The 57,032-nt window shown below is 72.7% G+C and carries 50 protein-coding genes, 2 tRNA genes, 1 other RNA gene and 2 pseudogenes (2 of these 55 cut by a window edge); 27 read left to right on the forward strand and 28 right to left on the reverse strand.

Annotated features, from left to right (window positions below; genetic code table 11):
- The 5 genes and pseudogenes from ACIQE0_RS08510 to ACIQE0_RS08530 all read right to left on the reverse strand — a co-directional run.
- Positions 1–268: the 5' portion of a hypothetical protein gene (locus ACIQE0_RS08510; RefSeq protein WP_402329993.1), read on the reverse strand. 44 nt of this gene lie to the left of the window's left edge; only the first 268 of its 312 coding nucleotides appear in the window; it begins with the start codon at positions 266–268; the stop codon falls past the left edge of the window.
- Between the two features lie 292 nt (positions 269–560).
- The gene (locus ACIQE0_RS08515; protein ID WP_402329995.1) at positions 561–770 is read right to left on the reverse strand and encodes a hypothetical protein; all 210 of its coding nucleotides are present in this window, start codon (positions 768–770) and stop codon (positions 561–563) included.
- Positions 771–1,210: 440 nt separating this feature from the next.
- On the reverse strand, positions 1,211–1,519 hold the full coding sequence (locus ACIQE0_RS08520; protein ID WP_402329997.1) for an SDR family NAD(P)-dependent oxidoreductase: 309 nt from the start codon (positions 1,517–1,519) through the stop codon (positions 1,211–1,213).
- Positions 1,520–1,521: 2 nt separating this feature from the next.
- Positions 1,522–2,103: pseudogene (locus ACIQE0_RS08525) on the reverse strand (carboxyl transferase domain-containing protein); the annotation flags it as partial.
- A gap of 47 nt (positions 2,104–2,150) precedes the next feature.
- Positions 2,151–2,369, reverse strand: coding sequence for a DUF6059 family protein (locus ACIQE0_RS08530; protein ID WP_402329998.1), 219 nt, complete (start codon positions 2,367–2,369; stop codon positions 2,151–2,153).
- A gap of 209 nt (positions 2,370–2,578) precedes the next feature.
- Between ACIQE0_RS08530 and ACIQE0_RS08535 the strand changes: the two genes are divergently transcribed.
- The 5 genes from ACIQE0_RS08535 (at position 2,579) to ACIQE0_RS08555 (ending at position 6,837) form a co-directional block, all read left to right on the forward strand.
- Positions 2,579–2,818, forward strand: a complete 240-nt coding sequence (locus ACIQE0_RS08535; protein ID WP_402330000.1) for a transposase — start codon at positions 2,579–2,581, stop codon at positions 2,816–2,818.
- Positions 2,819–3,507: 689 nt separating this feature from the next.
- Positions 3,508–4,236, forward strand: coding sequence for a TetR-like C-terminal domain-containing protein (locus ACIQE0_RS08540; RefSeq protein WP_402330308.1), 729 nt, complete (start codon positions 3,508–3,510; stop codon positions 4,234–4,236).
- Between the two features lie 40 nt (positions 4,237–4,276).
- Positions 4,277–5,431, forward strand: coding sequence for an MAB_1171c family putative transporter (locus tag ACIQE0_RS08545; RefSeq protein WP_402330002.1), 1,155 nt, complete (start codon positions 4,277–4,279; stop codon positions 5,429–5,431).
- A gap of 366 nt (positions 5,432–5,797) precedes the next feature.
- On the forward strand, positions 5,798–6,244 hold the full coding sequence (locus tag ACIQE0_RS08550) for a helix-turn-helix domain-containing protein (protein WP_402330004.1): 447 nt from the start codon (positions 5,798–5,800) through the stop codon (positions 6,242–6,244).
- A 14-nt stretch (positions 6,245–6,258) separates the two neighbouring features.
- Complete coding sequence (locus ACIQE0_RS08555; RefSeq protein WP_402330006.1) at positions 6,259–6,837, forward strand: toxin; 579 nt, start codon at positions 6,259–6,261, stop codon at positions 6,835–6,837.
- 11 nt (positions 6,838–6,848) lie between these two features.
- Here the strand turns inward: ACIQE0_RS08555 and ACIQE0_RS08560 are convergent, their stop codons facing one another.
- A complete protein-coding gene (locus ACIQE0_RS08560; protein WP_402330310.1) occupies positions 6,849–10,229 on the reverse strand; it encodes an aminotransferase class I/II-fold pyridoxal phosphate-dependent enzyme in 3,381 nt (1,126 codons plus the stop codon).
- A gap of 71 nt (positions 10,230–10,300) precedes the next feature.
- Positions 10,301–11,242 carry an NAD-dependent epimerase/dehydratase family protein gene (locus ACIQE0_RS08565; protein ID WP_402330008.1) on the reverse strand — a complete coding sequence of 314 codons (942 nt, stop codon included), beginning with the start codon at positions 11,240–11,242 and terminating at the stop codon, positions 10,301–10,303.
- A gap of 52 nt (positions 11,243–11,294) precedes the next feature.
- Here ACIQE0_RS08565 and ACIQE0_RS08570 point away from each other — a divergent pair, with 52 nt between their 5' ends.
- From ACIQE0_RS08570 to ACIQE0_RS08580, 3 genes are all read left to right on the forward strand, one after another.
- On the forward strand, positions 11,295–11,552 hold the full coding sequence (locus ACIQE0_RS08570) for a hypothetical protein (RefSeq protein WP_402330009.1): 258 nt from the start codon (positions 11,295–11,297) through the stop codon (positions 11,550–11,552).
- An 856-nt stretch (positions 11,553–12,408) separates the two neighbouring features.
- Complete coding sequence (locus ACIQE0_RS08575) at positions 12,409–16,425, forward strand: hypothetical protein (protein WP_366331378.1); 4,017 nt, start codon at positions 12,409–12,411, stop codon at positions 16,423–16,425.
- Positions 16,426–16,772: 347 nt separating this feature from the next.
- Entirely contained in the window at positions 16,773–18,797 is a 2,025-nt protein-coding gene (locus tag ACIQE0_RS08580; RefSeq protein WP_402330011.1) for a M3 family metallopeptidase, read from the forward strand.
- 54 nt (positions 18,798–18,851) lie between these two features.
- Here ACIQE0_RS08580 and ACIQE0_RS08585 read toward each other — a convergent pair whose 3' ends face one another.
- Positions 18,852–19,898 (reverse strand): hypothetical protein, encoded by a 1,047-nt coding sequence (locus ACIQE0_RS08585; protein WP_402330013.1) that lies wholly within the window; start codon positions 19,896–19,898, stop codon positions 18,852–18,854.
- Between the two features lie 259 nt (positions 19,899–20,157).
- Complete coding sequence (locus ACIQE0_RS08590) at positions 20,158–20,991, reverse strand: class I SAM-dependent methyltransferase (RefSeq protein ID WP_402330015.1); 834 nt, start codon at positions 20,989–20,991, stop codon at positions 20,158–20,160.
- A gap of 69 nt (positions 20,992–21,060) precedes the next feature.
- On the opposite strand from ACIQE0_RS08590, the gene ACIQE0_RS08595 reads away from it, so the two are divergent.
- On the forward strand, positions 21,061–22,980 hold the full coding sequence (locus tag ACIQE0_RS08595; protein WP_402330017.1) for a S9 family peptidase: 1,920 nt from the start codon (positions 21,061–21,063) through the stop codon (positions 22,978–22,980).
- Positions 22,981–23,245: 265 nt separating this feature from the next.
- On the opposite strand, the gene ACIQE0_RS08600 is transcribed toward ACIQE0_RS08595, so the two are convergent.
- The 10 genes from ACIQE0_RS08600 to ffs form a co-directional block, all read right to left on the reverse strand.
- On the reverse strand, positions 23,246–24,262 hold the full coding sequence (locus ACIQE0_RS08600) for an SURF1 family protein (RefSeq protein WP_402330019.1): 1,017 nt from the start codon (positions 24,260–24,262) through the stop codon (positions 23,246–23,248).
- 290 nt (positions 24,263–24,552) lie between these two features.
- Complete coding sequence (locus ACIQE0_RS08605) at positions 24,553–25,788, reverse strand: hypothetical protein (RefSeq protein ID WP_402330021.1); 1,236 nt, start codon at positions 25,786–25,788, stop codon at positions 24,553–24,555.
- Positions 25,785–26,360, reverse strand: coding sequence for a SigE family RNA polymerase sigma factor (locus tag ACIQE0_RS08610; protein ID WP_402330023.1), 576 nt, complete (start codon positions 26,358–26,360; stop codon positions 25,785–25,787). The genes ACIQE0_RS08605 and ACIQE0_RS08610 overlap by 4 nt, the downstream gene beginning before the upstream one ends.
- Before the next feature lie 616 nt (positions 26,361–26,976).
- Positions 26,977–28,092 carry an aspartate-semialdehyde dehydrogenase gene (locus tag ACIQE0_RS08615; protein ID WP_402330024.1) on the reverse strand — a complete coding sequence of 372 codons (1,116 nt, stop codon included), beginning with the start codon at positions 28,090–28,092 and terminating at the stop codon, positions 26,977–26,979.
- Positions 28,089–29,360, reverse strand: a complete 1,272-nt coding sequence (locus ACIQE0_RS08620) for an aspartate kinase (RefSeq protein ID WP_366331370.1) — start codon at positions 29,358–29,360, stop codon at positions 28,089–28,091. Before ACIQE0_RS08620 ends, ACIQE0_RS08615 begins: the two co-directional genes overlap by 4 nt.
- Before the next feature lie 354 nt (positions 29,361–29,714).
- Entirely contained in the window at positions 29,715–30,377 is a 663-nt protein-coding gene (locus tag ACIQE0_RS08625; RefSeq protein ID WP_366331369.1) for a DUF5063 domain-containing protein, read from the reverse strand.
- On the reverse strand, positions 30,370–30,969 hold the full coding sequence (gene recR, locus ACIQE0_RS08630; protein WP_366331368.1) for a recombination mediator RecR: 600 nt from the start codon (positions 30,967–30,969) through the stop codon (positions 30,370–30,372). The genes ACIQE0_RS08625 and recR overlap by 8 nt, the downstream gene beginning before the upstream one ends.
- A gap of 77 nt (positions 30,970–31,046) precedes the next feature.
- Complete coding sequence (locus tag ACIQE0_RS08635) at positions 31,047–31,400, reverse strand: YbaB/EbfC family nucleoid-associated protein (RefSeq protein WP_366331367.1); 354 nt, start codon at positions 31,398–31,400, stop codon at positions 31,047–31,049.
- Between the two features lie 243 nt (positions 31,401–31,643).
- Positions 31,644–34,079 (reverse strand): DNA polymerase III subunit gamma and tau, encoded by a 2,436-nt coding sequence (locus ACIQE0_RS08640; RefSeq protein WP_402330028.1) that lies wholly within the window; start codon positions 34,077–34,079, stop codon positions 31,644–31,646.
- Positions 34,080–34,224: 145 nt separating this feature from the next.
- Positions 34,225–34,323: signal recognition particle sRNA small type (gene ffs / locus ACIQE0_RS08645), an RNA gene on the reverse strand.
- Between the two features lie 129 nt (positions 34,324–34,452).
- On the opposite strand from ffs, the gene ACIQE0_RS08650 reads away from it, so the two are divergent.
- Positions 34,453–34,540 (forward strand) — tRNA-Ser (locus ACIQE0_RS08650).
- A gap of 197 nt (positions 34,541–34,737) precedes the next feature.
- On the opposite strand, the gene ACIQE0_RS08655 is transcribed toward ACIQE0_RS08650, so the two are convergent.
- From ACIQE0_RS08655 to ACIQE0_RS08670, 4 genes are all read right to left on the reverse strand, one after another.
- Entirely contained in the window at positions 34,738–36,777 is a 2,040-nt protein-coding gene (locus ACIQE0_RS08655) for an ABC transporter ATP-binding protein (RefSeq protein ID WP_402330030.1), read from the reverse strand.
- A gap of 128 nt (positions 36,778–36,905) precedes the next feature.
- Positions 36,906–37,106: a hypothetical protein gene (locus ACIQE0_RS08660; protein WP_366331364.1), complete on the reverse strand. Its 201-nt coding sequence runs from the start codon at positions 37,104–37,106 to the stop codon at positions 36,906–36,908.
- A gap of 456 nt (positions 37,107–37,562) precedes the next feature.
- Complete coding sequence (locus ACIQE0_RS08665) at positions 37,563–39,839, reverse strand: germacradienol/geosmin synthase (RefSeq protein ID WP_402330313.1); 2,277 nt, start codon at positions 39,837–39,839, stop codon at positions 37,563–37,565.
- Positions 39,840–40,225: 386 nt separating this feature from the next.
- Entirely contained in the window at positions 40,226–40,744 is a 519-nt protein-coding gene (locus ACIQE0_RS08670; RefSeq protein WP_402330032.1) for an RICIN domain-containing protein, read from the reverse strand.
- A gap of 297 nt (positions 40,745–41,041) precedes the next feature.
- Here ACIQE0_RS08670 and ACIQE0_RS08675 point away from each other — a divergent pair.
- From ACIQE0_RS08675 to rocD, 3 genes and pseudogenes are all read left to right on the forward strand, one after another.
- Positions 41,042–41,518 (forward strand): annotated as a pseudogene (locus ACIQE0_RS08675) (Lrp/AsnC family transcriptional regulator); the annotation flags it as partial.
- Between the two features lie 282 nt (positions 41,519–41,800).
- Positions 41,801–42,724: a dimethylargininase gene (gene ddaH, locus ACIQE0_RS08680; RefSeq protein WP_402330315.1), complete on the forward strand. Its 924-nt coding sequence runs from the start codon at positions 41,801–41,803 to the stop codon at positions 42,722–42,724.
- Positions 42,721–43,950, forward strand: coding sequence for an ornithine--oxo-acid transaminase (rocD, locus tag ACIQE0_RS08685; RefSeq protein WP_402330034.1), 1,230 nt, complete (start codon positions 42,721–42,723; stop codon positions 43,948–43,950). Before ddaH ends, rocD begins: the two co-directional genes overlap by 4 nt.
- A gap of 153 nt (positions 43,951–44,103) precedes the next feature.
- On the opposite strand, the gene ACIQE0_RS08690 is transcribed toward rocD, so the two are convergent.
- Positions 44,104–44,277 (reverse strand): hypothetical protein, encoded by a 174-nt coding sequence (locus tag ACIQE0_RS08690; protein WP_402330036.1) that lies wholly within the window; start codon positions 44,275–44,277, stop codon positions 44,104–44,106.
- Between the two features lie 223 nt (positions 44,278–44,500).
- On the opposite strand from ACIQE0_RS08690, the gene ACIQE0_RS08695 reads away from it, so the two are divergent.
- Positions 44,501–44,701: a hypothetical protein gene (locus ACIQE0_RS08695; RefSeq protein ID WP_366331359.1), complete on the forward strand. Its 201-nt coding sequence runs from the start codon at positions 44,501–44,503 to the stop codon at positions 44,699–44,701.
- Positions 44,702–44,745: 44 nt separating this feature from the next.
- Here ACIQE0_RS08695 and ACIQE0_RS08700 read toward each other — a convergent pair whose 3' ends face one another.
- Positions 44,746–45,567: a helix-turn-helix transcriptional regulator gene (locus ACIQE0_RS08700; protein WP_402330038.1), complete on the reverse strand. Its 822-nt coding sequence runs from the start codon at positions 45,565–45,567 to the stop codon at positions 44,746–44,748.
- Positions 45,568–45,721: 154 nt separating this feature from the next.
- On the opposite strand from ACIQE0_RS08700, the gene ACIQE0_RS08705 reads away from it, so the two are divergent.
- The 3 genes from ACIQE0_RS08705 (at position 45,722) to ACIQE0_RS08715 (ending at position 48,760) form a co-directional block, all read left to right on the forward strand.
- Complete coding sequence (locus tag ACIQE0_RS08705; protein WP_402330040.1) at positions 45,722–47,191, forward strand: MFS transporter; 1,470 nt, start codon at positions 45,722–45,724, stop codon at positions 47,189–47,191.
- A gap of 142 nt (positions 47,192–47,333) precedes the next feature.
- Positions 47,334–47,585 (forward strand): hypothetical protein, encoded by a 252-nt coding sequence (locus ACIQE0_RS08710; protein ID WP_366331356.1) that lies wholly within the window; start codon positions 47,334–47,336, stop codon positions 47,583–47,585.
- Positions 47,586–47,596: 11 nt separating this feature from the next.
- On the forward strand, positions 47,597–48,760 hold the full coding sequence (locus ACIQE0_RS08715) for an SPFH domain-containing protein (protein WP_366331355.1): 1,164 nt from the start codon (positions 47,597–47,599) through the stop codon (positions 48,758–48,760).
- Between the two features lie 63 nt (positions 48,761–48,823).
- Here ACIQE0_RS08715 and ACIQE0_RS08720 read toward each other — a convergent pair whose 3' ends face one another.
- Positions 48,824–49,315, reverse strand: coding sequence for a MarR family transcriptional regulator (locus ACIQE0_RS08720; RefSeq protein WP_366331354.1), 492 nt, complete (start codon positions 49,313–49,315; stop codon positions 48,824–48,826).
- A gap of 196 nt (positions 49,316–49,511) precedes the next feature.
- Between ACIQE0_RS08720 and ACIQE0_RS08725 the strand changes: the two genes are divergently transcribed.
- From ACIQE0_RS08725 to ACIQE0_RS08755, 7 genes are all read left to right on the forward strand, one after another.
- Positions 49,512–50,723, forward strand: a complete 1,212-nt coding sequence (locus ACIQE0_RS08725) for a cytochrome P450 (RefSeq protein WP_402330043.1) — start codon at positions 49,512–49,514, stop codon at positions 50,721–50,723.
- A 54-nt stretch (positions 50,724–50,777) separates the two neighbouring features.
- On the forward strand, positions 50,778–50,972 hold the full coding sequence (locus tag ACIQE0_RS08730; protein WP_366331352.1) for a ferredoxin: 195 nt from the start codon (positions 50,778–50,780) through the stop codon (positions 50,970–50,972).
- Positions 50,973–51,244: 272 nt separating this feature from the next.
- The gene (locus ACIQE0_RS08735) at positions 51,245–51,745 is read left to right on the forward strand and encodes an LAETG motif-containing sortase-dependent surface protein (protein WP_366331351.1); all 501 of its coding nucleotides are present in this window, start codon (positions 51,245–51,247) and stop codon (positions 51,743–51,745) included.
- 26 nt (positions 51,746–51,771) lie between these two features.
- Entirely contained in the window at positions 51,772–52,452 is a 681-nt protein-coding gene (locus ACIQE0_RS08740; protein WP_402330045.1) for an RNA polymerase sigma factor, read from the forward strand.
- Positions 52,449–53,006 (forward strand): hypothetical protein, encoded by a 558-nt coding sequence (locus ACIQE0_RS08745; protein ID WP_402330047.1) that lies wholly within the window; start codon positions 52,449–52,451, stop codon positions 53,004–53,006. The genes ACIQE0_RS08740 and ACIQE0_RS08745 overlap by 4 nt, the downstream gene beginning before the upstream one ends.
- A 397-nt stretch (positions 53,007–53,403) precedes the next feature.
- Positions 53,404–53,700 (forward strand): type II toxin-antitoxin system VapB family antitoxin, encoded by a 297-nt coding sequence (locus ACIQE0_RS08750; RefSeq protein WP_030084955.1) that lies wholly within the window; start codon positions 53,404–53,406, stop codon positions 53,698–53,700.
- A gap of 116 nt (positions 53,701–53,816) precedes the next feature.
- Positions 53,817–54,464 (forward strand): LytR C-terminal domain-containing protein, encoded by a 648-nt coding sequence (locus tag ACIQE0_RS08755; RefSeq protein ID WP_402330049.1) that lies wholly within the window; start codon positions 53,817–53,819, stop codon positions 54,462–54,464.
- Between the two features lie 85 nt (positions 54,465–54,549).
- Here ACIQE0_RS08755 and upp read toward each other — a convergent pair whose 3' ends face one another.
- Positions 54,550–55,185, reverse strand: a complete 636-nt coding sequence (gene upp, locus ACIQE0_RS08760; RefSeq protein WP_366331347.1) for a uracil phosphoribosyltransferase — start codon at positions 55,183–55,185, stop codon at positions 54,550–54,552.
- A gap of 219 nt (positions 55,186–55,404) precedes the next feature.
- Between upp and ACIQE0_RS08765 the strand changes: the two genes are divergently transcribed.
- From ACIQE0_RS08765 to ACIQE0_RS08775, 3 genes are all read left to right on the forward strand, one after another.
- Complete coding sequence (locus tag ACIQE0_RS08765) at positions 55,405–55,929, forward strand: hypothetical protein (RefSeq protein ID WP_366331346.1); 525 nt, start codon at positions 55,405–55,407, stop codon at positions 55,927–55,929.
- Positions 55,930–56,017: 88 nt separating this feature from the next.
- Positions 56,018–56,572, forward strand: a complete 555-nt coding sequence (locus tag ACIQE0_RS08770; protein WP_402330051.1) for a nucleoside deaminase — start codon at positions 56,018–56,020, stop codon at positions 56,570–56,572.
- Between the two features lie 69 nt (positions 56,573–56,641).
- Positions 56,642–56,726: transfer RNA gene (locus tag ACIQE0_RS08775), tRNA-Ser, on the forward strand.
- Positions 56,727–56,826: 100 nt separating this feature from the next.
- Here the strand turns inward: ACIQE0_RS08775 and ACIQE0_RS08780 are convergent.
- Positions 56,827–57,032: the 3' end of a lanthionine synthetase LanC family protein gene (locus tag ACIQE0_RS08780; protein ID WP_402330052.1), read on the reverse strand. It continues 736 nt past the right edge of the window; only the last 206 of its 942 coding nucleotides appear in the window; the start codon falls outside the window, past its right edge; the stop codon is at positions 56,827–56,829.

The raw sequence follows: 57,032 nt of genomic DNA on the forward strand, positions 1-57,032 counted from the left end.
CCAGGCTCGGCCGTGCCGCCCGGAGGGCCTGGACTGCCTTGATCTCCTTGGCCTTTGGGTCGACCCCGGCAACGGCGAGCGCCTTCCGTGCCCACTCCTCCGTGGCGGCGGACCGGTCGGTGGAGGCGAACTCGTCCACAATGTCGAGCGCCCTTCGCAAACCCGGATGTTCCGACTCATTGGCGTCATTGAGTGCGTCCTGGATGGCGCTTCTGACGGGCTCGAGATCAGGGGGCGACGGGCGGTTCTGTAGCGGCAATTGGATCATCGATGGAAACCCTTTCATTTGACCTCGAACGTGCGGCATGGCACTTCGTCTCTCCGTCGTTCCGGTGTAAGTACAGCAAAACATGGCGCATATTTGCCTGTGGTGCTGGGTGTAGCCCTTGGTATGTACCTGCGAACTCCAGGTGAGAGTAGTGGAATACCCATCTCAGACTCATTATGATTCAAGGGACTGATTCCGACTCATGATGATTGAGGAGGTTGATTCCGGCTCATCACGATCGAGCGGACGAGTCCTGACCAGGCCGAGTCGCATGCAGGGGCCCTAACGGGCCTTATGGGGGAATATATTTAACGGGGAACCACTTCTTAACGGTATCGATACGGCGCCGGGGGGTCAGCGTCAAGATGGCATCCACATACGCCGCTTGAGCAGCGCAGCGGAAGTGCGCGAACAGATCGAAGACCTGGCCTTCGCCACCCATCGTGAAGTACTTGCCGCCCTCCGGTTGGATCGGCTGACACCCGCCCGCTTCGAGCTTCATGAATATCTGACGCTCCGTTGGATTCGGCGGGGTGTGGCCATACGCTATCTGTTTGACTCGGCCGCGTTGGATGATGCTTCGACTCGTGCATACATCCGCCAGATCAACGCTGCCGGAGCGGGGATCCGGACCACGGCGGAGCTCAAGAGCAACCTGCTGATCTGCGACAACCGTTCAGCCCTCCGCTATACGAACAGCGAAGACCTGGAGGGTGGTGCCATGATTACGAAGGAGTCTGATCTGGTCGCCGTGGTGCGGGGGCTCTTCTCGCAGGCATGGGAACAGGCCACCGTACTCGGGCAGCTCACGGAAGGGCATCTCTGCCTGGAATCCGCTGACCAAGAACTCTTGGCTCTTATCCTCAAGCCGGGAAAGGACCTTGCCCGGGCACGTGAATTGGGCGTATCGCTGCGAACGTTCCATCGGCGTGTGGCTGGCCTCTACGAGCGCCTCGGGGTGACCACGGCGTCCACCGAGGTGCGCAGCGTCTCTTGCCACTGGCTGGCAGGCACCTCCTCGAACGGCGGCTGCGGCCGGCCTGGACGGGGGATCGCGTCGCCCCAGACCACGGCGTTCAGCACCAGTACGTCGATGCCGCCCCACGCCGAACCGACCTGCCCGACGGCCTCCCGGATTGCCTGCTCGTCGTCCAGGTCGTAGCGGACCACCAGCGGCGTTCCGCCGAGGGCCGCGACCTGCTCCGCCGTCTCCTCAGCCGCGTCCTTGCCGCTGTGGTAGGTCACTGCCACACGCGCACCATGAACACGAAGTCGGTCAACGCCGGCGAGTACGCCGCACCTCCGGCGCGAGGCCCCAGCATCACGCTGATCTGCGGGATCACTCCGGACATCCGAGTGTTGCGGGTGAAGATCCCGCCGTAGCCGGCGAGCGCCGACACCCCTTCCTGGATCCGGGCGCCGGCACCGTCATTCAGGCTGACCAGCGGCGCGCCGGCAGCCGCCGCCAGATCCATCACCTTGTGGATCTTCTCGGCGTGCGCCTCGCCCAGCGCACCGCCGAAGATCCGGAAGTCGTGCGCGTAGACGAAGACCGTACGGCCGTGTACCAGACCCCAGCCGGTGACCACACCGTCGGTGTACGGGCGCCGGTCCTCCAGTCCGAAGCCGGTGGCGCGGTGCCGCCGGAGCGCCTCCACCTCCTGGAAGGTCCCCGGGTCCAGCAGAAGGTCGATGCGCTCACGCGCGGTCAGCTTGCCCTTCGCGTGCTGCGCCTGCGTGGCGCGCTCGCTCGGTCCGGCGACGGCGGCCGCCTTGATGCGGTCCAGTTCCGTGACGCGCTCCTCGATGGAGGGCGGTGTGTCGGCGTGGTTCATACGGACGTCCTGTCTGTGACGAGTTCTGCGAGCGAGGCCAACCCGCGTCACTTCCGGCGCAGTTGGCGCTGCAGGGCCAGTTCCGTCCTGCTCAGCGGCACATCGGCGCACAACCGCTCGGGGTGGCCGGGCGGCGGTCCCGACGGCTGCGGCGGCTCCTCGGCGAACGGATCCGGCACGGCGAACCAGAGGCCCGCCATGCCGGCCAGCGCTTGGCAGAGCCAGGACACAAGGGCGGCGGCCATCACGTACCGCGGTGTGGCCACCGGCCCTCCCGGATCGTCTGCAGGGGCATGGCCTGGCTCTCCTCGCTGCTGGGTGTGCACATCGAACGCCCCGACTCTCCGACCCGCCCCTCGAACTCCCGTCGAACCCGCCTCGAACATGGGGGCGTCGCGGCCCCCCGAATGTCCGGCATGCACGCCCCATCGCCATGTCATCGCGCAGGAGTACACCGCCACGGCCCGACGGTTGCGTGCATCTTCCGGGCACGCTGGACAGCTGGGTCTCGCGGTGGCGCCGCAACGGCTCGGCCTCCTCCGGCCGTCCCGCAACCACAGCCGCCGAAGGGTGCAGGCTGCGAGGGGCCGAGCGCGCCGAACTGGAGCGGCTGTGGCGGGAGATGTCGGAGAAGAAGAGAAGAACAAGCGCCATCCAGGAGATGGGGATGGAGCGTGATGTCCTCAACCGCTGCACGGCGTGGTGGGTGAAGTAGCTTTCGCGGACCCGGCCCAGGTGGCCGGGGGTGATCTGCGGCTGCAAGGCCGAGCAGAACATCGCGCACGCCGCGGCCTGGGCGGGAGCGCGTCGTGGATCTACGAGTGGCGCGACAAGCCCACGACCGCCCGCGAGGTGCGGCGGGGCCTGCTGGCCGACGCGATCCATCAGACCTTCGAGGCGTCGGGCGGCACCTACGGCTCCCCGAAGGCATGGATCACGCTTGTGCGCGAGGGGTGGCGCATCTCGGTGAACACCATCGCGGAGATCGCGGCCGACTCGGCCTGGCCGGACGGAAGATCCGACGGCGCCGAGGACTCACACGGCCCGGAAAGCGGCCGGCGGCGCCGGATTTCGCATCCGGATCCCGCCCACCGTCAGAGGGGCCGAGTTCCTGACCTTCGACGCGCTCAGAGCTCCCGCTGATTCCCAAGCCCAGAGCGCGGGTTCGCTCCCCGTCACCCGCTCCAGGGTTCCAGCCCCGGGGCAATGGCCTGGGGCCTGTTCGTTGTGCGGAGTCGTCGGGGGGCTTGCCCGTCATGTGTCCCATCTGCCGGTGGCTGTTCGCAGCCGACCGCCGCTCGGGCTCCTGCCGTTCGAGGGCGAGGTGGCCGGATCTCGGTGCCCGGCCGGGATGGTTGGGCAACCGGGCCGATCACCGTTGTGGCCGACAGGTACGGTTTGGCCATGGATGTTTCCGGAACGAGCACGGGCGATGCGAACACCAGGCGGCAGGAGGCCGTCAAAGCCACCGCGCGCCAGCTGCTGGTGAAACTGAGCGCCGGCGGGCTGTCTCTGGAGGCCGTTGCCGCCGACAGTGGTCTTGCCGTTACGGACGTGGCAGCCGTCTTCCCTCATCGGGACGACCTGCTGACCGCGTTGGTCATCGATGCCTACAACACCTCCGGCGCGGCGATGGAGCAGGCTGACCAGGCCGCCCTGGACGCGCAGGCGTCGGCGGGCGCGCGACTGCTCGCGGTGACGCGTGCGCTGCGGGCGTGGTCCTTCGCCAACCCGGCCGAGTTCACGCTGATTTACGGTTCGCCGGTTCCGGGGTACGACGCCCCGCAGGAGACGGTGCAGCCCGCCTCGCGCACCCCCGAGGCGCTGGGCGCGATCATCCGGTCAGCGCTGGAGGCCGGTGAACTCACCCCGCCCCCGCGGCCGCTGCCCGGGCCGTCGGTGCTCCTGCCTACGGCGGTGGAGGTCTTCGGCGGGGCGCCCGAGGCACCGTTCTCGGACATCATCGAGCGCGGCATCGTGCTGTGGAGCAATCTGATCGGGCTCCTGGTGTTCCAGGTCTTCAGCCGTACCCACGACAGCGTCCGGGACCAGGCGGCGTTCTTCGACCGCGCCATCGCCGTGGCGGCCGAAGGGATCGGACTCGTGGTTCCCTTGGGCGAGAACACCGACTAGGCCGTTCGCCGCGTGCCCGGCGCCGGCGGGGAAACAGGCCGTGAACACCACCAGAACCCTCTGCTTCGTCATCGCTGCGCTCTCGTCGTACGCCGCACTCGTCTACCGGCTGAGCCACGTGCGGCGCAGCTGGCGGGACAGCGCCTACCGCACCCTGGTGATCACTCTGCTGTTGCAGTGCCTCACCTTCACCATGGGTGCCGTCGCCATGGGGAGCGAGCGTTTCCTGGGCGTCGGCAACCTCGCCATCCTCGTGATGCACGTGTCGGCGGTCGCCTTCTGCGTCAGCGCGCAGATCATCCTGCTGCGCTGGGCGGCCGCCGCCGAGGAGGCGGTACGCAGGACCCGCTACTGGCTGATCACCGGTATCGCCCTCAACGCGCTGCTGATCGCCCTCTTCCTGATCGCCGACGGCCCCGGCCGACCGGCTTCGGACTTCAACAGCGGCAGCGGTCAGCCGCTGGTCCTCACCTACCTCCTGGTGTTCATCGTGTCCCAGGCGGTTCCGTGCGTCACCATCTTCCGCCAGTGCGGCCCCTACGCCAGGATGACCGACAAGGCCGAGCTGCGGCACGCCCTGCAGCTGCTCTCCGTCGCCGCGGTGGTCCTCTTCCTCTACTGCCTGGCCAGGACGGTCAACATCGTCACCGCCGCGTGCGGGATCGACATCGGCGCCTGGCAGCTCGCCGCCAACGTCTTCAGCGCGGTGGGCATCGCCACCCTCTCGCTCAGCCTGACGATCACCTCCTGGGGGACGTCGGCCGGCAAACTGCTGGAGTGGGTGCGCAGTTACCGTTCGTACCGGGTCCTCTACCCGCTCTGGCGGGATCTGTACGAGTCGTCCCCGGACATCGTCCTGGAACCGCCAGGGGCCTCGGTCTCCGACCTCAACTACCGGCTGCACCGCCGGGTCATCGAGATACGCGACGGATGGCGGGACCTGCGGCCCTATATCGACCGTACGGCCAACGGGCCGGCCGGCACGGACCACGGGGCGAGCGACGAGTCCCGGCAGGCGTTGGCCGAAGCGGCCCAGATCAGGCAGGCCCTGCACGCCAAGCGCACCGGCACCATCCCCGATGACAACAAGGACGCCGGCGACTTCGAGGACCGCGATACGGACAACTTCACGGCCGAGATCGACTGGCTCACCAAGGTCGCGTCCGCCTACCGTAGACTCGGCAACGCGGGGTGAAGTCACCCGCGTTGAGAGCTCCCGCCCGGTCTGTCCCCCGTCAGACCGGGCGGGTTTTTTCTCGATATTCCCCCGTTGTCCCCCGTCGCCTTTTCCCCGTGGGATCCCCGTTGTTTCCCCGTGTTTCCCTGTCGAGCCCGGACGGGGCGCCCCGTCCGGCTTGGACCGGCCCTTCCCCCGAGGGCCGGTCCAAGCCGACATGTCTGGCCAACCAACTCGGCTACCCCCGTAAGCGAAGTTAGCTGACAGCTATCGGCGAGGTCCACGTTGGCGGAGTCTCGGTCGATTGTCAACTGACAGCTAATCTGCGAAGCTAGTGGATAGCCAAGGGCTAATGCCGAGGGGGTGGCAGGAGGGAGATTCACGATGTCCGAGACCGACGACCGGCCCAAGCTGGCAGTGCGTCTGGACAACCTCTTCAAGACGGTTCGCCCCAAGGGCAAGCACTGGACCAATGCCGAAGTGGCGGAGGAACTGAAGCAGGCCAACCCCGAACTCCGCGTCGGGGGCGTGTACTTGTCGCAGTTGCGGACGGGCAAGCGGTCCAATCCCTCCCCGGACCTCTTGGACGCGCTGGCGCGCTTCTTCGGCGTTTCGGTCGCCTATTTCTTCGACGACGAGGTCGCCGAGTCGGTGCTTAGCCAGGTCGCCGCCATCGAGGCGCTGCGGCAGGCGGGCGTCCGCTCGGTGGCGATGCGGGCCGCCGGGATGAAGAAGGAGAACCTCCAGGCCATCACGGCCATCATGGATCAGTACCGGCAGATGCAGGGCCTGCCGCCGGTCACCGACGCCTCGGAGTCGGAGGCCGAGTGAGGGGCGCGGGGGGAGTGAGGGGCACCAGGAAGAGGCGGGTGGTCGATCAGGACCGCCGCAGTCAGCTCAAGCGGCTCCGGAAGGCCGGCGCGCAGCGGATCGCCGAACTCGATCTGCCGGAGGTGTCCGACGTCGCCGAGCTCTGCCGCCACCTCAGCGAGATCCGCGACCGCCCGATCACGCTGGTCCCGATGCAGATGCCCGCGTCGCACCCGTGCGGCATGTGGGTCGCCGCCCGCGACGAGGACCTGATCTTCTACGACGCCAACACGACCAGCGCGCATCAGGAGCACATCATCTTGCACGAGCTGGGTCACATCATCTGCTGCCACCGCGGGGCGGGTTGGCTGGACGAGGCGAGTGCCCGCCTCCTCTTCCCCAACCTCGACCCCGATCTCGTGCGTGACATGCTCCTGCGCGCGACCTACGACGACGTCCAGGAGCAGGAGGCGGAGATCATCGCCTATCTGCTCTCCCAGCGGGTGGGCAGCGCCGAGGAACGGCACGGCGTGCCCGCGGCCGGGGAGTCCGGGGTCGCCGCGGACACGGGGAAGCACGCCATGCTCAGCCGGATCGAACGCACCCTGATCTGACGTGCGGTAACTCAGTCCCCGGCGGCCACCTCCTCGGCCAGGATCGACACGGCGCGTCGGATGTCGTCCGCACGGTGCTCGCTGGTGAGGAAGAACCGCAGCCTGGCGAGCCCCTCCTCCACGGCAGGGTGGAAGATCGGGTCGGCGATCACGCCCCGGTCGTACAGCCGGTCCGCGACGCGCAGGGTGCGCGCCGAGTCGCCGAGGAGACAGGGCACGATCGGGGTGTGGGCGCTGGAGCCGGTCGCCAGACCGGCCGCGGTGGCCAGGCCGCGGAACAGTTCCGCGTTCCGCTGCAGCGTGCGCACCCGGTGCCCTTCGGCGGCGATCAGCTCGGTAGCGGCCAGTGCCGCGGCCGCGTTGGCTGGGGTCAGACCGACGCTGTAGACGAAGCCCGGCAGCGTGTGCCGGAGCCACCGCACCATACGGGCCGAGCCACCGAGGTAACCGCCGCAGCTGGCAAGGGACTTGGAGAGGGTGCCCATCCACAGGTCCACGTCGCGGCGGTCGATGCCGTAGAACTCCCCGACCCCGCGGCCGCGTTCGCCCACCGTGCCGATGCTGTGCGCCTCGTCGACCATCAGCAGGGCGCCGTACCGCTTCTTCAGCTCGACCACGGCAGGCAGGTCGACCAGGTCGCCGTCCATGCTGTAGGCGCCCTCGACGGCGATCAGCACCCGCCGGAAGCGGGACCGGTTGCGGCGCAGCACGTGTTCGAGCTGGCCCATGTCGCCGTGGGCGAACGGGCGCCGCGCCGCGCCGGACAGGGCCACGCCCCGGAGGATGCTGTCGTGGGCCAGCGCGTCGTGCACCACGAGGTCCCCGGCGCTGACCAGGTGGCCTATCGCGGTGACGTTGGTGGCGTGGCCGCCGACCAGCGTCAGGCAGTCCGCGACGCCGAGGAAGGCGGCGAGCGCCCGTTCCAGCCGTACGGTCAGGTCTCGTTCGCCGGAGAGCACCCGGCTGGCGGAGACCGAGCTCCCGTACCGCTCTATCGCCTGGTGCACAGCCTCGTTGACCGCCGGATGGCCGGAGAGTCCCAGGTAGTTGTAGCTGCCGAAGGACAGGTACGGCCGGTCGCCGATCACCGTGGTGTCACGGATGGTGCCCTGGTGGACCCGGAAGTACGGGAAATCCGTACCCGTGTCGGCGATCGAGGTCAAGAGCTGCTCGAACTCCCGCACCTCGGGGAAGTCGTCGACGCATGCGGTGGCGACGTCCCAGTCGGCCCGGGTCTGCATGGGCAGCGGCGCTCCAGCGGCCGGCTCCTCCGTGAGGTGCGGGGCGACCAGCGCGATCAGCCGCTCGATGGTGAGGCCGGTGGCGAATATCTCCTCGGTGCGGAAGCCCGGTACCCGCTTGCCGATGTTGACCTCCAACTCCTGCAGCATCAGGGAGTCGAAGCCGAGGTCGGCAACCAGCGTCATCCGCTCGTTCAGGTCGGAGAGCGGGAAGACTCCGGTCCGCGACACCTCTTCGAGCACGAGGGAGACGGCAGAGGCGGTGCCGGCCCGGGCCTCCCCGGCCGTTCCGAGGGGCTTTGCGGAAGTGCCGCCCCCTGCGCCGCGGGCGGACTCGTCCACCACCCAGTGGCGGCGCGGGGCGAGCGGGCTCGGCGGCAGGGTGCACGGGGATGTGCGTTCCCCGCCCGGACGGAGCCGCGCGCCGGTGACCGCGCGCTCGGCGAGCCCGGCCAGCGCGGCAGTGCGGGCCTCGGCGGACAGCGCACCCGGCGCGGGAACGGTGACCTCCGGCAGCTCACCGGTCGGCCGGAGCACCGTGCCGGCCACCTGGCCCGGCCCGAGGTCTCCGGTACGGCCCGCCGCCACGGCGTCGGCCGCCGAGGTGAGCTTGGTAACCGCGTCGGCCGCGTCCTCGGCCACCAGGGCGAGGCGTTCCGGGAAGGGGGCTCGGCCAGCCAGGGTGTCCGCCACCCCGGCCAGCGGCGGCTGCTCGTCGGCGAGGGTATCCGCCAGTTCCCGGGCGTAACGGGCCAGCCCGGCCCGGTCGCGGGCGCTAAGGACGAGGAGGTGTGGCCCGTCGTCCGGTACCGGGCGGACCGGCGGCGCGGGGCACTCCTCCATCACCAGGTGGACACCGGTGCCGCCGAAGCCGAAGGCGCTCACGCCCGCCCGGCGCGGCGCCCCGGATGCCGGCCATCGGGTCGGCGCCGTCGGGACGGTCAGCCCCGCGGCGTCGAGCCCGGAACGGTCGGCCAGGTCGAACGCCGGCTGCGGCGGGACCACTCCGCGGTGCACGGCCAGGGCGGTCTTGATGAGCCCGGCCATCCCCGCGGCGTTGAGCGAGTGCCCGACCACCGCCTTTACCGCGCCGAGGAAGGCGGGGGCACTCCGCGCACCGCGCAATTCACGCAGCACACCGACCTCGACCGCATCGCCGACCGTGGTCCCGGTGCCGTGCGCCTCCAGGTATCCCACCGAGTCCAGGGTCACGCCCGCATCGCGGTAGGCTCGACGCAGCGTACGGAGCTGCCCGGCTGCCTGGGGATGCAGACCGCCCTGCACGGTCCCGTCGTTGGCCGTGCCCACCCCGCGGATCACCGCGTAGACCCGGTCGCCGGCCCCCAGCGCGTCGGCCAGCGGCCGCAGCACGAGGACCCCGGCGCCCTCCCCCAGGACGAAGCCGTCGGCCTCCGCTCCGAACGGCAGGCACCGGCCGGCGCGCGAGATGGCGCCGATCCGGCACAGCCCCACCAACAGGTCGGGGGTGAGCATCAGTTGGGCGCCGCCGGCGAGGGCGATCCGGCAGCGGCCCGCGCGCAGCGCGAACACGGCGTTGGCCACGGCCATCAGTCCGCCGGAACACGCCGAGTCCAGCGCATAGCTCTCGCCGTGCAGATCGAAGACCGAACTGATCGTGTTCGGCCCCATGTTGAGCAGGAGTCCGGCCACGGATGTGCCGTGCAGCCCGTCGACCGCGCTGACCATCTCCGGCCACCGGGGATCGGCGGCCCGCGCCCCGAACTCGCCGCCGACCAGCTGCCGCATCCGGACCTGCAGGAGGGAGACCTCGCGGTAGCCGCTCTCGGTGAGCGACGTGATCACCGAGGTCTCCTCGCGGTCGAAGCCCTCGGACTCCCATCCCGCGTCCTGGATCGCCTCCCGGGCGAGGTCGATCAGCAGCCGGGCCTGCGGATCCAGCGATCGGGCCCGCCGCGGCGGGATGCCGTAGTGCGCCGCGTCGAAGCGGTCCACGTCCGGCAGCAGCGCCATGGTGTCCGTATAGGCCGCGGAGGCGTCGCGGAGGTTGTCGCTGAGGAAGGCGGCGGTGCGCCACCGCGAGTCCGGGACGGTGGAGAACTGCGCCTGCGGGGCGGTGAGGAGCCGCCAGTACTGGTTGACGTTCCGCGCTCCCGGGAACCGGCAGGCCATCCCCACGATCGCGACGTCCGCGGGCCGTACTCCCGCCGGATCCACCGGGGGGTCGTTCGATTTCACAGGTCTCACCCGGTACCGGCCACTCGGTCGCGCCACCAGTCCACCGTCGCCTTGACCTGCTCGTCCACGGACGTGGCCCGTACCGCGAAGGCGGCCTCGTAGGCGCTCGCATCGACGACGAAGGGACGGTCGAACTGGTACCGGATCTCCTTCATCTCACGGAGCAGTGGGGAGACCAGCGAGGCGACGCCGAGCACGGCCGGCGAGAGCCGGCGCACCGCGACCGGCCCCGTTCCGGACTCGGCGGCGAGGCGGTCGACCATCTCCCGGGCGGACCGCGCGGGCTCGTTCGGCACGTGCCAGGCCCGTCCCCAGGCCCGTTCCTCGCCCGCGACCTCGACCAGGGCCCTGGCCACATCGGGGAGGTAGCTCCAGCTGTGCGGGACATCCGGGTCCCCGAATGCGGAGACCGGCTTTCCGCGCAGCAGGCGCGGCATGACCCGCCCGGCCAGGTGCCCGCCGTCGGTCACACCGGGTCCGAAGAAATCCGAGGCCCGCACCTCGACGGCCTTGATCCGGCCCTGCTCGTGCAGGTCCCGCGCCTGCTGCCAGACAGCGGCGCGCACCCGTCCCTTGGGGCCGGTGGCGGCGAGCGGGAGTTCTTCGGTCATGGGGCCGTCCACCGAACCGTAGCCGTAGAGGTTGCCCAGCATGACCAGGACGGCTCCGGTCGCCTCGGCCGCCGCGCAGAGCGACGAGGCCAGCGGCGGCCACGCGTCGGCCCAGCGATGGTAGGGCGGCCCAGCACAGTTGACGATCGCGGCGGCACCCTGCGCAGCCTCACTCACCCGCTCGCGGTCTGTCGCGTCGAACGCGAGGTGCTCAATGCCAGGCTCGGCACTACGGCCCGACGCAGTGACAACCCGTACTGAATGCCCCTTTTCGGTCAGTAGTCGAGCGGTGGCAGCCCCGGCAGGCCCGAATCCTATGACGACGTAAAGGCTCACTCGCGCACACTAGCGCGGGGCCGCGCCGCCCCGGCGCCGGATACCTCAGGGGATGCAGCTCGACCTCGCACCGCTCGATCGTCCAGTCGGCGAGCAGCTCCGAGCGCTCCAACAGCTCCTCTACCAGGGCACGGACCGCCTCCTCGGCGAACTCCAGCGCCGGCGCATCCACGAACACCTTCAGCAACGCGCCACCGGCATGGACGCCCACCCACGTGTCGGCGATCTCCACCTCCACACCGTCGGGACCGCCGATCGACTCGACCATGTCTGGACCGCGTGCCGTTCGCGGGCCACGGCTGGCGGCTGATGGACGCTCCCCCTGTGCCTTCTGGGAGCCATTTGGGAGCCGCCCCGCTCCCGAATCCCCGTCCGCACCGCGCGAGACCAACCGGAACCACACCGCTGACCAGCGTAAATGCCATCCACGCAGGCAAGATTGGTCCCCGAACCTCATTCGGGACGAAGAGGTCGTGGGTTCAAATCCCGCCACCCCGACTGAGAAGTAGCAGATCAGGTCCGGTTTCTGGAAACAGGAACCGGGTCTGATGCGTTTGCTGCGCCGTTGGCGCGGGGTTGCTGGGTCTTTGCCTGGTGGCCTTGCCTGGCGGTTTTTGTCTGGTGCCTTCGCCTTTGCCGCGTTTGTTGGGGCGGGGGCCGTTTCGTAAGGGGCGTGGGGTGCGCGCCCGTTGGGGCGGGGCGTTGACGTTGCCTCAGGGGGGTGTGGTGTGGAGCCCGGTGACGGGTGGGGACACGCGCCCGCGCCGTTCGGCGCCGGTCCCTCCCCTCGTGGGGACCGGTGCCGAACGGCGCTGCGGCGTCGATCCGCACCGAGCGGCGCGGATCGGGGGGGGCGGGGCCCTGCGGTCGACATGAGCGGTCCGCGGGGGACGGCTCCACAGGCCCCTCGGGCTTCACGTGCCGGGGCCGTCGCCGCCGGGGCCGTGGGCTCCGGTGGCAGATGGCACGGATGGGCAAGAGGTGAGTATCCGAGCTGTGCCGGCGGCTTGTCCGGGTAGGACCTCCTTGCGGTGTCGCCGCGTGGTGATCCTGCCAGCTGTGGCTCCCGGCGAGGAGGTTCCGGCGCTGGGGCGACGGCTTCCTCGCAGGTCAGCCAGCTAAGGTGAGTTTTCCGGTCCGGATGTCCAGTGCGGGGGAAGTAAGGGGTGGAGGCCTTGAGTTCCGACTCAGGGGCACGCACGACCTTCGCGGAACGCCTCGCGCTGCTGTACAAGGAGGCCGGCAACCCTCCGTTGAAGAAGGTGGCCGAGGGCGTCGTCCGACTCCAGCGGGTCGACGAGCGAGGGCGGCCCGTGCGGGTTTCCGTACAGCGGATCAGCGACTGGCGGCGGGCGAAGAACGTGCCGGCGCAGTTCGCGGCGCTGGCGGCGGTGCTGCATGTGCTGATCCCGCAGGCGCGGCGCCTGCGGCCGGCGCCGGTGTCTCCCGGTCTGTACGACCTGGCGCAGTGGCAGCGCCTGTGGGAGCGCGCGGTCGCCGACCCGGTCGCCGATCGCGCCGCGCCCGCGACGCAGGCGCCGGAGCGCGCCCCGGCCGACGCTCCGGCCGTCACCGGCGTCTGCCCGTACCGGGGGCTGGCTCCCTACCGTCAGCAGGACGCCCGGTGGTTCTTCGGTCGCGAGCGCAGCACGGAGGCGCTCGTCGCCCAGCTCCGCGCGGCGGAGGAGACCGGTGGCGTGGTCATGCTCGTGGGCGCCTCGGGGGCGGGGAAGTCCTCGTTGCTCAACGCCGGTCTGGTGCCCGCGTTGCGGAACGGCGCCTGCGGTGACGGGGGCGGCCCGACGCGGGAAGTGCTCCCGCTCGTGCCGGGCGGCGATCCGCTCGGGGAGTTGACCCGCCGGATACCGGAGCTCGGCCCCGTCCTCGCCGCCGCCCGGGAGTCCGCTGCCGAGGGGCCGGATGCGGGGCTCTGCCCGGACACGGTGCGGGTGGCCGTCGCGGCGTGGGCGCAGCGGGAGAACTCCGCCGCCCGGCCGGTGCTGATCGTGGACCAGTTCGAGGAGGCGTTCACCCTCTGCCCCGACGAGGCGGCCCGGCGCGCCTTCATCCGGCTCCTGCACGCCGCGTGCACCCCCGGCGAGGGGGACGGTCCCGCGCCGGTGCTCGTCATCGTGGGCATCCGCGCCGACTTCTACGAGCACTGCCTGGGATATCCCGAGCTGGCCGACGCCCTCCAGCACCGGCACATGGTGCTCGGTCCGCTGTCCACGGCGGAGCTGCGGGAGGCGGTGACCGGTCCGGCCAAGGCCGTGGGGCTGGAACTGGAGCCGGGGCTGGCGGAGCTGATCGTCCGGGAGGTGAGCGCCGACGGGCCCGGCGGGGCGCACGACGCGGGCGTGCTGCCGCTCCTCTCGCACGCCCTGCTCGCCACCTGGCAGCGGCGGAAGGCGGGCCGGCTGACGCTGGCCGGCTACCGCGCGGCGGGCGGCATCCAGGGCGCGGTGGCGGCGACCGCGGAGCACGCCTGGTCCGGCCTGGACCCGACGGCGCGCACCGCCGCCCGGTTGCTGCTCCTGAGGCTGGTGCGGCTGGGCGAGGACACCCAGGCCACCCGCAGGCGGGGGACCCGGCGCCAGCTGGCGGACGAGTCGACGGACCCCGGCAAGACGGAGGAGTCGCTCGAAGCGCTCGTGCACGCCCGGTTGGTGACGCTCGACGCGGAGGCCGTGGAGATCACCCATGAGGCGCTGCTGCATGCCTGGCCGCGCCTGCGGGACTGGATCGACGAGGACCGCAACGGCAATCTGCTGCGCCAGCGGCTGGAGGAGGACGGCCGGGCCTGGGAGGGTTCGCACCGCGATCCGTCGCTGCTGTACCGGGGCTCCCGGTTGGAGCAGGCCCGCACCTGGGCGCAGTCCGCCGGCGACACCTTCCTGACCCGCAGCGCGGTGGAGTTCCTGGCCGCCTCGGTCCGGCTGCACAAGCGGACCGTTCGGCTCCGCCGCGGTGCGGTGGCGGCGCTGGTCGTCATGGCGCTGCTGGCCGTCGGCTCGGCGGTGGTCGCGTGGCAGCAGCGGGACGACACCGTCTTCGAGCAGGTGCTCGCCGAGGCCGACCGCGCCCAGTACACCGATCCGTCCCTCTCGGCCCAACTCGACCTGGTAGCACACCATTTGCGCCCCACGGACGCGGGCACGAACAACCGGCTGATCTCGATCGTGAACGCGCCACTGGCCACACCGCTGCTGGGCCACACCGGCGCGGTCTACCTCACCTCGTTCAGCCCGAACGGGCACGTGCTGGCCACCGCCAGCTACGACCGGACGATCCGGCTGTGGGACGTGGCCGACCCGACCCGCCCCCGCCCCTTGGGCAAGCCCCTCACCGGCCACACCAGTTGGGTGAGCACCGCCGTCTTCAGCCCCGACGGGCGCACCCTGGCCAGCGCTTCGGACGACGGCACGATCCGCCTGTGGGACGTGCGGGACCCCGGCCACCCGCGCCCGATCGGGGCGCCCGTGACCGGCCACGACGGCACGGTCTACCTGCTCGCCTTCAGCCCGGACGGCACGACGATGGCCGCCGCCGACGAAGACCGCACCGTGCGGCTGTGGGACGTGGCCGACCTGCGCCGGCCGCGCTCGCTGGGCACCCTGACCGGGCCCACCGCCGCGGTGCGGTCCGTGGCGTTCAGCCGCGACGGCCGCACCCTGGCGGCCGGCGGCGACGACGCCACGATCCGGCTGTGGGACATGGCGGACCGGCGCCACCCGGCGCGGATCGGCCCGGTGCTGACGGGCCACACGGCCACCGTGCACTCCGTGGCGTTCAGCCCCGACGGCCGCACCCTGGCCAGCGGCAGCGCGGACAACACCCTCCGGCTGTGGAACACGGCCGATCCGCGCCGTCCGGCGCCCCTGGGCGCGCCGCTCACCGGCCACACCGGCCCCCTGTGGTCCGTGGCGTTCAGCCCCGACGGCACCATGCTCGCCGCCGGGAGCGCGGACAGCACCGCGAGCCTGTGGAACGTCAGCGATCCGGCGTACCCGTCGCAGGTCGGCGAGCGCCTCGCGGGCAGCAGCGGCGAGATGTACGCGGTGGGTTTCAGCCCCGACGGGCACACCCTCGCCACGGGGAGCGGCGACAGCAAGGTGCGCCTGTGGTCGATCCCGACGTCCGACATGGTCGGCCAGGCCGGCGCGTTCCGTCCGGACGGGCGGGTGCTGGCCACCGCCGCCCGCGACAAGAAGGTCCGGCTGTGGAACATGGCCACTCCCGGCCGGCCCGGCGTGCTCGGCGCGCCGTTCCGCCCCGGGGACGCCGTCGTCCACGCGCTGGCGTTCTCCCCGGACGGCCGCACCCTCGCGGTGCGGACGGGCAGCCCCAGCCCCGCGGTCCAGTTGTGGAACGTCACCGACCCGGCGCGGCCGGTCCCCTACGGGCCGCCGCTGCCGCTGCGGATCCGCTTCTCCGGCCCCGCGGCCCTCGCCTACAGCCCCGACGGGCGCACCCTGGCCACCGCCTACGACGACTACTCCGTCCAACTCTGGGACGTCAGTTCCCCGTCCCGTATCCGCCCCCTCGGCCCGCGCCTCACCGGCCACAAGGGCTACGTCAACTCCCTTGCGTTCAGCCCCGACGGCCACACCCTCGCCACCGGCAGCGCGGACGCCACCATCCGGCTCTGGAACACCACCGACCCCCGGCACACCACCCTGCTCGGCGCGCCCCTCACCGGGCATCTGGGCCCCGTCAACCCGCTCGCCTTCAGCCCCGACGGCCACACCCTGGCCAGCGGCAGCGACGACGAGACCGTCCGGCTCTGGGACGTGACCGATCCCCGCGCGGCACGGCGGCTGGGCGCCCCGCTCACGGGCCACAGCGAAGCGGTCGCGTCGCTGACGTTCAGCAAGGACGGCCGCACCCTGGCGAGCGGCGGCAACGACAACACGGTCCGGTTCTGGAACGTCGCGGTCCCCACCGACGCGAAGCCGATCGGCCAGTCGACCAGCCCCAACGCCAAGACCGGCAACTTCCTGGCGTTCAGCCCCACGAGCCATCTGCTCGGGGTGTCGAGCGGCGCCGGGACCGTCCGGCTCTGGGACCTGGACACCGACGAGGCCATCCGCCGCATCTGCTCGACCACGCGGGGCGTGCTGACCCCGCAGACCTGGCACGAGTACCTGCCTCACCTCTCGTACGAGCCCCCGTGCGGTGCGTGACGGCCGGCGCCCGCATGCCGGACAGGCGGCGTGACGCCGGTCACAACTCGTCCCGACATGCGGACAGTTGACTCCCGTCGGGCCCGCGACCTTGCTAGTGTTGATCACAGTCCGGTCGCTGGTGCATCCCCCGTCGCCAGCGACCGGGCGTTTTCTTTTCCCGCGCGGGTGCCGGGACGCGGCGCGGGAAAGCGCAGGACCGCCGGGCGGTGGCGCGCGTAGGGTCGGTCTCCGTGACTTCTGCGAAGAGTTCCGAGACGAGTTCGAGTGCGGCGGCGGCTTCGGGGCCGGGGGCGGGTGCGGGGTCCGCGACGGCTTCGGACGCGGCGGGGCGGCACCCGGACGCCGTGAATCCCTTCTTTTCGGCGAGTGAACTCCCCTATGAGCTCCCGCCGTTCGCCCGTATCCGGGACGAGCACTTCCGGCCCGCCTTCGAGCGGGGCATCGCCGAGCAACTGGCCGAGGTGGCCGCCATCGGGGGCGCCCCCGAGCCGCCGACGTTCGAGAACACCGCGGAGGCGCTGGAGCGCAGCGGTGCGGTGCTGCGGCGGGTGTCCGCGGTGTTCTTCAACAAGGCGAACGCCGACACCGACGAGGCCACGCAGGAACTGGAGGCCGAGATCGTGCCGCGGCTGGCCGCCCACGAGGACGCCCTGCTGCTCGATCCCGCCCTGTTCGCCCGCCTGGAGACGCTCTACGAGGGGCGGGCCGGCCTCGGGCTGGACGGTGAGCGACTGCGGCTGCTGGAGCGCCTGCACACCGCGCGGGTGCGGGCCGGGGCGCGGCTCGGCCCCGCGCAGCAGCAGCGGCTGCGGGAGCTGAACACCGAGATCGCCGGGCTGTGCACCGAGTTCCGGCAGAATCTGCGGGCCGACACCGCGGCGGCGGCGCTGGTGGTGGACCGCGCCGAGGAGCTGGCCGGGCTGCCCGACGACGAGATCGCGGCGGCCGCCGCGAACGCCCGGGCCCTCGGGCACGAACACGGTTATGTGCTCAGCCTGTTGAACTTCACCAACCAGCCGCAGCTCGCCGCCCTGGAGGACCCCGCGCTGCGGGAGCGCCTGCTGGCCGCGTCCATGGGGCGGGGCCTCGCCGCCAACGGGGCCGTCGCGGCCGCCGTGGCCCGGCTGCGGGCCGAGCGCGCGGCCCTGCTCGGCCACCCCGACCACGCGTCCTGGCAGGTCGCGGACCAGACCGCGGGGACGACCGGCGCCGTGGAGGAGATGTTCGGGAAGCTGATCGGCCCCGCGCTGGCCAACGCCGAGCGGGAGGGCGCGGCGCTGGCGGAGGCCGCCGGCGTCCCCGAAGTCCGCGCGGCCGACTGGCAGTTCCACGCGGAGCGGGTCCGCAGGGAGCGCTTCGACCTCGACGCGGCCGCCCTGCGCCCCTACCTGGAGCTGGAGGCCGTCCTTGAGGACGGCGTCTTCCACGCCGCCACCCTGGTGTACGGGATCACCTTCACCGAGCGCCCCGACCTGGTCGGCTACCACCCGGACGCCCGGGTCTTCGAGGTGCACGACGCCGACGGCGGACCGCTCGGCCTGTATGTCGGCGACTTCCACGCCCGGGAGTCCAAGCGCGGCGGCGCCTGGATGAACGACCTGGTCACGCAGTCGCACCTGTGGGGCCAGCGGCCCGTCGTGGTCAACAATCTCAACATCGCCAAACCGGCGGCGGGCGAGCCGGTGCTCCTGAACTGGAGCGAGGTCGTCACGCTCTTCCATGAGTTCGGGCACGCGCTGCACGGCCTGTTCTCCGACGTCCGCTATCCGCTGCTGGCCGGCACCGACGTGCCGCGCGACTTCGTCGAGTTCCCCTCGCAGGTGAACGAGATGTGGGCGGAGTGGCCGGAGGTCCTGGCCCGTTATGCCCGGCACCACCGCACCGGGGAGCCGATGCCGGCCGAGCTGCCGGCCAGGCTCCGCGAGGCGGAACGGTTCGGCGAGGGCTTCGAGAGCGTCGAGCACCTGGGCGCCGCGGTCCTGGACTGGGCCTGGCACACCGTGCCCGCCGACGAACTGCCCACCGGGGAGGGCGCGGAGGCGTTCGAGGCGGCCGTGCTCCGGCGCCACGGCCTGGCGCACCCGGCGATCCCGCCGCGCTACCGGACCGGCTATTTCGCGCACGTCTTCGGGGGCGGCTACGCGGCCGGGTACTACGGGTACCGCTGGGCGGAGGTCCTGGACGCGGACACCGTGCGCTGGTTCCGCGAGAACGGGCGGACGATCCGCGAGAGCGGCGAGGTCTTCCGCAGGGAACTGCTCAGCCGGGGCAACAGCGTCGACCCGATGGCGGCCTTCCGCGCGGTGGTCGGTCGCGATCCGGACTTCGGGCCGCTGCTGGAGCGGCGGGGCGCGCCGGCCGCGGAGTAGCGGGACGGGTGCCGGAGGCCCACGCCCGGGCCTCCGGCGCGCCGTCCGCCGCCGCTACGCCCCGTCGTCGGCCCGCGCCTGCCAGGTCACCGGGCGCGCGCCGTCCCCGCTCCCCTGGAAGGTCAGCGCGGCCGGCAGATCGCCCTTGGACAGCAGGTGGATGGTGCACTCGGTCACCGTGGCGCCCGGCTTGACCATCTTGTGCGGCACCGCCTCGGGGCACTGGGGCACGCCGGGGCCGCCGATGTCCAGCAGCAGCATCTTCCGCGCCTGTGCGCCGCTGACGCCCTTCAGCACCAGGCTGTCGTTGAGGTCCGGCAGCAGGTCGTACGACCCGGTGTTCCGGTACTCCACCGTCACGTAATACGGGACGAGCCTCTTCTGCTCCGCACTCGGGTCGAAGCGGTGCAGATCGGCCGGTGAACCGGTGCGCACGCTCTTCGGGGTGGCCAGGACCGTCGCCGTACGGCGTTCGCTGTCCGTGGTGACCGCGTCGGCGGGCCGGTGCGCGGGCAGCACCCCGGGCGTGCCCTTCTGGGGGCCGCCGATCTGCCACAGCAGGGTGTCGCCGCCGTCGTCCTGGTAGGAGACGTTCCCCGGCTGCCGTCCCTTCGGGAGCATGAAGATCCCGCAGAACACCGAGGTCTCCCCGGCGGCCAACTCGGTCCTGCCGGCCTCCTGGCACTCGGGCGGCAGGCCGTTGCCGGTGGCCAACGGGTTGGACCGGAACAGCGAGAGCTGCCGGCCGGCCTGTCCGTCCACCCCGTTGAGGGAGAAGTTCCGCTCAGGGTCCAGTCCGCTCACCGTGCTCTTGCCGGTGTTGGTGTAGGAGACGGTGAGGTAGTACGGGACCATCCCCTTGAGGTTGTCGTCCAGCCGGATGTGCGCGAGGTCCGGGGGATGGCCCAGTGCCAGGCGGGTGGGCTTGAGCCGCAGCGGGTGCGCCTTGTGGTCGGTGCCGGTCCAGGTGCCGGCGCGGACCGCGGACTCCATCAGCAGCGACGTGGCGGGCACCGCCGTGGGGGACGCCCCCGGTCGCGCGGTGCCGCCGGACGGCCCGCCGCACCCCACGGCCAGCAGCATCAGCGCACTCGCGCCCACGGCACCAGCCGTCCGTCCGCGCACCCGCATGGAACCCGCCCCCGTTGCCCTGTCGTTCCCTCGTCGGCGGACGGCGCGTTCCGCCCCCGCCCGGCCCGCGGCGGTCCGCCGGGAGCCGGGGGCGGCCGAACCGGCCGCCCCGTCCGGCCCGTTGACGTGGTGACACGTGGCCGAAACCGGCCGGGCCGTCCGCCACACTAACCAGGCGGGCGCGCAGCGACTCCGGCAGCCCCGGCGGACCGGCCCACCGCCCCGCCCCTCAGGCCGGCTTCGTCGCCTTCAGGGAATACATCAGCGGGATGCGGGGCCGGTCGTCCGGGAAGCGGTAGTAGCCGTCCTCGCCCCGGCGCAGCACGTCGAAGCGCTGGAACAGCGTCATGTCGTGCTCGTGCAGGAACTCGACGCGCAGCCCGGCGCCGGCCACCGCGCTGATGACCTCCCCCAGGGAGTGCTGCCATTCGACGCTCCTGTTGTGGACCGTCGGCGCCCCGAAGTCCGTGTAGGAGCCGGGGGCTTCCTCGTCCCACGCCTCGCTGCGGAAGTAGTCGTGGGCGACCCGCGAGCCGGTCTTCTCGTCCAGCACGTCGCCCAGCGGGTGGAACTCGGAGAGGTAGAAGAACCCGCCGGGGGCGACGAGGGACGCGGCGGTCTCGGCCCAACCGACCAGATCCGGGAGCCAGTTCACCGCCCCCAGGCCGGTGTAGACGATGTCGTACGCGGCGTCGGGCACCGCCTGGGCGGCGTCGTAGACATCGGCGGCGACGAAGGCCGCGCGGTCCGGGCCGTAGCCGAGTTCGGCGGCCAGTTCGCGGGCGGCCTCGACGGCCGGTTCGGAGAAGTCCAGGCCGACGACGCGGGACGCGCCGCGGTGTGCCCACGACAGCGTGTCCTGGCCGAAGTGGCACTGGAGATGGAGCAGGCTCCGGCCGGTGACGTCACCGACTTCCGCGGCCTCGAAGTCCCGGATCACGTCCCGGGTCTGCCGGAACGCGGCCTGGTCGTAGAAATCGCTGGCGGTGTGGAGGGGGACGCGCTCGTCCCACCGTGCGCGGTTCACCTCACGCCAGTCCTCGGGCCCCTTCTGTTCTCGCATAGGCCGAAGTTATCCACAGCCCGACGGCCTCGCCAACGCGTTTTCCGCGGCCGGGCGCAGAATGGCCCCATGACTGACGAGACCACAGGCTCCGGCCACACCCCCACCGATCCGTCCCCCGCTCTCCCCCACTCCGCCGGTGCCGCGGAGACGTCGCAGGCGGCGGCCGGTCTGCCGGACTGGGAGAAGCGCTTCCGCGCCCCGCGGATCGGGCTGCCCGAGTGGGCGGAGCACGCCCCCGACCGCTCCCTGTTCGTCTCGAACGCCACCGGCACCTTCGAGCTCTACGCCTGGGACCGGGCGACCGGCGCCCAGCGGCAGGCCACGGACCGTCCCAACGGCACGACGGACGGCACGCTGTCGCCGGACGGCGAGTGGATCTGGTGGTTCTCGGACACCGACGGGGACGAGTTCGGCGTCTGGATGCGGCAGCCCTTCGCGGGCGGCCCGGACGAGCCGGCCGCGCCCGGGCTCGACCCCTCGTATCCCGGCGGACTGGCGCTCAACCGGGACGGCACGGCGGTCATCGGCCGCTCCACGGACGAGGACGGCTCGACGCTCCACGTCGTGCGGCCCGGACAGCCGCCGGTGGAGATCTACCGCCACCGCGAGTCGGCGGGCGTCGGCGACCTCTCGCACGACGGTTCGCTGATCGCCGTCGAGCACACCGAGCACGGCGACGCGATGCATTCGGCCATCCGCGTCGTCCGGCCGGACGGCTCGACGGTCGCCGAGCTGGACGACACCCACGGCGGCACCGAGGAGCTGGGCCTGTCCGTGATGGGCTTCGCCCCGGTGGACGGCGACAGCCGGCTGCTGGTCGGGCACCAGCGGCGGGGCCGCTGGGAGCCGATGATCTGGGATCCGCTGACGGGCGTGGAGACCGCTCTGGAGATCGAGCTGCCCGGTGACGTGGCCGCCGACTGGTATCCGGACGGTTCGGCCCTCCTGGTGGAGCACGAGTACCAGGCCCGCAGCGAGCTGTGGCGCTATGAGCTGGGCACGGCCCCGGCCGGCCCGGACGCCTCGTCCGCCGGCGCCCTGAGCCGGGTCGACACCCCCGCCGGCACGGTCTCGGGCGCCACCGCCCGCCCCGACGGCACGGTGGAGTTCCTGTGGTCCTCCGCCGCCCAGCCCTCGGAGGTGCGGTCGACGAACGGCACCGTGGTGCTGGACCCGCCCGGGATGAAGGCCCCCGGCTCGGTCCCGGTGACGGACGTCTGGGTGGACGGCCCCGGAGGCCGCATCCACGCCCTGGTGCAGCAGCCGCCCGGCGCCGGCCCCTTCCCCACCGTCTTCGACATCCACGGCGGCCCGACCTGGCACGACAGCGACGCGTTCGCCTCGTCGCCGGCGGCCTGGGTGGACCACGGCTTCGCGGTCGTCCGCGTCAACTACCGGGGCTCGACCGGCTACGGCCGCGCCTGGACGGACGCGCTCAAGCACCGCGTCGGCCTGATCGAGCTGGAGGACATCGCCGCAGTGCGCGAGTGGGCCGTCTCGTCCGGCCTGGCGGACCCGGCCCGGCTGGTGCTGTCCGGCGGCTCGTGGGGCGGCTATCTGACGCTGCTGGGCCTGGGGACCCAGCCGGACGCCTGGGCGCTGGGCCTGGCCGCCGTCCCGGTGGCCGACTACGTCACGGCGTACCACGACGAAATGGAGGCCCTCAAGGCCATGGACCGCACGCTCCTGGGCGGGACGCCGGAGGAGGTCCCCGAGCGCTTCGAGGCGTCCTCCCCGCTGACCTACGTCGACGCCGTGCGGGCCCCCGTCTACATCTCCGCCGGCGTCAACGACCCCCGCTGCCCGATCCAGCAGGTCGAGAACTACGTCCAGCGCCTCGAAGAGCGCGGCCACCCGCACGAGGTCTACCGCTACGACGCCGGCCACGGCTCCCTCGTGGTGGAGGAACGCATCAAGCAGGTCCGTCTGGAGCTGGACTTCACCCGCCGCCATCTGACGGCGGAGGGGGCGAAGCAGCAGGGGTAGCCGGCAGGGTCCGCGGGACAGGCCCGGGCGGGGGAAGGGGCTGAGGGCTCGTGGGCGGCTGACTGGCGGCGGGGCGGGGTGGGGTGGGGTGGGAGGGGGGAGAGGGAGGACCCGGAGCGGCCGGCCAGGACGCGCCTCGTAGCTCCCGGCTCCCCCGCCTATCCACCTCGCCGGACCCCCGCCCCGACGCCCCTACGGCCACCCGGTCCCTACGTCGTCTCGCCCTTGACGTCGTCTCGACCCTGCGGCCTCGGCCACTCGATGCCTACGCCCCCTGCGGCTCCCGCGCCCCCTCAGCCCCGTGCGTGCCCTCGGTGCCGTGCACGTCCTCGGCGCCCTGCTTCCCCTTCATGGCGTCCTCCGAGGCATCGGCGTCATCCGCGTCCCCAGAGCCCGCAGCGCCCGCAGCACCCCCGGCCCCTTCCGCACCGGCCACACCAGCCGCACCAACCGCACCGGCCGGTGCAGCCGACGCGCTGGGGCCGTCCTGGCCCTCCGGGAGGATGCCCAGGGCGGCGTCCCGGGCGGCCTCGGCCTCGCGGCGGACCAGGCGGAACCACATGAAGACGACGAAGCCCGCGAAGACGAACCACTCGCCGGTGTAGCCAAGGTTCTGGAACGCCTTCATGTCCAGGCCGCTGCCCTCCGCGGCGGCCGGCGGGACGGCGTGCATCGGGGCCGTCGGGACGGTGAGCGTGATCCAGGCGTCGTAGACGCCGTACGGCACGATGTTGACCAGCGATGCCGCGCTGATCATGCCGAGCTGCCCCTTCGGCAGACCGCCGCCCGCCTGGACACCGGCCGTGCCCTGGTTCTCGGATGCCTGGAGCGCCCCGGTGACCGTGACCTCCCCCTTGGGCGGCGCGGGCACCTTCGCCGTGTCGGCCGTCGAGTTCGCGTCGCCGGGCAGCCAGCCGCGTACGACCGGCAGGGCCTTGCCGCTGTCCGTGCGCAGCAGCGTCAGGACGTAGAACCCCTGCTGGTCGCCGCGCTTGCCCTGCAAGGTGCGGCCCGGCACGAGGAGTTGGTGCGCGGCGTCGTAGCGGCCGCGGGCGCTCGCCTGGCGACCGGAGGTGATCTGGTCGACCGGCAGCAGGCTCTCCAGGGGGCGGGGGGCCGCGGCCTTGGCGTCGGAGGACCGGTTCTCCTGCTGCTGGTGCGAGGCGACCCGGGCGTCGAAGCGGCTCAACTGCCAGCTGCCCATGAAGATGCAGAAGGGGATCGCCAGTACGGCGAAGACGTTGATTCCCCACCACCGCGGGGTCAGCAGGAACCGGTACACCCCACCAACGGTACGGTGCCCGCCCCGCCGGACCGCACCGGCCCCTCCCCGGCGTCGCCCCGCCCCCGGGACCTGCGCGGTTGCCCGCAACGACGGGACGTCACGGGACAACCACCGGACAACGACGCCGAGAAGGCCACAAACACCACAGCCACCGCAACCGGCCCCCACGACCCGGGCGAGAACAGGGCCGACAAGGACGAGACAGCAGAGCGGCGAAACGGCGGAACGACGGAACAGCGGAACGGCGGCAATCCCGACGCCGCAAAACCGCCCGCCCCGCTACCGCCCTACTGCGCCACCAACGGCGACGTCCGGTACACCGTCCCCGCGCAGGCGTCCGCGATCTTCGCGTCGGCCGCCACGGGCTCGCCCGCCTCCGGGGTGTGGGTCAGGAGCACACCGGCGGCCGCCGCGCCGCCGTCCGGGGACCCGTCGTCGCCGCCGGCCTGCCCGTCCGTACCGCTGCCGCCCGCCGGCGGCGCGGCGGCCGGCGACTCCGCCGGCGACTTGGACGGATCGGGGGTCGGCGACGGCCCCGGACTGACGCATCCGGTCCTGCCGCCGCCGGCCACCGGGATCCAGGCGAACCTGACCTCGTACGCCTGCCCCGGCCTGAGCACCAGTTGGCTGGGGGTGGTCGCCGGGTCCGGCAGCCCCGTGGCCTCGTCGCCCGACGTGTGGTCGACCACGTGGACCTTGTCCGGTTTGGTGGCACCCTGCGGGGTGAGGTCCACCGTCCCACCGCCCTGTACGGAACAGGCGGAGTTGGAGGTGTTCACCACCCGGAACGCGCCGTAGACCCGGCCCGCCGAGTCGGCCGAGCCGACCGTCGAGGTCCCCTTGCCGAGCTGGTCGCGTCCGCAGATCGGCGAGGTGACGTCCATGGTCGCGTCGGGGGAGGGCGTGCCGACCGCGGCGCCGGGGCCCGTGCCGGGTGCGCCGGCGCCCCTGCCCTCCTTGCCCGGCGACCGGCCGGGACCGGGCGTGAAGCCGTCCTTGCCGGCCGGCCGGGTGCCGGCCTGCGCGGCGCCCCCGCCGTCCGGACCGCCGGAGTCGTGGGTGACGTCCCGGCTGCTGGCGGCGTTGGCCGGGCGGTCCCCGCGGTCGTCGCCGAAGCTCGCCACGTGCACCATCGCCGGGACCGCCGTACCGCCGAGCAGCAGCGCCGCGGCCGCGCCCACCACGGCGTGCCGTCGCCGCCGGCGCCGGGCCGGGACCGCCCGCCGCAGGTGCTCCAACGCGTCCGGCGCGGGCTCCAGATCGGCGACGCAGGACCGCAGCAGCGCTCTCAGCTCGTCCTCACCGCCGAAACCCGCGCCGCCGGGAGCCTCGTGGTCGCCGGTGTCCCGGCCGTCGCCGCACGCCGCGCCGCCGGCCGCCCGGCCGGTTTCGTCTCCCCGGTCACGCCCGCCACGGGCGTCGCACACACCGCGGCCGATGTGCGCGCCGTGGCCGACGTGCCCGTCACGGCCGTCGTGCCCGTCGCGCCCGCCGTTCCCGCGGTCGGGTCCTGCCGCACTCACGCCGGAGCCTCCATGGCGACGCGGAGCGCCGCTATTCCCCGCGAGCCGTACGCCTTGACCGAGCCGAGCGATATCCCCAGCGTCTCGGCGACCTGAGCCTCGGTCATATCGGCGAAGTAGCGGAGCACCAGCACCTCGCGCTGACGGCGCTGGAGGCCGCGCATCGCGTTGATCAACTGATCGCGCTCCAGCAGGTCGTAGGCGCCCTCCTCGGCGCTCGCCATGTCGGGCATCGGCTTGGAGAGCAGCTTCAGCCCGAGGATCCGGCGGCGCAGCGCGGAGCGCGAGAGGTTGACGACCGTCTGCCGCAGGTACGCCAGGGTCTTCTCGGGGTCGCGCACCCGGTTGCGCGCGGAGTGCACGCGGATGAACGCCTCCTGCACGACGTCCTCACAGGAGGCGGTGTCGTCCAGGAGCAGCGCGGCCAGGCCGAGGAGGGAGCGGTAGTGCGTGCGGTAGGTCTCGGTGAGGTGGTCGACTGTGGTGCCGGCTGCCATCGCGTCGTCAGTGTCCCCACGCTGCCCGGAGAGCTGCGCGGGGCGCGCGGCGGACCAGGGGGCGATCACCGGCATGCCCCCGGAAACCCGTGGGCGCTGGGGGCGCACTGCCGCGCCTGCTGCTCCCGCCGGGGCGATGGTGAATCCGAGTACCTCTGCCACGCTTGTTGGACACGCTTCCCCCCAAAAGGGTTGTACGCGCAAGGCCCCGCTTGTGGCGACGCGTTAAATGCCGTCATGCGCACCAGCTCTTCCCAAACGCCCCAATTGCCCTGATACGACCGCCCTATCACGATCGTCCCGCCACCCCAGGACCCCGGAAGCGGTCCGCGCACACCACGAACCACCCAAGGGGGCGATCCGGAGAGACGCCGCCCACCGGGTCACCGGTTGCAGCCTCATGGGACGGGAATGATCGAACAGAACATCAGCCCAGTTCAAGCGGCTCGGATCAGCATTCCACACACGAAATCTTCACACCTTGCGCAAATTATGTCCCAGCCGCCCGCCCGCGTGCAGCCGCTCCCCCCAACTACCGCGCCGACGACGGGAACCGGCCACCGGCCACCGGCGGTCCCGGCCATCGGACGGGGCGCCCGGGACCGTCCAACGCGCCCTCGTCCGCGACGTCCCGCCGCGCAAAGCGCCCTGAACGCGCCCCTACCGGCACGCCCCGACAGCCAGGGCGCCGCTACGCCTCCGCCTCCGCCACCACCAACTCGCCGATCTGCGCCGCGTTCAGGGCCGCGCCCTTGCGCAGGTTGTCCCCGCACACGAACAGCTCCAGCGCCCGCGGATCGTCCAGCGACCGCCGCACCCGCCCCACCCATGTGGGATCCGTCCCCGCCACGTCCGACGGGGTCGGGTACTCGTGCTCCGCCGGGTCGTCGCACAGGACGACCCCGGGGGCGACCGCCAGGATCTCGTGCGCCCCGGCGACCGTGACCTCCTTCTCGAAGCGCGCGTGCACGGCCATCGAGTGCCCGGTGAGCACCGGCACCCGCACACAGGTCGCGGTGACCGGCAGCTCCGGCAGCCCGAGGATCTTCCGGGCCTCGTCGCGGATCCGCAGTTCCTCCGAGGACCAGCCGTCCTCCTGGAGCGAGCCGGCCCACGGCACGACGTTGAGGGCGAGCGGCGCCGGGAACGGCCCGAGGGCGTCGCCGACCGCCCGCCGCACATCGCCCGGCGCGGCGCCCAACTCCGCGCCGGACACCGCCGAGAGCTGCGCCCGCAGCGTCTCGGTGCCGGCCCGTCCGGCGCCGGAGGCGGCCTGGTAGGAGGAGACGACCAGTTCGCTCAGTCCGTACGCGGCGTGCAGCGCGCCGAGGGCGACGATCATCGACAGCGTGGTGCAGTGCGGGTTGGCGATGACCCCGCGCGGCCGGATCCGGGCGGCGCACCCGTTGACCTCGGGCACCACCAGCGGCACGTCCGGATCCCCTCGGAACGCGCCCGAACTGTCCACCGCCACCGTGCCCTTGGACACCGCGACCGGTACCCACTGCGCGGCGATCTCGTCCGGCACGGCGAACATCGCGACGTCGACGCCGTCGAAGGCGTCCTCGCCCAGCTCGACGACCTCGACCTCCTCGCCCCGTACGGCCAGTGTGCGGCCGGCCGAGCGGGCGGAGGCGATCAGCCGGATCTCACCCCAGATGTCGGCCCGCTCGGAGAGGATCCCGAGCAGGACCCGGCCGACGGCGCCGGTGGCGCCGACGACCGCGAGACGCGGCCTGGCAGCCGGGCGGGCCGCCGCCCCCGCCGAGTCGGCGAGGAACGGGCGGCCCGCCTCGGCCGGGATCATCGTCCGGTGCCGCCGTAGACGATCGCCTCGTCGCTCTCGCTGTCGAGGCCGAAGGCGCTGTGCACCGCCTGGACGGCCTCGTTGACGTCATCGGCACGGGTGACGACCGAGATGCGGATCTCGGAGGTCGAGATGAGCTCGATGTTCACGCCCGCGTTCGACAGCGCCTCGAAGAACGTCGCGGTGACGCCGGGGTTGGTCTTCATACCGGCGCCGACCAGCGAGATCTTGGCGATCTGGTCGTCGTAGCGGAGCGAGTCGAAGCCGACCGCGGCGCGGGTCTTCTCCAGCGCCGCGACGGCCTTGCGGCCCTCGGCCTTCGGCAGCGTGAAGGAGATGTCCGTCAGCCCCGTGGAGGCCGCCGACACGTTCTGGACGACCATGTCGATGTTGACCTCGGAGTCGGCGATCGCACGGAAGATCCGCGCGGCCTCACCCGGCTTGTCCGGGACCCCGACGACCGTGACCTTCGCCTCGGAGGTGTCGTGTGCGACGCCCGAGATGATCGCCTGCTCCATCGGCCTGTCCCCTTGCGGTTCGTTGCTGACCCACGTGCCCTGAAGCCCCGAGAAGGAAGAGCGGACGTGGATCGGGATGTTGTAACGGCGTGCGTACTCCACGCAGCGGTGCAGCAGCACCTTGGAGCCGGAGCTGGCCAGCTCCAGCATGTCCTCGAAGGAGATCCAGTCGATCTTCCGGGCCTTCTTCACGACCCGCGGGTCGGCGGTGAAGACGCCGTCCACATCGGTGTAGATCTCGCAGACGTCGGCGTTCAGGGCGGCGGCCAGCGCCACCGCGGTGGTGTCCGAACCACCGCGCCCCAGCGTCGTGATGTCCTTCTTGTCCTGGGACACGCCCTGGAAGCCGGCGACGATGGCGATGTTGCCCTCGTCGATGGACGCCTGGATGCGGCCCGGCGTGACATCGATGATCCGCGCCTTGTTGTGCACGGAATCGGTGATCACACCGGCCTGGCTGCCGGTGAAGGACTGCGCCTCGTGGCCGAGGTTTTTGATCGCCATCGCCAACAGGGCCATGGAGATCCGCTCTCCGGCGGTCAGCAGCATGTCGAACTCGCGCCCCGACGGGATCGGGGACACTTCCTGAGCGAGATCGATCAGCTCGTCCGTCGTGTCGCCCATCGCAGAGACCACCACGACAACCTGGTTGCCGTTCTTCTTGGCCTCGACGATTCGCTTGGCAACGCGCTTGATGCCCTCGGCATCCGCAACGGATGAGCCGCCGTACTTCTGCACGACAAGGCCCACGTGCGCTCCTCGCAACTGTCTTAAGCGGGAGGGGGTCCCTCCCGGACCCCCGGATATGGGGGTACTGCGGTCGGCTCAGTCTAACGAGCGGGCGGAAGCCGCCCCGCTACTACCGCATCGTGAGACACCGGACCCACGTTTCCGATCAACTCGCCCACCGTCCCGGCGCCGGCGAAGGCGACCGATGAGCGCGCCGTACGCGGTCCGTGGACACCGGGTCCCCGGCGGCCTGGCGCGGTGCTCCGTCGCACCGGCTCGGCGTCCGCCTTCCCGCTCCGCACCAAGGCACACGGGAACGTAACCCAGCTCACACCCCGCCCGCCGTCGGCGGCGGTACGGCGGCGCGGGCCGCGGTCACCGCCCCTGCAGCCCCAGGGGACCGGCGATCTCCGCCGCCATGACCTTGCCGGCCTCCTCGGCCAGCTGCTCCTCGTTGCCGGCGGCACCGCTGTCGGTGTCCAGGCCGTCCAGCGCGTCCAGCGGCTGGTCGAGGCGGACGTGGGCGACCAGCGACTGGAGGGCCCGGAGGGCGGCCGAGGCGGTCGGCCCCCAGTTGGAGAGGTAGGAGAACTGCCACCACCACAGGGCCTCGGTGACCCGGCCCGCCCGGTAGTGTGCCAGGCCGTGCCGCAGATCGGTGACGATGTCGGCGAGGTCGTCGGAGATCCGGCAGGCCACCGGCTCGCTGCGCGGCACGTACGGGTCGAAGACCTCGGAGTAGATGTCGATCGGGTCGAGCAGCCGCGCGAACCGCTCGCGCAGGTCGTCCACGTCCGGCTCGGGACCGGTGTCCGTTTCGTACCGCTCTTCGGGAACGATGTCCTCGTGGGCGCCCAGCCGGCCGCCCGCGAGCAGCAGCTGGGAGATCTCCAGCAGCAGGAAGGGCACCGCGCTGTCCGGCTCGTCGCCCTTGGCGACCTCGGTCACCGCGACGATGAAACTCTCGATCGAGTCGGAGATCGAAACGGCGAAGTCGTCAGGGTTCTGTGTCGTGTCGTGCAGCGTGGCGTCAGACATCGAGAAGTCTCCTCCCTTCGAAGGCCCGCCCGAGCGTGACCTCGTCGGCATACTCCAGATCGCCCCCGACCGGCAGCCCACTGGCCAGTCGCGTCACTTTCAGGCCCATCGGCTTGACCATGCGGGCCAGGTAGGTGGCCGTGGCCTCGCCCTCCAGATTCGGGTCGGTGGCCAGGATCAGCTCGGTGACCGTGCCGTCCGCGAGCCGGGTCAGCAGTTCCCGTATCCGCAGGTCGTCGGGGCCGACGCCCTCGATCGGGCTGATCGCCCCGCCGAGGACGTGGTAGCGGCCGCGGAACTCCCTCGTCCGCTCGATCGCCACGACGTCCTTGGGCTCCTCCACTACGCAGATGACCGCCGGATCGCGCCGCGGGTCCAGGCAGACCCGGCACTGCTCCTCCTGCGCGACATTGCCGCACACGGTGCAGAACCGGACCTTGGCCTTGACCTCCATCAGCGCGTTCGCGAGCCGGCGGACATCGGTGGGCTCGGCCTGAAGGATGTGGAAGGCGATCCGCTGCGCGCTCTTGGGACCGACGCCGGGCAGCCTGCCCAACTCGTCGATCAGGTCCTGGACCACGCCTTCATACACGGAACGTCTTCTCTCTCTTCTGCCGTGCTGCGTACGCTAGTTGGCTACTCCCCAGAAGGGGAGGGCCCCTCGACCCTTCAGAAGGGGAGGCCCGGGATACCGCCGCCGCCACCCAGCGCCTGGGCGAGCGGGCCGAGCTTCTGCTGCTGGAGCTTCTGCGCGGTGGCGTTGGCGTCGCGGACGGCCGCGAGGACGAGGTCGGCGAGGGTCTCGGCGGTCTCCTCGGCGGAGTCGGTGTCGACCGCCTTGGGGTCGATCACCAGCCCCCTGAGCTCACCGGAGCCGGTCACCGTCGCCTTGACCAGACCGCCCCCGGCGGAACCCTCCACCGGCGTTTCCGCCAGCTCCTGCTGGGCGACCGCGAGATCCTGCTGCATCTTCTGGGCCTGCTGGAGCAGCTGCTGCATATTGGGCTGACCACCGGGGATCACGACATGACTCCTGCCGTACGACAACGTATTGGTGCGGTAGCCCGAGCCTACGTGTTCCGCGCGCCCGGCGCCCTACGCCGCAGGGAGGAGCACTGGTGTACCCCGTACGCCCCAGGGACGGAAGCGGCGCCGCCCCGCCCGACCCGGCGCACGCGCAGCGCGTCCGCGGCGCGACGCTCCGTCAACGCGCCTGCCGTGGCGGCCGGGAGCGGGCCCCGCCGGGGACACCCCGCTCCCGCGCGCTCACTCGTTGTCGAACTCCTCCAGGACCGTCGCCCCCAGCTCGCGGACGATCAACTCATGGCCGCTGAGCGCGGAGTCGACGAGATCCGGATCGTCCTCCGCCGGCATGTCGTACTCGATCGCCATCGGGGATTCCGGTGCGGCGTACGAGGGCGCCGGCGCGGATCCGCCCTGGCCGCCGCCCGAGGACGGCGACGAGACCACCGCCTCGCGCGCCATCCGGGCGCCCTGGCCGCCACCGCCGCCGGGAGCCTGCTGCTGGGGGGCCGGCGGGGCGCTCGGCGCCGGGGCCTGCGGGGCGGACTGCTGCGGTGCGCCGCCGTAGCCGCCGTTCGCCCCGCCGCCGAAGCCGCCTCCGCCGCCCCGGGCGCCGCCGGCCGGCGGGTTGGCGCCGCCGGACGGGTCCACGATCGCCTCGACCCGCCAGTGCAGCTGGAAGGTGTCGGCGAGCACTTCCTTGAGGACGTCCTCGCTGCCGCCGTTGGCGAAGCTGTCCCGGGCTCCGGCGTTGGGGAACCCGATCTGCAACGTCGTGCCGTCGAAGCCGGAGACCTGGGCGTTCTGGCTCAGCAGGATCCAGGTGAAGCGCCGGCGGCCCTTGACCGCGTCCAGGATCTGCGGCCAGAGCTGCCGCACCTGCGCGGCACCCTGCGCCGCCCCGGCGGACGGCGCCTGGGCCGGCCCGGCGGACGGTGCCGGCACCGGCTCGGCGGGCGGAGCGGCCGCGGGGGCCGCGGGCGCACCGGATGCCGCCGGGGCACCGGTCGCCGCCTGCCCGCCCTGGCCCGGCATCGCGGCCGACGGCCAGCTGCCGGGCTGCCGCGCACCGGCCGCCTGCCCGGCACCGGCACCGCCCGTGCCACCGGGCCATGCCCCGGGCCGCGCCGCGCCACTCTGGGGAGCGGCCGGCGGAGCGGCCGGGGAAACGGCCGGGGAAACGGCTTGAGGAGCTGCCTGCGGAGCAGCCTGCGGAGCGGCCTGCGGCCCGTCTGCCGACCCGGTCTGCTGACCGGCGGCCCCGCCACCGGCAGGAGCATGCGGGACGGCCGCCGGGGCGGCGGCACCCGCGCCCGCACCCCCGCCCGTCGCCCCGCGCACCGCGGCCCGGGCCGCCGCGGGCCCGGACGGCCCGGCCGGCATCGGCGGATGCGCCTCCGGCCCCGGCACATACCCGACCGCGGGCCCGCCGGACTCCACCACCGCACCGCCAGGACCGACGCCACCGGCGCCCCCGGCGGGCAGCCCGCCGCCCAGCGCCATCGCCGCCGCGCCGGCGCCCGCACCGCGCTCCAGGCGGTCCAGCCGCGCCTGCACCGAGCGCTCGTCGTCGTACGCCGCGGGGAGCAGCACCCGGGCGCAGATCAGCTCCAGCTGGAGCCGCGGGGAGGTCGCCCCGCGCATCTCCGTCAGCCCGGCATTGACCAGGTCGGCGGCCCGGCTCAGCTCCGCCGCCCCGAACACCGACGCCTGCGCCGTCATCCGCTCCACGACGTCGGCCGGGGCGTCGATCAGCCCCTTCTCCCCCGCGTCCGGCACCGCCGCCAGGATCACCAGGTCCCGCAGCCGCTCCAGCAGGTCGGAGACGAACCGCCGCGGGTCGTTGCCGCCCTCGATGACCCGGTCGACGACCTCGAAGGCCGCCGCCCCGTCCCCGGCCGCGAACGCCTCCACGCTGGAGTCCAGCAGCGACCCGTCGGTGTACCCCAGCAGCGACGTCGCCATGGCATACGTCACACCGTCCGCACCGGCCCCGGCCAGCAGCTGGTCCATCACCGACATCGAGTCACGCACCGAGCCCGCGCCGGCCCGCACCACCAGCGGCAGCACCCCGTCCTCGACCGGGATCTCCTCCCGCCCGCACACCTCCGCGAGGTACTCCCGCAGCGTCCCGGGCGGCACCAGGCGGAACGGGTAGTGGTGGGTCCGCGACCGGATCGTCCCGATGACCTTCTCGGGCTCGGTCGTGGCGAAGATGAACTTCAGATGCTCCGGCGGCTCCTCGACGACCTTCAGCAGGGCGTTGAACCCCGCCGAGGTCACCATGTGCGCCTCGTCGATGATGTAGATCTTGTAGCGGCTGCCGGCCGGCCCGAAGAACGCCTTCTCCCGCAGCTCACGGGCGTCGTCCACGCCACCGTGCGAGGCCGCGTCGATCTCGATCACATCGATCGAGCCCCGGCCGTTGCGCGCCAGGTCCACACACGACTGGCACGTCCCGCACGGCGTGGGAGTGGGACCTTCCTCACAGTTCAAACAGCGCGCCAGGATCCGCGCGCTCGTCGTCTTGCCACAACCGCGGGGCCCACTGAACAGATACGCGTGGTTGACCCGGTTGTTCCGCAGTGCCTGCTGCAGCGGGTCGGTCACGTGCTCTTGCCCGATGACCTCGGCGAAGGTCTCGGGGCGGTAGCGGCGGTACAGCGCGAGGGACGACACGCATACGACGATATCGGGCCGCACCGACAACCGGCCCTTCCCCGAGGTCCTGGCTGCGCACGCGCGAGCAAGGCCCCGTCCGGCGCGGGGAAGGCCCGTCCCTGCGTGGGGAAGGTCTCGTCCGCCCGGGGACGGCCCGCCCGCAAACGCAAGCGCCCCCCACGCACCCGCCAGAGCCGACCTACCCTTGCTGCCTTCCGGCCCTGGGGGAGTTCAGTCAGATAGCGCCACGTGAGGGGCTGAGCCCCACATTAGCGGATCCCCCGCCCGACAAACGACCCCGCCCCCGCCGACCGCCCTCTCCGCTCCCCCGCTCCCCCCTCCCCCGGATCATGTTCGCGAGCACTCCCCAACGTCTTGTATTGTTTGCGGCGGAGGATTCGCCTAGAGGCCTAGGGCGCACGCTTGGAAAGCGTGTTGGGGGCAACCCCTCACGAGTTCGAATCTCGTATCCTCCGCCAGTGCCTTCACCGGGCACGTTGTCGAAGGGCCCCACCGTTCGCGGTGGGGCCCTTCGACGTTTCTCGGCGGGTTTGATTCCGGGCCCCCGCGGTCGTCGCTCTACGTGGTGCATCGACGGCCGTGCGGAGTGGCAGGCCGTCCCTCCGGCCGGATGTGGTGAGTGCCACAGTGCGCCCGCGTCCGATGCGTCGCTCCCTCACTCGCTCCCCTCGAACAGTTCCGCGTACAGGCCGCCCCGGGCCAGGAGTTGGGGGTGGGTGCCGGATTCGGTGAGGTGGCCGTCGTCGAGGACGAGGATGTGGTCGGCGGTGGTGGCCAGGTCGAGGTCGTGGGTGATGACGAGGGTGGTGCGGCCGGCGGCGAGGCGGTGGAGGGGGGCCAGGATGCGTTGGGCGGCGAGGGTGTCGAGGCCGGTGGTGGGCTCGTCGAGGATGAGGACCGGGGCGTCGCGGAGCATGGCGCGGGCGATGGCGACGCGCTGGAGCTGGCCGCCGGAGAGGGCGGCGGTGGACGGGGCGATGACCGTGTCGTAGCCGTCCGGGAGGTCGGTGACGAAGGCGTGCGCGTCGGCGGCCCGGGCGGCCCGGGTGACCTCGTCGTGGGTGGGGATGGGGTCCTCGCGGCCGCAGGCGATGTTGTGCTCGATGGTGTCGTGGAGGACGAGGGTCTCCTGGGGGAGGAGGGTGATGTTGCGGCGGAGGTCAGCGAGGGGGAGGCGGTCGAGCGGGAGGCCGTCGAGGCGGATGGTGCCGGTGTCCGGGTCGTAGAAGCGCAGCAGGAGGGCGGCGAGGGTGGACTTGCCGGCGCCGCTGGGGCCGGTGACGACCACGAACTCGCCGGGGTGTGCGGTGAAGGTGAGGGAGCTGAGGGCGTTGTGGTGGGGGGAGTTGGGGTAGCGGAAGGTGACGTCGTCGACGTCGAGTTCGCCGTGGGCACGGTGCGGGAGGGGCAGGGCGCGGGCCGGGGGCGGGTCGGCGACGGCGGGGTGGGCGTCGAGGATCTCCAGCAACCGGTCGGCGGCGGCCGTGGCGGCGGTGGCGGTCAGGCCGAGGTGGCCCAGGGAGCGGATGGGCGGGTAGAGGTAGCCGATGAAGGCGGCGAAGGCCAGGAGTTGCCCGAGGGTCAGCCGGCCCGCCGAGATCTCCCAGGCGCCCAGGCCGATGATGGCCAGCACGCAGAGGGTCTCCAGGACCTCGACGAACTCGTCGTAGAGGGCGTTGAGGCGGGCGCTGGCGACGGAGGCGCGGAGCCAGCGGCGGGCCTCCCGGGCCAGGCGTTCCTCCTCGTCGCGCTGGCGGTTGTACGCCTGGGTGAGGACGACGTTGACCAGGGTTTCCTCGACGACGGAGGTGAGGGCGCCGTCGGCCGCCCGCTGGCGGCGGGTGACCTCGCGGACCCGGCCGGTGAAGCGGCGGGTGGCGAAGTAGAAGAGGGGGGCGGCGACGAAGGTGGCGAGGGCCAGCTCCCAGCGCAGCCAGAGGGCGGCGGCGCTGTAGAAGAGGGTGGAGAAGAGGGCCGCCGAGGCGCCCACCACACCGCTGACGACGAGCCGTTCGATGGCGTCGACGTCGCCGGTCAGCCGCTCCACCAGGTCGCCGCGGCGGTTGCGCTGGAAGAAGTGCGGCGGCAGCGTCTGGAGATGGGTGAACACCCGGGCGCGCAGGCGCAGCAGGAAGCGTTCCGCTGTCCAGGCGGCGAGGGAGTTGCCGAGATAGCCGACGATGGCGCCGAGGACCGCCACCGCGAGCCATGTGCCGGCGGGGCTCCAGAAGGCGCTGACCGAGCCCTCCTTGAGGGCGTGGTCGGTGAGTTGGGCGAAGAGCAGGATCGCCGCGGTCTCGGCGAGGGCGGCGACGATGGCGCACCCGATCACCATCAGCAGCCAGCGGCGGTCGCCCCGGGTCAGCGGCCAGAAGCGGTGGAACGCCTCCACGGGGCCGACGTGACGGGTCAGGATGGGGACGTCGCTGGGGAGTTGGGTGCGGGGTGAGGAGGGGCGGGGGGCCTCTTGGGCCGGTGCGGGGGGTGGGGCGGTAGAGGTGAGAGGGTCCGCTTCGGGTGTGCGGTGCTGGGCCATTCGGCGCTCCCGGCCGTTGACGGTGTTCGCCCCGCGACCGTTGACGGTCTCCGCCTCCCGGGCGTCGACGGTCTCCCCCTGCCGGCCGTTGAGCGTCTTCGCCGCACGGCCGCCTGCCGTCCTCCGGCCGCGACCGCGGCGGTCGTTGCCCTGGTGCATGGTCGATGGGTGCGAAACCGCTGCCGCACCGCCGACGACAGCCCACGAGGCCGACCCGCGTGGTGTGCGCGAGCCCGCCTCGGGCCGTGTGTCAGGTCCGTGGACCCGAATCACATTTCACATGGTCGTCAACGGTTGTTGGGACGGTTGTGACAACGGGTCAGCTCAGTAGAAGAACCGGCCGCCTCGGCCTCGTCCGCCGAAGCCGTATCCACCGCGACCGCCGTATCCACCGCGTCCGCCGTATCCACCGCGACCGCCGTAACCACCGCGTCCGCCGTATCCACCGCGTCCACCGCGACCGCCGCGACCGCCGCCGCCACCACCACCGTGATTGCTGCGGTTGCCGGGGAAGAACACCTTGAAGGTCATCTTCGCCTCCAGTGATCGGATGTTGCCGCGGCTTTTCCGGACCGTGCTCTGGTGGCGATTCGGTACGCCCGCCGGGGCGTTCTCTGCGGTTCGTTCCGACGGAACGTTCAACCGCGACACTTCCGACCCTACGTCGCCCCCTCGCCCCCAACAAGTGCATTGTGTGAAAATTCAGGCAAAGCAGACCATTCACCGTGAGTGGAGAGAAGGTTGCCGAGGGTCGATGCAGGAGCGTCCCGCGTGCACCGCGGGGTGCCGGGCGACCCGAGCCGGACCGCCGCCCAACACCCGTGAGGCAGCGTGGACATACGGGGCGGCGGATACCTAGTCACGCGCGGCCCGACGCCACGAAGCCATGGGGCCGGGGAGCCGCGGCGACCATGGCGCACCGCCCCCGGCCGGCCGCCCCGGCGCTACGCCATCCGCCCGCTCCCCGCCAGCTGCGTCAGCCGGGCCGCCGAGGTGCCCAGGCCCGTCGGGCCCGGGGTCCAGCCGGGGGTGCCGGGCTGGCGGCGGAGGAATTCCGCGCGGTAGCGGCGGCATTCCCGGTGCCAGGTGAGGATGCCGGCGAGCCAGTTCTCCAGTTCGCGGACATAGCCGTCGAGGACGGCACGGGCCTGGGCGGAGAGGTCGAAGTCGTCGTAGACGAGGGGGAGTTGGTTGGCGGCGACGTGCTGGAACTCGCGCATGCGGGAGGTCATCAGGTCGTGGACGATGGCCAGCGCGGTCGGGTAGTCGCAGTCGAAGAAGTTCTGGACGACGAGGACGCCGTTGTGCACCTCGCCCTCGTACTCGATCTCCTTCTGGTACGAGAAGACGTCGTTGAGCAGGCAGGCGTAGTCGGCGGCGGCGTTCTCCAGGGAGCGCATCGGGCCGCTGCGGTAGACCTCCGGCGGGACCTGGCGGCCGTGGCCGAGGCGGCTCAGGCTCATGGTGAGGTCGGAGCCGAACGTGGCGCGGCGCATCTCGATGTAGTCGACCGGGTCCGGGATCCGGTGCAGCACCTGGTTGTCCAGCTCCCAGAGCCAGCTGGCGGTCATCTTGTCGACGGTGGCCTTGAAGGTGCGGCGGGCGTCTTGGGCCATCGGGGCCGCGGTGCGGGTCCACAGGTCGGCCAGCGCCCGCTCCAGGGCGTTGAGCGGTTCGGGCGCCGGGTCGGAGGCGTCGACCGGCATGAGGGCGGACAGACGCCGGGTGGCGGCGTGGGCGCCGGCGACGTCGCGGGTGCGGCCGAAGACCGCGGGGTAGTAGTCGTCGGCGTAGGTGCCCCAGGTCAGCCACTGGGTGCCGAGGTCGAGCTGCTCCGGGCCGGCGTCGGGGTGCAGACCGGCGGCGCACAGCGCGAAGTCGAAGCGGACCAGCGCGTCCTCGTCCCAGATGCCGGAGAGCGGCACCCCGGGCTGCGGCCGCAGCATCCCCATCTCGTGCGCCCAGCCGACGACGTTGCGCCGGGCCGCCCCCAGGTGGGGGCTGAGGGTGGTGGTGAACGGCATGTCGAAGTCGGGGAGTTGGGAGGGGCCGACCTTCTGGTGGGGGGCGTGGGTGCGGCGGCGGAGCCGTTGGGAGCCGGCCGTGCTCAGGGCGGTGCGCAGGTCGGAGCCGGCGGTTCCCAGGCCGAGGGCGCCGGCGGCGAGCGCGCCCAGCCCCTCGGTGCCCAGGCCGCCGAAGACCATCGGCGACCAGGGGGTCGCGGTGCTGCCGGGCGCGCCCGCCCCGCCGCCGTTCATGTAGCGGCTGGAGCGCATGTGCCACTCGTGGCCGCCGGACTGCCAGTCCTGGAGGCCCTTGGCGTAGGCGAGCACGGCGGCGGCGCCGGCCGGGTCCAGACCGCGTTCGACGAAGAGGCCCGGCAGTTCGGTCAGGACGGTGTCCTCGAACTGCTGGAGCCGGGAGGTGATCAGCTCGTTGACCGCGTCCGCGGCCTCCTGGGTGGTGCAGTCCAGGAACGTCTCCAGCACCAGGACGCCGTTGCTGAGTTCGCCCTCCTCCTCGGTCTCGCGCTGGTACGAGAAGAGGTCGTTCCGCAGGTGGACGGCGTCGGAGAAGGTGTCCTTCAGGACGCGGAGCGGGCGGGACTCGGCGACGGAGGGCGGCAGCTGGGCGCCGGTCGCGTACTCCACCAGCCCCGCCGACCAGGGGGCGCCGCCCACCTTCCGCCGCATCTCGATGTACTCGACGGGGTTGGGGACCCGGTTGATGTCGATGTTGGACAGTTCCCAGAGGGACTCGTTCAGCAGGTGCTCGGTGCTCTCCGCGAACCGGCGGCGCCAGTCCGGCGACATGGCGGGCACGGTGCGCCGCCACAGGTCCGCCAGCCCGGCCTCGACGGGGTTGGTCGGCTCCGGGACGGCCGCGTTCCGATCCGTCGGCGTGTTGAGATCCATCGGCATGAACGCCGGCAACCGGTCCAGATACGCCTTCCCGCCCTCGCGGTCCAGGGTGCGCTTGAACTTCTCCAGGAAGTGGTCGTCGAAGAAGAAGACCCAGACGTACCAGTCGGTGACGAGGTTGAGCGCCTCCTCGGAGCACTCCGGGTGGGTGTAGGCGCACAGCAGCGCGTAGTCGTGGGCGTCGAGGTCCCGCTGTTCCCAAATGCCGGAGCCCTCCAGCATGTTCATCTGCCGGGCCCACTGCCTGGAGTGTGCTCGCGCGGCCTCCAGGTGGGGGTTGAGCCGGGCCGGATGCGGCATGTAGAAGTGCGGCAGGGTGAAGGGCTGCGACGCGGACTGCGTCGTGGACTGCGCTGTGGGCTGCGACTGTGACTGTTGGTGCGTCACCGCTGGTGGCCTCTCCCGATACTGATGCCCCTCCGTACGGACCGTGGGTACGGAAGGAGGGCGCGCCGAAGCACCCCTTTGACGGCGCAGCTCTACCCCGGAGGTCGCCGCCGTAGGCGTATCCCGTCACGCCCGCGCTGAACTGGCACTCTTTCGGGTTGAGTTAGCCGGGAAGGGGTGTGACTCGTGGGACTCATGAGATATACGGGGCGGCGCGCACACCGCGGGTCGCGGGGCGGGGCACCCGGGAGCCGTCCCGGACGCCCCGCCCGTTCCGTGCCTCACCGGGACACCGCCTCCTACTCCCCGCCCACCCGCACGAACCGCCAGCGCTGCGAGGACGACCCGTTGGCCGGCTCCACATGGAGTTGCTCCCGCCCCGCCGAGTTCAGGGTGGCGACGGCGTCCTCGTCGGGCGCATGGATCCGGTACGTCCCCCCGCCCGCCGGCTCGATGGCGAACTGGCTCCAGCTCGCCTCGGAGGCGACGATGTCGCGCCCGCGGCGGGACCAACTCGCCCCCGGGTGCGTGGTCGAGTTGATGGTGAACGCGCCGTGTCCGGCGGGCGTCACCGTCCACTGCTCCCTGAGGTCCTTCGCGTGCGAGCCGACGATGAAGAAGACCGGCGGGAAGACCGGAACCGTGAAGGGCGCGAACGCCAGCTTCCCCACCTCGGGGTTCTCGCTGACGATCAGGTACCTGCCCTCCTGCATCCGCGTTGCGCCCGTACCGGGCTCGGCGGCCTGCGCCGAAGCGGCCGTCGGCGCCAGCGCCATCAGCGCGGCGGCGGCCGCGAGCAGGGTGTTGCGACGACGCATGGGGGATCCCTTCCCCTTCGCTCGCTCCCGGTGGTTCCGGGAGACCGCCCACGATCTGTCCCGCTCTGCCCCATCTACGCTCCACGCGCGCCGAGTTACCTCATGTGAGTTAAGTGCGCCGCCCCGCGGCCGTCGCCTGTTCGGAAACGGCCGCCGGCGCGCGCCTCTCCCCGGCGGCCCGCCGCCCCCGACGGCGTCGCCCCCGGTGCCCCGGTGCACCCGCCGCCTCCCCCGTTACCGTGACGTGTTCTCCCGAGCTCCCGGGGGACGGGAGAGGAAGGGAAGGAAGGCCGCCCCATGAGCACCGAGTCCGCGCCGTTCGACGAGCTGGACCGCAAGATCGTCGCCGCACTGATCGAGAACGGCCGGGCGAGCTACGCGGAGATCGGCACGGCCATCGGCCTGTCCCCCACCGCCGTCAAACGCCGCGTCGACCGGCTCCGGGAGAACGACGTGATCACCGGCTTCTCCGCCACCGTCCGCCCCGCCGCCCTCGGTTGGCTCACCGAGGCGTACGTGGAGGTGTACTGCGACAGCGCGGCCCCGCCCCGGCGCCTGGCCGAGGTCGTCCGCAACCACCCGGAGATCGCCGCCGCGATGACCGTCACCGGCGGCGCCGACGCGCTGCTGCACGTCCGGGCCGCCGACGTCGGGCACTTCGAGGAGGTCCTCGAACGCATCCGCACCGAGCCGTTCATCCGCAAGACGATCAGCTACATGGTGCTCTCCCACCTGCTGCCGGACAGCCCCGAGGCGGGCGCCCGCCTCCCCTCCGACGCCCCGGACGACCGCACCGCAGGCCGCCCGGCGGGCCGTTCGAGCGGCCGCACCGCGGTCGCCGCCGCCGACCGCCACCGGGACCGCCCCCAACCCCCGGGCCCGCGGCGCACCGCGCAGCAAACCAGCGCCGGCCGCCCTCGATAGGCAGCATTCCTGCGCGAGTGCGCAGCATTCCTTTCTTGTGACCGGAATCCACCGCTCCTTACCGTGGATTGCCCCAGGTGACGATCTCTCACGGAACGTCACAACAGGAAGCGGAGGCCCCATTCCGTGCCCATGAACCGTCCCGGCGGCGCGCCCTCGACCGCGCGCCGCACCTCCCGCCCCCGGCGCTACCTGGTCTGCCGGCCCACCTACTTCGACGTCCGGTACACGATCAACCCCTGGATGGACGAGGGCGCCGAGGTCGACACCGCGCTGGCCCGCCGGCAGTGGGAGAACCTGGTCGGCCTCTACCAGGACCACGGCCACACCGTCGAGACCGTGCAGCCGGCCCCGGGCCTCCCCGACATGGTCTTCGCCGCGAACTGCGCCCTCGTGGTGGGCGGTCGCGCCTTCGGCTCGCTCTTCCACGCCCCGCAACGGCGCCCGGAGTCCGGGGAGTACGAGATCTGGTTCAAGGCCGCCGGCTACGACCTCTACCGGCCCGAGTCGCCCTGCGAGGGCGAAGGCGACCTCGTCCCGGCCGGCGGCTACCTCCTCGCCGGCACCGGCTTCCGCACCACCCGCGACGCCCATGCCGAGGTCCAGGAGTTCTTCGGCCGCCCGGTGATCAGCCTCCAGCTGACCGACCCGTACTTCTACCACCTGGACACCGCGCTCTTCGTCCTGGACGACGGGCCGGCGGCCGGGGGCGGGAGTCCGGACGGCACCGGGAGCGGAGGTCCCGGCGGGGACGGCGGCGGGGACGGGAAGGCCACCGGCCCCACCCTCGCCTACTACCCCGACGCCTTCTCCCCGGGCAGTCGCGAGGTGCTGCGCCGCCTCTTCCCCGACGCCGTCCTCGCCACCCGCGACGACGCCCTGGCCTTCGGCCTCAACTCCGTCTCCGACGGCCGCCACGTCTTCATCGCCCCCCAGGCCACCGGCCTGATCGACCAGCTCACCGCCCGTGGATATGTCCCCGTCCCCGTCGACCTCTCCGAGTTCCACAAGGCCGGCGGCGGCATCAAGTGCTGCACTCAGGAGCTGCGACCATGACGACCGCACCCACCCGCAACGGCACCCACCGGTCCTCCGCCGACCTCATCCGGGCCGAGGCCCCCGTCCTCGCCCACAACTACCACCCCCTCCCCGTCGTCATCTCCCGCGCCGAGGGCGCCTGGGTCGAGGACGTCGAGGGCCGCCGCTACCTCGACATGCTGGCCGGCTACTCCGCCCTGAACTTCGGCCACCGCCACCCGGACCTCATCGAGGCCGCCCACCGCCAGCTGGACGCCCTCACCCTCACCTCCCGGGCCTTCCACCACGACCGCCTCGCGCAGTTCGCCGAGGGCCTGGCCGCGCTCACCGGCCTGGACATGGTCCTCCCGATGAACACCGGCGCCGAGGCCGTCGAGAGCGGCATCAAGATCGCCCGTAAATGGGCCTACGAGGTCAAGGGCGTCCCCGCCGACCGGGCCACCATCGTCGTCGCCGGCGGCAACTTCCACGGCCGCACGACCACCATCATCAGCTTCTCCGACGACGAGGAGGCCCGCGCCGGCTTCGGCCCGTACACCCCCGGCTTCCGCACGGTCCCCTACAACGACCTCGCCGCCCTGGAAGCCGCCCTCGACGACACCACCGCCGCCGTCCTGATCGAGCCGATCCAGGGCGAGGCCGGTGTCCTCATCCCCGACGACGGCTATCTCGCCGGCGTCCGCCGACTCACCACCCGCGCCGGGTGCTTGATGATCGCGGACGAGATCCAGTCCGGCCTCGGCCGCACCGGCACCACCCTCGCCGTCGAGCACGAAGAGGTCGTCCCCGACGTCGTCCTCCTCGGCAAGGCGCTCGGCGGCGGCATCGTCCCGGTCTCCGCCGTCGTCGCCCGCCGCGAGGTCATGAGCGTCCTCGGCCCCGGCCAGCACGGTTCCACCTTCGGCGGCAACCCGCTCGCCGCCGCCGTCGGCACGGCCGTCATCGACCTCCTCGCGACGGGCGCGTACCAATCCCGCGCCACCGACCTCGGCAAGGTCCTGCACGCCGGCCTCACCGACCTCCTCGGCCACGGCGTCACGGCCTTCCGCTCCCGCGGCCTCTGGGCCGGCGTCGACGTCGCCCCGTCCCTCGGCACCGGCCGCGCCATCAGCGAACGCCTCATGGCCGAGGGCATCCTGGTCAAGGACACCCACGGCTCCACCATCCGCCTGGCCCCGCCCCTGACCATCACCGAGTCCGAACTCACCTCGGCACTCAAGACGTTGGGCCGGGTACTCGCCTAACGGCTCCCGAACGCCCCACCCTTCATGGCATCCCCAAACGCTCCCCCGTCGCCTCCCGGACGTCCATCGCCGGACTGTCCGGGACCTCGGGGCCGCGGACGGGGGTGCCGTGGAGGGTGGCGGTGATCGAGCCCCTCGAAGGCCCGGACGTCCCTACGTCACGATCAGCGACACGAACAAGGCGTACAGGCCGACGAGGGACAGCGGCGCCAGTACCGCGAAGGTCACGCGCAGCGCGGTGTGGCGCCGCCGGCGCGGCAGAACCCAACTGACCACCAGCAGGGCGACCGGCACCACCAGCCAACCGCCGGCTCGCCCGATGCGCATGAGTCCACGTACTCAGACCGTACCTACGTGCCCGCCCGCGCCCCTCAACGCCCTCGACGGATCCGTGGGCAGTGGAGCGAGGCGGAAAGGAATGCCCGGATTGCCTGGCAGAGCACGGCAGTTGGGGTGGTACGCGGTCGCCGTGCGGGGCCTTGTCATACGTCCGCCGTACAGTGGATTCGGCAGGACGTTTGGGTGTCGTCTCACGGGAAACGCGAGGGTCATGAGGTCGTTCCTGAGCAAACTGAAGCGGCAGCGCGCCGAGTTGCTGGAGCAGCGCCGTATGGAGGCCACCATGGCGGCGGGTGTGCGGGGTGCCGGCCTGGAGGAGGCCAAGCGCGCCGGGGACCGGGCGGCGCGGCGGAACACCGATGCCGCCATATCGGCATCGGTCGCCTCCGGCGCGGGCGCGGGCGGCTGCTGAGGCGCTCCGGCGGCTGAAGCGCCCCCGTCGCTCTCCCCGCCCCGTCACTCCCCCCGTAGCAGCGGCAGGCCGCGTCGGGTCCGTTCGTCGGTCGGCATGCAGACGAAGAGTTTGATCCCGGGGGCGTCCAGGGCCGCCAGTTTCACGTAGTCGAAGGTCAGCTCCCCGGCACGGGGGTGGCGGAAGGTGCGGCGGCTGCTGCCGAAGTCCGCCAGGTGGTGCGCCTGCCACCAGGCGGCGAACTCCTCACTGCGGGCGGCGAGTTCCCTGGTGAGGTGATCGAGGCGGGGGTCGCCGAAGCGTTCGCCGGCGTCGGCGCGGAACTGGGCGACCAGGTCGCGGGCCTGCCCCTCCCAGTCGGCCAGCAGCGTGCGCATCGCGGGGTCGGTGAAGACGAGCCAGAGCAGATTGCGTTCGGCCGGGGCCAGTTGGCCCGGGTCGCCGATCAGGCCGGCCTCGGCGCGGTTCCAGGCGACCAGGTCCCAGTTGGTGTCGAGCAGGTACGCCGGGTGCGGGTCCAGGGCGTCCACCAGGCGTTGGAGGGCGGGGCCCGGGCCGGCTCCGGGCGGCTGCTCCGGGGGGAGTTCGCCGGCCAGCGCATACAGATGGCGCTGCTCGACCGAGCTGAGCATCAGGGCGCGCGCCAGACTGGCGAGGACCTGCCGGCTGACGCCGATGTCCCGGGCCTGCTCCAGCCAGGTGTACCAGGTGACGCTGACGCCGGAGAGCTGGGCGACCTCCTCGCGGCGCAGCCCCGGGGTGCGGCGGCGCGGCCCGGCCGGGATGCCCGCCTCGCGCGGGGTGATCCGTTCCCGGCGCGCGCGCAGGAACGCGGCGAGGGCGCGCCGCCGGTCCTGGTCGGGCATGGGCTCGTTCGCCCTCCTCCGGGTGCTGCGGCGGGCCGCCGGGCGCGGGCCGGGCCCGCCCGCGGCCGCGCGCGAGGTGTGGGGAAAGTGGTGGGAAAAACACCAGCATAATCCGTCTCTGTACGGCAGTTGAGGGCTGCGCGAGCGTTGCCGCATGGCTCAGACATCACCGTCGGCCGGGGCCGCGCACACCGCCCCGGCCCCGCTTCCCGACCGCCCCGCGGCGGCCTCCCGGGGCACCCTCGTGCTCGTGCTCACCGGCGCCTTCATGGCCGTCCTCGACACCTTCATCGTGCTGGTCGCGGCGCCCGCCATCCAGGCGGACCTGCACGCCTCCGACGCCGACGTCCAACTGATCCTCGCCGGCTACCAACTCACCTACGCCCTCGCCCTGATCACCGGCGCCCGGCTCGGCGACCGCCACGGCCGGAAGCGGCTGTTCCAGGTGGGGATGGCGCTGTTCACCGTCGCGTCGGTGGGCTGTGCGCTGGCGCCCGGTGCGGGGGCGCTGATCGCCGCCCGGCTGGTGCAGGGGCTCGCCGCGGCCGCGATGTTCCCGCAGGTCTTCGCGATGCTCCAGGTGCTGGTGCCGGCGGAGCGGCGGGCCCGGGCGTTCGGGGCGCTGGGCGCGGTGATCGGCATCGCGGGCGCCGTCGGGCAGGTGCTCGGCGGCGTACTGGTCTCCGCCGACCTGTTCGGCTCCACCTGGCGGCCGGTCTTCTGGGTCAATGTGCCGGTCGGGGTGGTGACCGTGGCGCTCACTGCGCGGTACGTACCGGAGACCCGCGCTCCGCAGGCGCGCCGTCTGGACCTGCCCGGTGCCGGGGTGCTGACGGTGGCACTGGGCCTGCTGGTCGTCCCGCTGGTCGAGGGGCGGGCGGCCGGCTGGCCCCTGTGGACGTGGGGCAGCCTGGCCGCCAGTGTGCTGGCGTTCGTGGCGTTCGCCCTGGTGGAGCGGCGGGTGGAGGCGTCCGGCGGGGCCCCGCTGGTGCGGCTGCGGCTGTTCCGGGAACGACCCTTCGCGGTCGGCATCACCCTGGTGCTGCTCACCTACGCCGGCATCAACTCCTTCTTCCTGGTCTTCTCGCTCACCCTCCAGGACGGGCTGGGGCAGGACGCGCTCGGCGCCGGACTGTACTACACGCCGTTCGCGGTGGTCTTCTTCGCCGCCAGCCTGCTCGCCGGGCGGCTGGCCCGCTTCGGGCGGCGCGTCCTCCAGGCCGGCGCGCTGCTCGTCCTGCTCGGCTTCGGTACCACCGTCGCCCTGGCCGCCGGGGCCGGGGCCGGCCTGACCGCCGGGCGCCTGGTGGCGTCCCTGGCCCTGGTCGGCGCCGGCAACGGCCTGCTGGTCACCCCGCTGCTGAGCGCGGTCCTGGCCGGCGTCCGCCCCGAGGAGACCGGGCTGGCCTCGGGCGTCCTGTCCACCGGCCAGCAGATCGGCGGCGCGGTCGGGGTGGCCGTCATCGGCGTCCTCTTCTACGACGCCCTGGGCCCCGCCGCGCACCAGGACGCCGCCGCCTACGGCCAGGCGCTGGCCTGGTCCCTGGCCGCCAACGCCGCCCTCGCCGCGCTGGTCTCGCTGCTGCTGCCGTTCCTGCCGGACCCGGCGCCCCGGCGCGGCTAGGACGCTCGTCACCGGCGCTTCCGGCCCGCCCCCTCGCCGACGCAACGGCGTGCCAACTCGCCGCCCTCCCGCCATAGGCCCCCGTCCACCGGAGCGCTATGGTCGGATTCCATAGAACGTGAACGGGGGAGGGCGGCGATCGATGGCCCGGGACGAAGCCGTGATCGGCTGTACCGGAGTGCTGCTGATCGGTACGCGCGGAGCCGCCGGACCAGGTGAGGTCCTGGTGCGGATCCGCGGCGGTTCCGAGACGTTCCTCGCCTGGTCCCCCGAACCCCTTCCCGTGGGGTCGACCGTGCTCGTGATCGAGTCCCGTGGCAATCGCCAGGTCAACGTCATGGAGTGGGCTGATCCGTTGGACGCGTCGGCCGGGAACGCCGGCGACGCCGGTTGAGGAGACGAGTGATGTTCGGTTACCGCGTTCCTGCCCCAGATCAAGCCATGTTGATCTCCGGTGGCAGGCGGGGACAGGGCGGTGCGCCCTTCCGGGTGGTCACCGGCCACGGCAAGTTCGTGCTGCCGGTCTTCCGCAAGGTCCGCTTCCTGACGCTGGCGATGTGCGAGTCCGAGGTCGCCGAGAAGTGCGTGACCCGGCAGGGCATCGGGCTCACGGTGCGTGCCGTGATCGCGTTCAAGGTCGGCAACGACACCGAGAGCATCGTCAACGCCGGCCAGCGCTTCCTGTCCGACCAGGACCAGATGGCGGTCCTGACCGGCCGGATCTTCGCCGGTCATCTGCGGTCCATCATCGGCTCGATGACGGTCGAGGAGATCGTCACCGAACGGCAGAAGCTGGCCACCGAGGTCCTGGAGACCTCCAAGACCGAAATGGCCAAGATCGGCCTGATCGTCGACTCGTTGCAGATCCAGTCGATCGACGACGGCGACACCGGCTACATCGACGCGATGTCCGCCCCGCACAAGGCGGCCATCCAGCGCCAGGCGCAGATCGCCCAGGCCCAGGCCACCCAGGCGGCGGTCGAGGCCCAGCAGGAGGCGACGCGCAATCAGGCCGAGTACAACCGGCAGACCGCGGTGGTCCAGGCCGAGTACTCCGCCGAGGTGGACCGCGCGCAGGCGCACGCCGCCCAGGCCGGCCCGCTCGCCCAGGCCCACGCCCAGCAGGAGGTCCTGGCCGCGCAGACCGAACTCGCCGAGCGGCGCGCCCGGTTGCGCCAGCAGGAGCTGGTCGCCGAGGTCGTCAAGCCGGCCGAGGCCGAGGCCGAGCGGATCAAGCTGCTGGCCATGGCCGAGGCGGAGCGGATGAAGATCCAGGCCGAGGCCGCCGCCTCGCACGACCGGGTGGCCCTGGACCGGATGCTGATCGACCAGCTGCCGCAGATCGTCAAGGAGGCGTCCGCGGGCCTGGCCAACGCCAACGTCAACGTCCTCAACGGCACCGACGGCCTCGGCGAGATCGCCGCCGGCCTGGTCGGCCAGGGCCTGACCATCCTCGACTCGGTCCGCCGCAACCTCGGCACCCCGGCCGGGTCCGGCTCCGCCGACGGCGCGTCCCCCGCGACGAACGGCAACGGCACCGCGCACAGCGGCCGCGTCGAGATCGAGTAACGCCCCCGGCACCACCGTGCCACGCTCCCGGGAGCGGGCCGCCTCGGCGCCCGCCCCGGGGGCCTACGCCTCCCGCTGCCGCGGCTCCTCCGCGTGCTTCTCGCGGACGTAGGCCACCAGTTGGTCCAGCACCGCCTTGGTGGTGTCCAGATCGGCATCGCCGAAATCGCCGAGCGCCTGGCGCAATCCGGCCAGCCGGGCCGCCTGGAAGCTCTCCAGTACAGCCTTGCCGTGCGGCGTCATCGCGACCCGGCGGGCCCGCCGGTCCTGCTCGTCCGTGGTGCGCTCGACCAGGTTCTCCGCCTCCAACTGGCTTATCTGCCGGGTGACATGGGGGGCCTCGACCAGCAGCTGCTCCGCCAGGTCGCCGACCCGGCTCGCGCCTCCGCTGTCCTCCAGCGCCATCAGCAGGTAGAGGCCGGAGCGGCCGGCCGAGATGCCCGCCTCACGCGCGAACCGCTCGTGCGCCCGGGAGCGGGTGAGCAGGTAGGACAGCGTGGCCAGCACCTTCTGCAGGGCGGCGGTGGAGTCCTGGGTGGGTGCGGGGTCCGGCATGGGGGAACTGTAGCGGCCCCCACTCCCCGGATCCGCCGCCTTCCGTACCAGGATGCGTCCGCCGCCCTCGGAGCGGTTTGAGCCAACCTCGGTCATGCCGCGATCGTCCCTTCCTCCCCCGCCGTGCCCGCGTTAGCGTGTCTCTCAACTTAGTTACCTAAGTTAGGTAACTAACCCACGCGGAAGGAACGGCCGCATGACGACCGCAGAACGCACCGCTCCCCCCGACACCCTCTCCGTCCCCGCCGGCCGCGCCCCGGGCTGCCCGTTCGACCCCGCCCCCGGGATCACCGAGGCGGCCCGCACCGCGCCGCTCACCAAGGCGACGCTCTGGGACGGCTCCTCCTGCTGGCTGGTGACGGGCCATCAGGACGTCCGCACGGTGCTCGGCGACCCGCGCTTCAGCGCCGACGCGCTGCGCCCCGGCTTCCCCTTCCTCAGCGCCGGCGGCCGTGAAGTCGTCGGCAGCAGGCCGACGTTCATCCGCATGGACGACCCGCAGCACGCCCGCCTGCGCCGGATGCTCACCGCCGACTTCATGGTCAAGAAGGTCGAGGCGATGCGCCCCGAGGTGCAGCGCCTCGCCGACGGCCTGCTGAACCGGATGACCTCCGGGCGGAACTCCGCCGACCTGGTCGCCGAGTTCGCGCTGCCGCTGCCGTCCCTGGTGATCTGCCTGCTGCTCGGCGTCCCCTACGAGGACCACGCGTTCTTCCAGGAGCGGAGCGGGATCCTGCTCTCGCTGCGCTCGACCTCCGCCGAAGTCCGGGCGGCGCAGGACGAGTTGCTCGCGTATCTGACCGGACTCGCCCGGGCCAAGCGGGAGAAGCCGGACGACGCCATCGTCAGCCGCCTGGTCGCCCGCGGCGAGCTCTCCGACGAGGAGATCGCCACCATGGGGCGGCTGCTGCTGGTCGCCGGGCACGAGACCACCGCCAACATGACCGCGCTGTCCACCCTCGCCCTGCTGCGCACCCCCGACCAACTCGCCCGGCTGCGCGCCGAACCCGCGCTCATCAAGGGGGCCGTCGAGGAACTGCTGCGCTATCTGACGATCGTGCACAACGGCGTCCCCCGGATCGCCACCGAGGACGTCGTCCTCGGTGACCGCACCATCCGCGCCGGCGAGGGCCTGCTGTGCATGATCAACTCCGCCAACCGGGACGCGGAGGTCTTCCCCGACGGCGACGCGCTCGACGTGACCCGGGACGCCCGCCGCCATGTCGCCTTCGGCTTCGGCGTCCACCAGTGCCTGGGCCAGCCGCTGGCCCGGGTGGAGCTCCAGATCGCGGTGGAGACCCTGATCCGCCGGCTGCCGGAGCTCCGGCTGGCCGTCCCGTACGAGGAGATCCCGTTCCGGGGCGACATGGCGATCTACGGGGTGCACTCCCTGCCGGTCGCCTGGTAGCCCGGCGCCCCGCGCCCTCCCCCCTTCGTCACCCACCACTTGGGAGTACCGACCATGCGCATCCACGCCGACCAGGAGAAGTGCTGCGGCGCCGGCAGCTGCGTCCTCGCCGCCCCGGACGTCTTCGACCAGCGGGAGGAGGACGGCATCGTGGTCGTCCTCGACCCCGAGCCGCCGGCCGCGGTCCATGACGCGGTCCGGGAGGCGGCGGCCATCTGCCCGGCCGCCGCGATCACGCTGACCGGCTGACCGGGCGCCGACCGGCCACCGGGCGCCCCGGCCCCGTACTTCCCGGCGGGGCCGGGGCGCCCGGGCGTTCGGAGCCTCCAGGGGCGCCCCGCCGGCTGCCCCGGGCGCCGGCCGGGCGCGGGCCGCACGCAGACTGGGCACGGGCCGACCGCAGGCGCAGCAGACGGGCCGGAAAAATTTCCGCGCGGGCGGCAACCCCCGTCCCACTCGCACGTCGTGTCGGGTGAGGGCGCCCTCCGGCGCCACCCGAAGACGAACTGGAGCAGCCGACCGTGAACCCGTCCCACACCGCTCGCCCCGCCCGTCCCGCCCGTCACCGCCTGCGTCGTGCGGCCGGCGCCAGCCTGCTCGCCGCGGTGGCGCTCACCTCCGTCTCGGTGGCCGGCACCGCCCACGCCGCGCCGTCCTCCGCCGCCGCGCCGGCACAGGACACCGCCCCCTCGGCCGTCCCGACCCTGCCGCCGGGCCACCGCGCCACCCCGTCCCCCGTCCCGACCCTGCCCCCGGGGCACCGCGCCACCCCCTCGCCCGTGCCCTCCCAGCCGTCCGGCCCGCACGCCTCCCCCTCGCCCGTCGGCCCGGGCCGCCAGCCCACCCCCGTCCCCAGCCACCCCGGCACCCGGCCCACGCCGGTCCCGGGCACCGACGACGGCAAGCAGCTCGCCAAGACCGGCGCCTCCTCCACCACGTCGCTCGCCCTCGGTGGCGGCGCGGCCGCACTGATCGCCGTGGGCGGCGGCGCCCTCTACGCGGTCCGCCGCAACCGCGCCTGAGTCCGCCGGGTACGCCCGAGGGAACGATGGCCCACTTCGCACCGCATCCGGCCCCGGCACGGTTCGCCCTGCCGGGGCTCCGGCCTGCCTGGCGCCGCCTGCTGCTGCGCGCCACCCGCCGCGAGTCCCCGCCCCGGCGCTCCGCGGCCGTCCAGCCCCTGCCGTTCACCGCACGGCAGCTGCGGCCCGAGCCGGCCGGCGCTCCGCTGCCGGACCCGCCGCGCCCCACCATCACCGAGCTGTACCACGCCCACCGGCTGGCCATGGTCCGGCTGGCCGTCCTGCTCGTCGACGACCGCGCCACCGCCGAGGACGTCGTCCAGGACGCGTTCGCCGCCCTCTACCGGCGCCACGGCGAACGGCTCGGCGAGGTCGACAACGCCCTCGCGTACCTGCGCACCGCGGTCGTCAACGCCGCCCGCTCGGTGCTCCGCCGCCGCCGCACGGCCCGCGACTACACCCCGCCGCACGTGGCCGACGCGCCCTCCGCCGAGGAGCGGGTGGTCCTCAGCGAGGAGCACCGCGAGGTCCTCGCCGCGCTCGGCAGGCTCACCGCGCGCCGCCGCGAGGTGCTGGTCCTGCGCTACTGGGGCGACCTCACCGAAGCGGAGATCGCGGCCACCCTGGGGATCAGCCGCGGTGCGGTGAAGTCCCTGGCCAGCCGCGCCCTGGACGCCCTGGAGAAGATCCTGGAGGAACGGTCTTGACCACCCGCGACACCGCCCGCTGGGACATGCCGGCGGAGCGGCCCGTGGAGGACCGGCTGCGCCGCGCCCTTACGGCCCGCGCCGACGCCGTCGGCGTCCGCGACCTCCGCCCGGCCGCGCCCCCGGGCCCGCACCTGAGGCGCACCCGCCTCCCGCGCCCCGCGTTCCCCGCCTGGCTCCGGCCGCGCCGCCTCGCCCTGCCGCTGGCCGCCGCGGCCGCCGCCGCCGTCCTCGCCGTCGCCGCGCACCTGGCCACCGCCCCCGACCGCGACCCGGTGCGCCCGATGCCCGCCTCCCCGCCGACCCCCGCCACGCCCTCACCGGCCCCCGCCACCCCGAGCCCGTCCGCGTCCTCCCCCGCCTCGTTCCCGGACCCGGTCCGCACGCCCACCCCGGACTCCCGCTCCGGCCACCCGCCGCGCCGCCCCCCGACGGCCGTCCCCGGCACCTCGACGCCCGGCGGCATGCCCCGCCAGGCCACCCCGACGCCCGATCGGCCGGCGTCGTCCACCGCGTACCCGCCCGCCCCGGAGGGGAGCCGGCACGCCCGTTGACCGCCCGGCACCCCGGTCATGGGTCCGCCCGGCGGTGCGGCCCGCGCCACGGCGCTCGCCGCGGTGCCGCCGGCGCCTCGGGCAGCACGGCCGAAAAGTCGTCCCCGTTCCGGGGCGCACCGGCCGTCCGCGCCGTCCCCGCTCCGGCCGGCGGGGACGGCCGCTCCCCCGCCCCCGCGGCCCCCGACACCGCCGCGGTCACCTGCCGGCAGCCGCATCCGGCGAACGCCGGTGCGCCGCGGTCCGGTCCGTCCCCGATTCCCGGCCGCCGACTGCCCGTTCGTGCCGTATCAGCCAGCTCTCCACCCACCAATGATCCGGTTTCGCCGCCATTGATCGCCTTTGCTCCGCTGCTTCCTGGCTGCGCCCGGTGCCTCCAGCCCGGTAGGCTTTCCGTGTGATCTTCAAGCGCATCGGAAATGGGCGTCCGTACCCCGACCACGGCCGGGAGAGCACCCGCCAGTGGGCGGACGTCGCCCCGCGCCCGGTACGCCTCGACCAGTTGGTGACCACCAAGCAGCAGCTCGACCTCGAAACGCTGCTCGCCGAGGACTCCACCTTCTACGGCGACCTCTTCGCCCACGTCGTGAAGTGGGAGGGCGACCTCTACCTGGAAGACGGTCTGCACCGGGCCGTCCGCGCGGCCCTCCAGCAGCGCCAGGTGCTGCACGCCCGCGTCCTCGAACTCGGCTGATCCGGCGGCCGCCGGACACCAGCGGCCCTGGCCGAATTGGCCCACACGGGTTCCGCTTCACACAACGCACAGATCATCTAGTAGGCACGGCACGCGCCCGGCACTACGCTGCGGCCATGAGCATGCTGACGCCTCCAGGCATGGGCGGTAAGAAGTACCGCATCACGGGCGACAGGTATCCGCGGATGCGCCGCCCCCGCCACCGTCGCCGCATCCTCCTCGGCATCATGGCCGGCGCCTGCGCCCTCGGGCTGGTCGGCTGGGGAACGATGCAGCTCATCGACGTCTTCGGCGGCCAGGGCAGCACCGCCCAGGCCGCCCAGGAGAAGAGACCGTGCGCGCACGACGGCGCGGCGGCCCGCACCAGGACCGCCCCGCCCGCCGCGAAGCCGCCCGCCCCGGCGTCCCTGACCGTCAACGTCTACAACGCCACCCCGCGCTCCGGACTCGCCAAGCGCACCGCCGACGCGCTCAAGCAGCGCGGCTTCAAGATCGGGAAGGTGGGCAACGCCCCGGCCGCCTACGACAAGAAGGTCGGCGGCGCCGGGATACTGCTCGGCCCGAGGACCGCGGCCACCGGCCCGCTGAAGGTGCTGGCCACCCAGCTCACCGGCGCCCAGCTCAAGACCGACGACCGCAAGGGCGCCGACCTCGACCTGATCATCGGCACCGCCTTCCAGGACCTCGCCACGCCGCAGCAGGCCACCAAGGCCCTGGCCCAGCTGAACCGCCCGGCCCCGCGGCCGGCCACCGCCACGTGCTGACCGCCCCCGCCCGCCGCTGAACAGCGCGCCGCGGCCCCGCACCACTCCTCGTGCGGGGCCGCGGCGCAGGCGCGTGAAGCGCGGGTCAGCCGGCCGTGCCGTACATCCGGTCACCGGCGTCGCCCAGGCCCGGGACGATGTACCGGTCCTCGTTGAGGCGCTCGTCGACGGCGGCGGTGACCACCGTCACCGGCGTGCCGGCCAGCTCGCGCTCCATGACCTTCACGCCCTCGGGCGCGGCCAGCAGGCAGATCGCGGTGACGTCGTCCGCCCCGCGCTCGATCAGCTCCCGGATCGCCGCGACCAGGGTGCCGCCGGTGGCCAGCATCGGGTCGACGACGTACACCTGCCGGCCCGACAGGTCGTCCGGCATCCGCGTGGCGTACGTGTGCGCCTCGTAGGTCTCCTCGTTGCGCACCATGCCCATGAAGCCGACCTCGGCGGTGGGCAGCAGCCGGACCATGCCCTCCAGCATGCCCAGCCCGGCCCGCAGGATCGGGACGACCATGGGGCGGGGGTGGGAGAGCCGCACGCCGGTGGTCGTCGTGACCGGCGTCTCGATGTCGACCTGCTCGGTGCGCACATCACGGGTGGCCTCGTAGGCGAGCAGGGTGACCAGCTCGTCGGCGAGCCGCCGGAAAGTGGGGGAGTCGGTGCGCTTGTCGCGCAGAGTGGTGAGTTTGTGCGCCACCAGCGGGTGGTCGACGACGTGGATCCGCATGACATCGACAGTAACCCGTGCCACGGGCCCCCGATGCCCGCCGTGCACCGCGCACGCTCCGGCACGTGAGCGACATCTCTCACAACGTCCGCACGACGCAGCGCCGAAGACGGCGCGCCGACGCGTTGTTTCTGCCACGATTCCGAAGGGGCGGGGAGCAGCGGCGTGCAGCGCCGCCCCGCCCGGCCCGGCACGCCTCTGACCAGTGGGAGAGTCACGGTGTACTTCGCCGCACTGCTCGCGCGCACCGAAGACGGGTGGGAAGCGAGCGATACAGAGCTCGACGATGTGGAAACGCTGACCGATCTGGCCGACCTGGCCCGAGAAGCCGCGGTCGAAGACGACTCCGTGGTGGTCCTCATCGAGCAGGAGGACGCCTGGTTCGGCGTCATCCGGGTCGACGGCGAGGACGACCCGAAGGTCTTCGTCTCCAATGCCGCCGCAGCCGCCAGAAGCTCGTACGGCGCGCTGCTGACCGATGAACTCCTCGGCCGCGACGACAGCGACGCGGACGACCTCGATCTGCTCGACCTGGACGGCACCGAGGACGGCGAACCGGAAACGGAGGAGGACCCCGAGACCGCCGCCGACGAGACCCCCGCGGTCACCGGCCCGCTGGGCGACGCCAAGCTCCTGGAGGACTTCGGCGTCGGCGAGCGGGAACTGCTCACCCTGCAAGGCGACGCCCTCAGCGAGATCGCCGACGCGCTGGGCTGCTCCGACCTCCTGGAGGCCGTCCGCTGAGCCGTCCCGGCCGCCGCCGGGAGTCCCCCGGCCGGGCCCGCGTTCCCCCGGGCCCGGCCCCGCCCCCGCCGTCCCCGACACTGGGGGCATGACCGTGCCGTCCTCCGCCACCCCGCCCGCCGCCGCGCCCGACCCGCTGCGCGATCCCTGGACCGGGCCGATGCGCCGGGCGCTGGCGGAGGCGGCCCTCGCCCCCGCGACCGGTGACGTCCCGGTGGGCGCCGTCGTGCTGTCCGCCGACGGCACGGTCCTGGGCACCGGCCACAACGAGCGGGAGGCCACCGGCGACCCCACCGCGCACGCCGAGGTCCTCGCCCTGCGGGCCGCGTCCGCGGCCCTGCGGGCGGAGGCCTCGCGCGGCGATTCCGGCCGGGACGGCGGCGGGCGACGGGCGGGAGAGTGGCGCCTGACCGGCTGCACCCTCCTGGTCACCCTCGAACCCTGCACGATGTGCGCCGGCGCGATCGTCCTCTCCCGCGTCGACCGGGTCGTCTACGGCGCCCGCGACGCCAAGGCCGGTGCCGTCGGCTCCCTCTGGGACGTGGTCCGCGACCGCCGCCTCAACCACCGCCCCGAGGTCGTCACCGGCGTCCTGGAGGCCGACTGCGCCGCCCTCCTCACCGCCTTCTTCCGCGACCGCTGATCCCCCGCCCGGCCCCCGAGACGCAATCCGATTTCGGCGCATGGGCTCCTTTGGGCTAAGCTCTCTCTCGGTAGCGTGTCCGAGCGGCCGAAGGAGCTCGCCTCGAAAGCGAGTGTGGCGCAAGTCACCGAGGGTTCAAATCCCTCCGCTACCGCTCTGGGAGACCGCCCCCGCTCTGCGCAAGCAGGCCGGAGGCGGTCTCTTTTGCGTGCCGTCATCTCCGCGCGGTGGCGGGGCGTCGGGCTGCTTCCCCGTCAACGTCCGCCGCGGGAAGGGGACTTCACCGCCGGCTGGTCCGGCCATGCGAAGGCGTACGTGGGATCGGCGCCCCGGCTGATGCGGGCGAAGCGGAGCAGTTCGCGGGCGATGCCGGCGTTGCCCATGGCCCAGCCGGTGCGGGGTTCGAGGGTGCTCGGGGTGGCGCGGTGCTCGACGTTCGACCAGCGGGCGCCGGCCTCGT

The organism is Streptomyces sp. NPDC093097 (genome assembly GCF_044754325.1).
Taxonomy (GTDB): domain Bacteria; phylum Actinomycetota; class Actinomycetes; order Streptomycetales; family Streptomycetaceae; genus Streptomyces.

Bases quoted from the DNA above. Each gene is read 5' to 3' on its own strand.
- ACIQE0_RS08515 (WP_402329995.1), bottom strand. From the start codon at position 770: ATGAAGCTCGAAGCGGGCGGGTGTCAGCCGATCCAACCGGAGGGCGGC.
- ACIQE0_RS08540 (WP_402330308.1), top strand. From the start codon at position 3,508: ATGGATGTTTCCGGAACGAGCACGGGCGATGCGAACACCAGGCGGCAG.
- ACIQE0_RS08550 (WP_402330004.1), top strand. From the start codon at position 5,798: ATGTCCGAGACCGACGACCGGCCCAAGCTGGCAGTGCGTCTGGACAAC.
- ACIQE0_RS08560 (WP_402330310.1), bottom strand. From the start codon at position 10,229: ATGGCCTGCCGGTTCCCGGGAGCGCGGAACGTCAACCAGTACTGGCGG.
- ACIQE0_RS08570 (WP_402330009.1), top strand. From the start codon at position 11,295: ATGCAGCTCGACCTCGCACCGCTCGATCGTCCAGTCGGCGAGCAGCTC.
- ACIQE0_RS08590 (WP_402330015.1), bottom strand. From the start codon at position 20,991: ATGCGAGAACAGAAGGGGCCCGAGGACTGGCGTGAGGTGAACCGCGCA.
- ACIQE0_RS08595 (WP_402330017.1), top strand. From the start codon at position 21,061: ATGACTGACGAGACCACAGGCTCCGGCCACACCCCCACCGATCCGTCC.
- ACIQE0_RS08610 (WP_402330023.1), bottom strand. From the start codon at position 26,360: ATGCCGGTGATCGCCCCCTGGTCCGCCGCGCGCCCCGCGCAGCTCTCC.
- ACIQE0_RS08615 (WP_402330024.1), bottom strand. From the start codon at position 28,092: ATGATCCCGGCCGAGGCGGGCCGCCCGTTCCTCGCCGACTCGGCGGGG.
- ACIQE0_RS08625 (WP_366331369.1), bottom strand. From the start codon at position 30,377: ATGTCTGACGCCACGCTGCACGACACGACACAGAACCCTGACGACTTC.
- ACIQE0_RS08655 (WP_402330030.1), bottom strand. From the start codon at position 36,777: ATGCACCAGGGCAACGACCGCCGCGGTCGCGGCCGGAGGACGGCAGGC.
- ACIQE0_RS08665 (WP_402330313.1), bottom strand. From the start codon at position 39,839: ATGCCGCATCCGGCCCGGCTCAACCCCCACCTGGAGGCCGCGCGAGCA.
- ACIQE0_RS08670 (WP_402330032.1), bottom strand. From the start codon at position 40,744: ATGCGTCGTCGCAACACCCTGCTCGCGGCCGCCGCCGCGCTGATGGCG.
- ddaH (WP_402330315.1), top strand. From the start codon at position 41,801: ATGAACCGTCCCGGCGGCGCGCCCTCGACCGCGCGCCGCACCTCCCGC.
- rocD (WP_402330034.1), top strand. From the start codon at position 42,721: ATGACGACCGCACCCACCCGCAACGGCACCCACCGGTCCTCCGCCGAC.
- ACIQE0_RS08690 (WP_402330036.1), bottom strand. From the start codon at position 44,277: ATGCGCATCGGGCGAGCCGGCGGTTGGCTGGTGGTGCCGGTCGCCCTG.
- ACIQE0_RS08695 (WP_366331359.1), top strand. From the start codon at position 44,501: ATGAGGTCGTTCCTGAGCAAACTGAAGCGGCAGCGCGCCGAGTTGCTG.
- ACIQE0_RS08700 (WP_402330038.1), bottom strand. From the start codon at position 45,567: ATGCCCGACCAGGACCGGCGGCGCGCCCTCGCCGCGTTCCTGCGCGCG.
- ACIQE0_RS08705 (WP_402330040.1), top strand. From the start codon at position 45,722: ATGGCTCAGACATCACCGTCGGCCGGGGCCGCGCACACCGCCCCGGCC.
- ACIQE0_RS08710 (WP_366331356.1), top strand. From the start codon at position 47,334: ATGGCCCGGGACGAAGCCGTGATCGGCTGTACCGGAGTGCTGCTGATC.
- ACIQE0_RS08715 (WP_366331355.1), top strand. From the start codon at position 47,597: ATGTTCGGTTACCGCGTTCCTGCCCCAGATCAAGCCATGTTGATCTCC.
- ACIQE0_RS08720 (WP_366331354.1), bottom strand. From the start codon at position 49,315: ATGCCGGACCCCGCACCCACCCAGGACTCCACCGCCGCCCTGCAGAAG.
- ACIQE0_RS08725 (WP_402330043.1), top strand. From the start codon at position 49,512: ATGACGACCGCAGAACGCACCGCTCCCCCCGACACCCTCTCCGTCCCC.
- ACIQE0_RS08730 (WP_366331352.1), top strand. From the start codon at position 50,778: ATGCGCATCCACGCCGACCAGGAGAAGTGCTGCGGCGCCGGCAGCTGC.
- ACIQE0_RS08740 (WP_402330045.1), top strand. From the start codon at position 51,772: ATGGCCCACTTCGCACCGCATCCGGCCCCGGCACGGTTCGCCCTGCCG.
- ACIQE0_RS08755 (WP_402330049.1), top strand. From the start codon at position 53,817: ATGAGCATGCTGACGCCTCCAGGCATGGGCGGTAAGAAGTACCGCATC.
- upp (WP_366331347.1), bottom strand. From the start codon at position 55,185: ATGCGGATCCACGTCGTCGACCACCCGCTGGTGGCGCACAAACTCACC.
- ACIQE0_RS08770 (WP_402330051.1), top strand. From the start codon at position 56,018: ATGACCGTGCCGTCCTCCGCCACCCCGCCCGCCGCCGCGCCCGACCCG.